44 protein-coding genes and 2 pseudogenes are annotated in these 57,671 nt (G+C 61.3%); 18 read left to right on the forward strand and 28 right to left on the reverse strand.

What is annotated here, in order from left to right; all coding sequences use genetic code 11:
• Positions 1–52 precede the first annotated feature (52 nt).
• A complete protein-coding gene (locus D906_RS17115; RefSeq protein ID WP_027615544.1) occupies positions 53–1,519 on the reverse strand; it encodes an FAD-dependent oxidoreductase in 1,467 nt (488 codons plus the stop codon).
• 236 nt (positions 1,520–1,755) lie between these two features.
• Complete coding sequence (locus D906_RS17125; RefSeq protein WP_016715292.1) at positions 1,756–3,132, reverse strand: oligosaccharide flippase family protein; 1,377 nt, start codon at positions 3,130–3,132, stop codon at positions 1,756–1,758.
• A gap of 95 nt (positions 3,133–3,227) precedes the next feature.
• Here D906_RS17125 and D906_RS17130 point away from each other — a divergent pair, with 95 nt between their 5' ends.
• The 3 genes from D906_RS17130 to galE all read left to right on the forward strand — a co-directional run bounded on the left by D906_RS17130 (position 3,228) and on the right by galE (position 8,441).
• Complete coding sequence (locus tag D906_RS17130) at positions 3,228–4,754, forward strand: O-antigen ligase family protein (protein WP_027615543.1); 1,527 nt, start codon at positions 3,228–3,230, stop codon at positions 4,752–4,754.
• Positions 4,755–4,759: 5 nt separating this feature from the next.
• Positions 4,760–7,360, forward strand: coding sequence for a cellulase family glycosylhydrolase (locus D906_RS17135; RefSeq protein ID WP_027615542.1), 2,601 nt, complete (start codon positions 4,760–4,762; stop codon positions 7,358–7,360).
• A gap of 106 nt (positions 7,361–7,466) precedes the next feature.
• On the forward strand, positions 7,467–8,441 hold the full coding sequence (gene galE / locus D906_RS17140; protein ID WP_027615541.1) for a UDP-glucose 4-epimerase GalE: 975 nt from the start codon (positions 7,467–7,469) through the stop codon (positions 8,439–8,441).
• Between the two features lie 45 nt (positions 8,442–8,486).
• Here galE and D906_RS17145 read toward each other — a convergent pair whose 3' ends face one another.
• From D906_RS17145 to D906_RS17180, 9 genes are all read right to left on the reverse strand, one after another.
• Positions 8,487–9,293 (reverse strand): CpsD/CapB family tyrosine-protein kinase, encoded by an 807-nt coding sequence (locus D906_RS17145; protein ID WP_016715296.1) that lies wholly within the window; start codon positions 9,291–9,293, stop codon positions 8,487–8,489.
• An 11-nt stretch (positions 9,294–9,304) separates the two neighbouring features.
• Entirely contained in the window at positions 9,305–10,867 is a 1,563-nt protein-coding gene (locus D906_RS17150; protein ID WP_019096227.1) for a Wzz/FepE/Etk N-terminal domain-containing protein, read from the reverse strand.
• A 19-nt stretch (positions 10,868–10,886) separates the two neighbouring features.
• Complete coding sequence (locus tag D906_RS17155) at positions 10,887–12,002, reverse strand: hypothetical protein (RefSeq protein ID WP_019096226.1); 1,116 nt, start codon at positions 12,000–12,002, stop codon at positions 10,887–10,889.
• Between the two features lie 24 nt (positions 12,003–12,026).
• The gene (locus tag D906_RS17160) at positions 12,027–12,584 is read right to left on the reverse strand and encodes a polysaccharide biosynthesis/export family protein (protein ID WP_019096225.1); all 558 of its coding nucleotides are present in this window, start codon (positions 12,582–12,584) and stop codon (positions 12,027–12,029) included.
• Positions 12,585–12,848: 264 nt separating this feature from the next.
• Positions 12,849–13,025 carry an EPS-associated small membrane protein EppA gene (gene eppA, locus D906_RS26640; RefSeq protein ID WP_016487266.1) on the reverse strand — a complete coding sequence of 59 codons (177 nt, stop codon included), beginning with the start codon at positions 13,023–13,025 and terminating at the stop codon, positions 12,849–12,851.
• 250 nt (positions 13,026–13,275) lie between these two features.
• A complete protein-coding gene (locus tag D906_RS17165) occupies positions 13,276–13,818 on the reverse strand; it encodes a helix-turn-helix domain-containing protein (RefSeq protein ID WP_019096223.1) in 543 nt (180 codons plus the stop codon).
• A gap of 76 nt (positions 13,819–13,894) precedes the next feature.
• Positions 13,895–15,313, reverse strand: a complete 1,419-nt coding sequence (locus tag D906_RS17170) for a short-chain fatty acid transporter (protein ID WP_027615539.1) — start codon at positions 15,311–15,313, stop codon at positions 13,895–13,897.
• Between the two features lie 192 nt (positions 15,314–15,505).
• A complete protein-coding gene (locus D906_RS17175; RefSeq protein ID WP_012272371.1) occupies positions 15,506–16,162 on the reverse strand; it encodes a CoA transferase subunit B in 657 nt (218 codons plus the stop codon).
• 35 nt (positions 16,163–16,197) lie between these two features.
• Complete coding sequence (locus D906_RS17180; protein ID WP_016715303.1) at positions 16,198–16,896, reverse strand: CoA transferase subunit A; 699 nt, start codon at positions 16,894–16,896, stop codon at positions 16,198–16,200.
• 141 nt (positions 16,897–17,037) lie between these two features.
• Here D906_RS17180 and D906_RS17185 point away from each other — a divergent pair, with 141 nt between their 5' ends.
• A complete protein-coding gene (locus tag D906_RS17185) occupies positions 17,038–17,943 on the forward strand; it encodes a LysR family transcriptional regulator (protein WP_019099075.1) in 906 nt (301 codons plus the stop codon).
• On the forward strand, positions 17,931–18,752 hold the full coding sequence (locus tag D906_RS17190) for an aldo/keto reductase (RefSeq protein ID WP_019099076.1): 822 nt from the start codon (positions 17,931–17,933) through the stop codon (positions 18,750–18,752). Before D906_RS17185 ends, D906_RS17190 begins: the two co-directional genes overlap by 13 nt.
• A 46-nt stretch (positions 18,753–18,798) precedes the next feature.
• Here the strand turns inward: D906_RS17190 and D906_RS17195 are convergent, their stop codons facing one another.
• The 7 genes from D906_RS17195 to D906_RS27065 all read right to left on the reverse strand — a co-directional run bounded on the left by D906_RS17195 (position 18,799) and on the right by D906_RS27065 (position 27,272).
• Positions 18,799–21,879: an error-prone DNA polymerase gene (locus D906_RS17195; RefSeq protein ID WP_027615538.1), complete on the reverse strand. Its 3,081-nt coding sequence runs from the start codon at positions 21,877–21,879 to the stop codon at positions 18,799–18,801.
• The gene (locus tag D906_RS17200) at positions 21,876–23,294 is read right to left on the reverse strand and encodes a DNA polymerase Y family protein (RefSeq protein WP_027615537.1); all 1,419 of its coding nucleotides are present in this window, start codon (positions 23,292–23,294) and stop codon (positions 21,876–21,878) included. The genes D906_RS17195 and D906_RS17200 overlap by 4 nt, the downstream gene beginning before the upstream one ends.
• Positions 23,295–23,300: 6 nt before the next feature.
• Positions 23,301–23,921 (reverse strand): translesion DNA synthesis-associated protein ImuA, encoded by a 621-nt coding sequence (imuA, locus tag D906_RS17205; protein ID WP_019099079.1) that lies wholly within the window; start codon positions 23,919–23,921, stop codon positions 23,301–23,303.
• Positions 23,921–24,538 (reverse strand): transcriptional repressor LexA, encoded by a 618-nt coding sequence (gene lexA, locus D906_RS17210; RefSeq protein ID WP_025754155.1) that lies wholly within the window; start codon positions 24,536–24,538, stop codon positions 23,921–23,923. The genes imuA and lexA overlap by 1 nt, the downstream gene beginning before the upstream one ends.
• Before the next feature lie 1,001 nt (positions 24,539–25,539).
• Positions 25,540–25,701 (reverse strand): hypothetical protein, encoded by a 162-nt coding sequence (locus tag D906_RS26545; RefSeq protein ID WP_155951173.1) that lies wholly within the window; start codon positions 25,699–25,701, stop codon positions 25,540–25,542.
• 664 nt (positions 25,702–26,365) lie between these two features.
• Positions 26,366–26,872: a sensor histidine kinase gene (locus D906_RS27060; RefSeq protein ID WP_371262245.1), complete on the reverse strand. Its 507-nt coding sequence runs from the start codon at positions 26,870–26,872 to the stop codon at positions 26,366–26,368.
• Complete coding sequence (locus D906_RS27065) at positions 26,781–27,272, reverse strand: PAS domain-containing protein (protein WP_332262043.1); 492 nt, start codon at positions 27,270–27,272, stop codon at positions 26,781–26,783. Before D906_RS27065 ends, D906_RS27060 begins: the two co-directional genes overlap by 92 nt.
• A 291-nt stretch (positions 27,273–27,563) precedes the next feature.
• Here D906_RS27065 and D906_RS17235 point away from each other — a divergent pair, with 291 nt between their 5' ends.
• From D906_RS17235 to D906_RS26835, 3 genes and pseudogenes are all read left to right on the forward strand, one after another.
• On the forward strand, positions 27,564–36,197 hold the full coding sequence (locus tag D906_RS17235) for a GH36-type glycosyl hydrolase domain-containing protein (protein ID WP_027615535.1): 8,634 nt from the start codon (positions 27,564–27,566) through the stop codon (positions 36,195–36,197).
• A gap of 91 nt (positions 36,198–36,288) precedes the next feature.
• Entirely contained in the window at positions 36,289–37,020 is a 732-nt protein-coding gene (locus tag D906_RS17240) for a Crp/Fnr family transcriptional regulator (RefSeq protein ID WP_025754158.1), read from the forward strand.
• Positions 37,021–37,197: 177 nt separating this feature from the next.
• Positions 37,198–37,290 (forward strand): annotated as a pseudogene (locus tag D906_RS26835) (twin-arginine translocation pathway signal protein); the annotation flags it as partial.
• Between the two features lie 126 nt (positions 37,291–37,416).
• Here the strand turns inward: D906_RS26835 and D906_RS26840 are convergent.
• Positions 37,417–37,701 (reverse strand): hypothetical protein, encoded by a 285-nt coding sequence (locus D906_RS26840; protein ID WP_019099085.1) that lies wholly within the window; start codon positions 37,699–37,701, stop codon positions 37,417–37,419.
• A 163-nt stretch (positions 37,702–37,864) separates the two neighbouring features.
• Entirely contained in the window at positions 37,865–38,362 is a 498-nt protein-coding gene (locus D906_RS26845; RefSeq protein ID WP_232104647.1) for a CsbD family protein, read from the reverse strand.
• Here D906_RS26845 and D906_RS17260 point away from each other — a divergent pair.
• Together D906_RS17260 and D906_RS17265 are read left to right on the forward strand one after the other, a co-directional pair.
• Positions 38,349–39,110, forward strand: coding sequence for an SDR family NAD(P)-dependent oxidoreductase (locus D906_RS17260; protein ID WP_027609281.1), 762 nt, complete (start codon positions 38,349–38,351; stop codon positions 39,108–39,110). The genes D906_RS26845 and D906_RS17260 overlap by 14 nt on opposite strands.
• Before the next feature lie 79 nt (positions 39,111–39,189).
• Complete coding sequence (locus D906_RS17265; RefSeq protein ID WP_019099088.1) at positions 39,190–39,747, forward strand: flavin reductase family protein; 558 nt, start codon at positions 39,190–39,192, stop codon at positions 39,745–39,747.
• Between the two features lie 17 nt (positions 39,748–39,764).
• On the opposite strand, the gene D906_RS17270 is transcribed toward D906_RS17265, so the two are convergent.
• From D906_RS17270 to D906_RS17280, 3 genes are all read right to left on the reverse strand, one after another.
• Positions 39,765–40,664 (reverse strand): AraC family transcriptional regulator, encoded by a 900-nt coding sequence (locus D906_RS17270; protein ID WP_027615534.1) that lies wholly within the window; start codon positions 40,662–40,664, stop codon positions 39,765–39,767.
• 206 nt (positions 40,665–40,870) lie between these two features.
• The gene (locus D906_RS17275) at positions 40,871–41,125 is read right to left on the reverse strand and encodes an Atu4866 domain-containing protein (RefSeq protein WP_019099090.1); all 255 of its coding nucleotides are present in this window, start codon (positions 41,123–41,125) and stop codon (positions 40,871–40,873) included.
• Between the two features lie 27 nt (positions 41,126–41,152).
• A complete protein-coding gene (locus tag D906_RS17280) occupies positions 41,153–41,890 on the reverse strand; it encodes an SDR family oxidoreductase (RefSeq protein ID WP_019099091.1) in 738 nt (245 codons plus the stop codon).
• A 318-nt stretch (positions 41,891–42,208) separates the two neighbouring features.
• On the opposite strand from D906_RS17280, the gene D906_RS17285 reads away from it, so the two are divergent.
• From D906_RS17285 to D906_RS17295, 3 genes are all read left to right on the forward strand, one after another.
• A complete protein-coding gene (locus tag D906_RS17285; RefSeq protein ID WP_019099092.1) occupies positions 42,209–43,123 on the forward strand; it encodes an AraC family transcriptional regulator in 915 nt (304 codons plus the stop codon).
• 120 nt (positions 43,124–43,243) lie between these two features.
• A complete protein-coding gene (locus D906_RS17290) occupies positions 43,244–43,900 on the forward strand; it encodes an HAD family phosphatase (protein ID WP_019099093.1) in 657 nt (218 codons plus the stop codon).
• A gap of 16 nt (positions 43,901–43,916) precedes the next feature.
• Positions 43,917–44,828, forward strand: coding sequence for a LysR substrate-binding domain-containing protein (locus D906_RS17295; protein WP_019099094.1), 912 nt, complete (start codon positions 43,917–43,919; stop codon positions 44,826–44,828).
• 50 nt (positions 44,829–44,878) lie between these two features.
• Here D906_RS17295 and D906_RS17300 read toward each other — a convergent pair whose 3' ends face one another.
• From D906_RS17300 to D906_RS17320, 5 genes are all read right to left on the reverse strand, one after another.
• Positions 44,879–45,652: an IclR family transcriptional regulator gene (locus D906_RS17300; RefSeq protein ID WP_019099095.1), complete on the reverse strand. Its 774-nt coding sequence runs from the start codon at positions 45,650–45,652 to the stop codon at positions 44,879–44,881.
• A 65-nt stretch (positions 45,653–45,717) separates the two neighbouring features.
• Entirely contained in the window at positions 45,718–47,175 is a 1,458-nt protein-coding gene (locus D906_RS17305; RefSeq protein WP_027615533.1) for an amidase, read from the reverse strand.
• Positions 47,172–48,482 (reverse strand): citrate-proton symporter, encoded by a 1,311-nt coding sequence (locus D906_RS17310; RefSeq protein WP_019099097.1) that lies wholly within the window; start codon positions 48,480–48,482, stop codon positions 47,172–47,174. Before D906_RS17310 ends, D906_RS17305 begins: the two co-directional genes overlap by 4 nt.
• Positions 48,483–48,564: 82 nt before the next feature.
• The gene (locus tag D906_RS17315) at positions 48,565–49,740 is read right to left on the reverse strand and encodes a M20 aminoacylase family protein (protein ID WP_025754163.1); all 1,176 of its coding nucleotides are present in this window, start codon (positions 49,738–49,740) and stop codon (positions 48,565–48,567) included.
• Between the two features lie 182 nt (positions 49,741–49,922).
• Positions 49,923–50,735 (reverse strand): RHS repeat-associated core domain-containing protein, encoded by an 813-nt coding sequence (locus tag D906_RS17320; RefSeq protein ID WP_026020459.1) that lies wholly within the window; start codon positions 50,733–50,735, stop codon positions 49,923–49,925.
• A gap of 160 nt (positions 50,736–50,895) precedes the next feature.
• On the opposite strand from D906_RS17320, the gene D906_RS17325 reads away from it, so the two are divergent.
• The 5 genes and pseudogenes from D906_RS17325 (at position 50,896) to D906_RS17345 (ending at position 57,395) form a co-directional block, all read left to right on the forward strand.
• Positions 50,896–53,412, forward strand: coding sequence for an excinuclease ABC subunit UvrA (locus tag D906_RS17325; protein WP_025754164.1), 2,517 nt, complete (start codon positions 50,896–50,898; stop codon positions 53,410–53,412).
• Positions 53,413–53,590: 178 nt separating this feature from the next.
• Positions 53,591–53,858, forward strand: a pseudogene (locus D906_RS26850) (TonB-dependent siderophore receptor); the annotation flags it as partial.
• Between the two features lie 71 nt (positions 53,859–53,929).
• Positions 53,930–55,579: an MFS transporter gene (locus D906_RS17335; protein ID WP_019098700.1), complete on the forward strand. Its 1,650-nt coding sequence runs from the start codon at positions 53,930–53,932 to the stop codon at positions 55,577–55,579.
• Positions 55,576–56,709, forward strand: coding sequence for an HlyD family secretion protein (locus D906_RS17340; RefSeq protein ID WP_019098699.1), 1,134 nt, complete (start codon positions 55,576–55,578; stop codon positions 56,707–56,709). The genes D906_RS17335 and D906_RS17340 overlap by 4 nt, the downstream gene beginning before the upstream one ends.
• 92 nt (positions 56,710–56,801) lie before the next feature.
• Positions 56,802–57,395, forward strand: a complete 594-nt coding sequence (locus tag D906_RS17345; RefSeq protein ID WP_019098698.1) for a hypothetical protein — start codon at positions 56,802–56,804, stop codon at positions 57,393–57,395.
• Positions 57,396–57,671: the final 276 nt, after the last annotated feature.

Consider the following 57,671-nt stretch of genomic DNA (forward strand, 5'->3'; position numbering starts at 1 on the left):
CTCGTTCTTCTGGTTGCTGACCGCAGCGCACTCAACCCATGTACAACAAGCGTCACGCCACGGCGCCCCTGGCCGCCGTCATCTTGGCATTGAGGTGGTCGGCCAGCCGCACGGCAAACTGCAGCAGCGGCATGGTCGGGTTGGAGGCGCCGCCCTTGGCGAAAATACTGCTGCCGGCGATGTACAGGTTTTCGGTACCAAACACCTTGCAGTTGGTATCGACCACGCCGTACTGCGGCGAGGCGGCCATGCGCGTGGTGCCCATGTGATGGGCATGCGGGGCCATCTTCAGCGGGATCGACGTGTCGTAGACAAAGTCGTTGAGCTTGACGAAGCCCAGGTCCATGTTGGCGAACTGCTTGGCCAGCTCGCTGCCAATGCACTTGATGGTGTGCCGGTCATCGGCAGTCAGTGCCCAGTTGACATTGACCTTGGCAACGCCCAGTGCGTCCTTCTCGTCCAGCAGCGAAATACGGCTGTGCAGGTTCGGGAATTGCTCGATCATCGTACTGATCACGCCATCACCGGGGCAGCTGAACTTGGCAACGAACGCTACCTTGCTGGCGAAGCCCCAATCACAGGCCAGGTTTTCGAGAAAATGTTTGACCTCGGCAGTACGACCATAAGTTTGCACATCGGCCAGCAAGGCGGCGGTGACGTTGCCTTTGCCGGCCTTGTACTCATCGACGAAGGCATCGGTGGTGTAGTACTGGCGTGGCTCCGGGTCCTGCCCGGACTTGAGGATGAAGGTCCCCAGGTCGATGTTCAGGTGCTCCATGAAGCACCCGCCAACCAGCCCGTCCTTGTTCACCACGCCCGCGCCCACCAAGGTCTCACTGTTGAGCAACTGCCGGGCATTCTCGATGGCACCGGTGGCCAGAATGAAGTTGCCTGCCACCAGGCGCTGCCGATTGCGTTCGTAGTCGGACAGGATCACGGCGGCCAGGTGCCCGGACGCCTTGTCGAACTCCAGGTCCACGCAGTTGCAATTGATGAACACGTCCAGGCCTTTGGTCTGTTCGAGGGCCGTGGCGTATTTCTGCGCAAAGCGCGTAGGTGTGCTCAGCAGGAAACGATCGGGTTCGAAATCGCCGCCGTTGAGGCCGGTATTCATCGCACGAAAATCCGACCCGGCCGGCAGGTCTACGATCTCCATGGCTGCAGGCAGGTAACCCTCGATCTCCGAATAGGCGATGGGCCAGCCAGGCAGGTCGCCTGGCGGGGAGATAGAAAAGTCGGAGGGCGTGAAGGGGCGACAACGGCCGGCCCAATGGTTGGAAGTGCCGCCCAGGTAACGCAGGCGGGTTTCCTCGGCGTACAGTTCAAGGCCCGTGGACGCGCAAGCATACAAGCCTTGCGAGTGCGGCGCATACTCACGCCCGCCGCCCTCGGCGAGCAACACGCTCCAGCCCGCAGCGGCCAAGCGCAGGCCCAGGGTAATACCTGCCGGGCCGGCGCCAATGATGCAAAAATCGTAATGATCGCGCAGCGCCTTCTGCTGCTGATAGTCCTTGATCATGCTGGCTCGTTCCGGAAGTAACGGGACGGCAATACCCAGCCGTTGATCACCACGAACCCGGGCTTTTCGACAGGTTTGCCAGCAACGGGGGCAAAAGCGCCGAATACAGCGCCACCGACGCCCAGCAAGACACAACTCTGGAGAAAGCCCCTACGCCCCAGCTGCGCACTACAAAAAGTAAGCTTCCCCATGATCCCGTGACCTGTACCCGTTGAATTTACACCCAGCACGCTGCATCACAGCCAGTTGAAAAAGGCCGTCAACAGCGCCCCGCACAGCGCCCCGACCAGTAGCATCGGTAGCACCACCAGCTCACGTTTAAGGCTGAAGATACCTAGCTTGCAATTCACGTACACAACCAGCACCAGCGTGGGCACGGTATGCAGGGCAACACCCCAGATGGCCCATTCCACACCGCCAATCGCCAACAGCAGCGGTAGCAGCCCCCACAGCGAGACCAGGCGGATGATGTTGTCCATGGCTTGATACTTGGTCAGGCCCAAGGCGATCCACACCTGATGAGCCAAGGTATAGCGCAATACGATGAACGACAGCGAAAGAATCGCCAGCATCGAGCCTGCCTCACTGTATCGCTCGTCGTACATCCAGCCGATCAGCAGAGGGCTGGCGGTCAGGAAGCCACCGCAGATGAACAGCACCAGCAGGTCGACCAGCAGGCGGAAACGGTGATACAGCGCTTTCAGCCGCGCCTTGTCGTCGGCGCGGGCCGCTTCGCTGAAAGCAGGAAGCGCCACGGCGCCCACAATCTTCATCAGTGCGGTCTGCACCGCGCCCAGGATCAGCACGGCAATCGAATACACCCCCAGCTGCGCCGCCGACATGCTGGCACCGAACAGGATGCGGTCGCCGTACATGGCCAGCACGCCCACCATCGACGACAGCAGGATCCAGCGGCCAAACACGATCAGTTCGGTAAGCGCCGTACGGTCCCAGCGCAGGTGGTTGCGCGGCCCCTCCAACGCCGTGTGGCCCAGCACAGTCCAGGCCACGGCAGACACCAGGCCGGCAATGACCAAGGCCCAGATGGAATGGGTCAGCAAGCCCAGCACCAGCATCACCACCAGGCCGGCCGCTTGTGACGCCAGGTCCACCAGTACCACACGCTTCTGTTGGAAAGTGCGTACCGCCACGTCTATCTTGGTGGACTGGAACCCCCAGATGACCGCCGACAGCCCGGTAACCGCCAGCACCATCGGCAATATGGGCGCGGCATAGGTGGAGTCTGCCGGCCACAGTTCTTCGAACTGCGCCACCCAGGCACACAAAGCCAGCAACAGGGTCAGGCCGAACAGCACGAAGCCGCGGATGATCTGCACGGTCCAAGCGGTATTGAGAAAGTCCGGGTCGTCACCCCGTTGGCTCTGGATGATGTTCTGGCGCAGGCCGACATCGGACAGCAGGTGCAGCAGTACCGAAACGGTAGTGGCAATGACCATCACCCCGAACATTTCCGGCAGCAACAAGCGGGCCATGATCAGGTTGCCACCAAGGCGCATGACCTGTGACGCCACCTGCGACACCAGGTTCCAGGACCCGGCCCTCATGGCCCGCTGGCGCAGGCTTGCGGTGGCTGACACATCAATCGACGGCATGACTTCAATCTCTGACTGATTGGCTAAAAGTCACTATAGTTTCAATTAGCCACGATGCTAGCCGTTGCCCACCGAGGGAAAGGTGTACATAGCCGATGCCTGAACATTTTCGTGCGTTGATCGTCATCCTGTTTTTGGCGAGCGTGGTCTTCCTGCTTGCGCGGCGCCCTGCCACCGAGCTGATTCCGCTCGCTGACTTCAAGCGCCGGCGCAACTTGTGGTTCCTGCTGACTGTGCTGGCTTTCGTCTCGCACAGCTTCTGGCTGTATCTGGGTGCGGGCGCGGTCATCCTGCTGATTGCCGGGCGCCGCGAACACAACCCCATGGCACTGTTCTACATGCTGCTGTTCCTCATCCCGCCTGCGTCGGTGCAGGTGCCCGGATTTGGCGTGGTCAACTACCTGGTCGACCTGAACCATATCCGCTTGCTTACCCTGTGTGTGCTGCTGCCCGCCGCGCTGCAGCTAAGCCGCCAGGCAGGCACCCTGCGCTTTGGCCGCACCTGGGCCGACAAGCTGCTGGCGGCCGGCCTGGTGCTGATGAGTGTGCTGTACTTGCGCGAAACCACCCCCACCGACACCCTGCGCCAGGCGCTGTACTTGTATGTCGACGTCTTCCTGCCGTATTACGTGGCCAGCCGCGGCCTGCGCCAGATAAGCGACTTCAAGGATGCCATGCTGGCCTTCGTGCTCACCGCCTTCGTCATGGCACTGATCGCCGTGGCCGAATATGTACGCCACTGGCTGCTGTACAGCGCCCTGGTCGATGCCATGGGCGTGCCTTGGAGCATGTCGGGTTATCTCAGCCGCGGCGGCGCGCTGCGGGCCAGCGTCACCACCGGCCAGGCAATTGCCCTGGGCTATGTGATGAGCGTGGCCATCGGCCTGTTCCTGTTCGTCCAGGGCTATGTGCAACGCCCGCTGCACAAAGCCCTGGGCGCCCTGCTACTGGCCGCCGGGCTGTTCGCACCGTTGTCACGCGGCCCGTGGATCGGCGTCGTGGTCATCGTGGTGGTGTTCATTGCCCTGGGCAAAGGAGCCGTCAAGCGCCTGGCGCTACTGGGGGCAGCCGGCATGCTGGCCCTGCCCTTGCTCACGATCGTGCCCGGCGGTGAAAAGGTACTGGACCTGCTGCCCTTCATTGGCAACCTGGAAAAAGAGAACATCACCTACCGCGAGCGGCTGATGGACAACGCCTGGATCGTCATCCAGCGCAACCCGCTATTCGGCTCATTCGACTTCCGCAACACACCTGAAATGCAGTCGATGATCCAGGGCGAAGGCATCATCGACATCGTCAACACCTACATCAACCTGGCGCTGCGGGTCGGGCTGGTGGGGCTCGGGCTGTTTGTGGCGTTCTTTGCCGTGGTGCTGCACGGGATCCGCAGGGCCATGCTCAGCTTCGCTGACAAGGATGATGAACGACGACAACTCGGCCGGGTGTTGCTGGCGACACTGATGGGCATTCTGGTGATCATCTTCACCGTCAGCAGCATCACCTTCATCCCGGTGGTCTACTGGTCCATCGCGGGGCTGGGTGTGGCCTACATCCAGATGGTTCGCCGGCTGCACGACAGCCAGGCCATGGAACTGGCCAAACCCGGCCTACAACCCAGGTAATGTACATGAACGTGCTATCCCTGCGTCCTTTCGTACGCCTGTCGGCCATTGCCGGCCTGGTCTTGCTGCCCTTGGCCGGCTGGGGCTCCGGCTGGCAGGTCAGTGTCGATGAACAGAGTGGGCTGCCCACCGTGACACACGGCGGTGGCCCGGTGATGAAGGCCAAGTTCGACTTCTGGGCTGCCAACTGGAGCTGGACCGGCTTCTATACCGACTTCAAGGTCAATGGCCCCTATCAGTACACACTGCGGGGCAAGAACAAAGAGCTGGACTTCGACCTGGCGGCTGATATCCGCAAAGCGCAAGCACAAACCCTGAGCTGGGCCTTCGACCTGGACGCCCATAGCCGCCAGACCGGGGTGATGGGTGGCGGCATGGTGTTCCAGTTCGACCCGGCGCAAATCGCCGGCGATATGGGTGCGCCACAACTGCTGGCCGACAATCGCGGTTGGTCCTGGGGCAAGGCTGACCAAGGCCGGCGCATCGAAATGCGCTTCGACCCGCCACTGGCCAAGGTGTATTTCGAGCGTGGCAACCCGTCCGAATTGCGTGCGTTCCTGTACAAAGACCCGATCAACGCCGGCAAGCAACAACTCAAGGCTGTACTCAACGTGACCGGCGACATCGAGCTGGGGCCCACGCCCACTGAGCGCTTCGGCCTGGCCGATCCCGCCAGCTGGCCCGATGATCAGCTCGACTGGCGCACTTCACCGGTGGACCTGTCGTTCCTCAACGCGGCGGAAAAGCCCGCCGGCAAACGTGGGTTCGTCAAGGCGGTCGGTGAACAGCTGATGTTCGAAGACAACACCCCCGTGCGTTTCTGGGGCACCAACCTGTCTGCCTATTCGCTGTTCAAAAGCCCAGACGACGAAATTCGCCAACAGGCCAAGCGCCTGTCCGCACTGGGGTTCAACCTGGTGCGCCTGCACCACCACGACTCGCCCTGGGTCAGCCCGAACGTGTTCGGCGACGGTACCCTGGTGCGCGACACCCAGCAGCTCAGTGCCGAGTCACTGCGCAAGCTCGACCTGTGGATCAAGGCGCTCAAGGACGAAGGCATCTACATCTGGCTGGACATGCACGTACAGCGCGCACTTACCGCCAACGACAACATAGACGATTTCGATGAGCTGCCCAAGAAGGATGACCGCGTCGACCTGAAGGGCTATGCCTATGTGAACAACAGTATTCAGGCGGCGATGAAGCGCTTTGCCGAGCAGTACCTGACCCATGTGAACGAGTACACGGGCCTTGCTTACAAGGACGACCCGGCCATCGCCGCCGTGCTGATCACCAACGAGAACGACCTTACCCAGCATTACGGCAACGCCCTGATGCCGAACAAGGATGTACCGCGCCACAGTGAGCGCTACATGGCAGCGGCCAAAGCCTTCGCCAGGCAGTACAACCTGCCCGTCGACCAAACCTGGCGTGCGTGGGAGCACGGCCCGTCGAAGCTGCTCCTCAACGACCTGGAACAGCGCTTCAACGTCGACATGATCACTCACCTGCGCAGCGTGGGGGTAAAGGTGCCGATCGCCACCACCAGCACCTGGGGCGGCAATGGCCTGAGCGCATTGCCGGCCCTGACCGCAGGCGACGTCGTCGATGCCCACAGCTACGGCGCCATCGGCCAACTGGAGAAGAACCCGTTGACCAGCGACGGCATGATCGACTGGATCGCCGCCGCCCAGGTCGTGGGCAAACCGCTGACCGTCACCGAATGGAACGCCGAGCCTTTCCCACTGCCCGACCGCCACTCGCTGCCGCTGTACGTGGCCGGCACTGCCAGCCACCAGGGCTGGGACGCACTGATGCAATATGCCTACAGCCAGCAGGCCTTCAACCCGGGCTGGCGCACGGCGGACAACTGGCACGCCTACAACGACCCCGCGATGATCGCCACGCTGCCCGCTGCTGCCCTGCTCTATCGCCGTGCCGATGTGAAGCCTGCAACCACCCATTACGTTTTCGCACCGACGCCCACCACCCTTTACAACCAAGAGATCACCCCACGAAATTCGCCTTTGTTGCGCACAGCCATGGAGAAGGGCCAACTGCAGATTGCCCTGCCGCAAACACCGGAGTTGCCGTGGTTGAAACCGGCCGCCATTCCCGCAGGTGCGCAAGTGCTGCAAGACCCAGGGCAATCGCTGCTGGCCACCGATGCTACCGAATCGGTGACCGACACCGGCGAGCTCAAGCGCAACTGGCAACAAGGCATCTACACCATCGATACACCGCTGAGCCAGGCCGCCACCGGCTGGCTGGGAGGTCGTTCGATCAGCCTGGGGGCCATTCAGCTGCAAACGAAAACGCCTTACGCCAGCGTCGCAGTACAGAGCCTGGACGGCAAACCGCTGGGCCAGTCACGGGAGCTGTTGCTGTCACTGGGTACCCGCGCAATGCCCAAGGCCGATGACAAGACGCCATTCAATGTCGAACCCTTCGAGGGCAGCCTGACCATCGAGGCACCTGCCGGGCTGAAGCTGTTCGCACACGATGCGCAGATCCAACTCAAGCCCCTGCCGGCAACGTACAAGGACGGGCATTACGTGATTACGTTCGACGGCAACTACATGTCCAACTGGCTGTTCTTGAAATAGGGCATCTGGCCATCTACGCTCAAGTCACCTGTAGCTGGCCAATTCACCTGAACTTTTCAGGGACGGTTCACCGCGTTTGTAAAACAGCAGGTCACAGGAGGTGCGGATGAAGTTCCTGGTTGTCGGTGGCGCCGGCTACATCGGCTCGCATATGGTCAAGCACTTGATCGCTGCAGGCCACGAGGTGGTGGTGGCTGACCTGGTTGCACCTGCACCTGGCGTCCAATGGGCCAAGCTGGATATCGCCGACGAGGCCGCACTGGATGTGTTGTTTGGCGTGTGCCGCTTTGATGCCGTCTTTCACTTTGCCTCGTTCATTCAGGTAGGCGAGTCGGTCAGCGCGCCTGGCAAGTACTACCAGAATAATGTCGCGGCCACCCTTAGCCTGCTGCAGGCCATGGTGAATGCCGGCATCAAGCATCTGGTGTTTTCTTCCAGCGCGGCCGTTTACGGTAATCCGCTCTATATTCCAATCGATGAAGCGCATGCCAAAGGACCAATCAACCCGTATGGGCTGAGCAAGTGGATGGTCGAGCAGATTCTCGAGGACTTCGACCGGGCCTATGGCTTGAAATCGGTTTGCCTGCGCTATTTCAATGCAGCAGGCGCTGACCCGGAAGGCCAGCTGGGAGAGCGCCACGAGCCCGAAACCCACCTGATCCCGCTGATCCTGCAGGCTGCCGCGGGCCGACGTGAGGCGGTGACGGTGTTTGGCCGGGATTACGACACGCCGGATGGCACCTGTATACGCGACTACATCCATGTGGCCGACCTGGCGACGGCGCACGCGCTGGCTGTGGACTATCTGCTGGCGGGTGGCGAACGTACGGCATTCAACCTGGGCAACGGCCATGGGTTTTCAGTGCAGCAGGTGATCGATACTGCACGCGCAGTGACCGGGCGGCAGATTCACGTACTCGACGCACCACGCCGCGCCGGCGACCCGCCCCGCCTGGTGGCTGATGCCGGCAAGGCGCTGAGTGTGTTGAGCTGGCGGCCGGAGTTTGTATCGCTGGAGCAGATTGTGCGGCATGCGTGGCATTGGGAGTTGCAGTATCCCTGGTCTACGCGGCAAGGCTGAAATCTTCGGGGCTGCGTAGCAGCCCCAATGGTTGGATTTCAGGCCTCAATAATAGGTCCGCGGTTGCTCGTCAGCCTTGTTCAGCACGGTCCCGATCAGGTTCACCTGCCCCAGGTGATGCAGGCAATCCTCGATTTCCTTCTTGTTGTTCATCCCGTTGGCCACCACCAGCAATACACAGTCGAACTTGGGTATCACGGTGATCGCATCATCAGAGCTAAGCAACGGTGGCAAATCGAAAATACAGATGCGCGACTCGTAGCGGTTGCGCAAATCGCTGATCAGGTTGTTCACCTTGGGCGACGACAGCATCTCGGTCGACAACGGCACAGGTACCCGCGTAGGCAACACTACAAAGCGCGGCAGGGTCGGGTTGACCAGGCACTCCTGCAGTTCGGCCTTGTCCGTCAAAAACTCGTTCAGCGCCTGTTCCATGGGCAGGCCCAGGCTGCTGCCGACCTTGGGCCGGCGCAAGTCGAAGTCCACCAGCAGCGCAGTCTTGGTGGTGTGGTGGGCGATGCTCATGGCCAGGTTGATCGCCAGCACCGTCTTGCCCGCTTCAGGTGTGGGTGAGGTGATGGCCAAGGTGCGCCAGCCGTTTTCGTCCATAAGCCTGAGTACCTGCGTGCGCAGCAGGTCGATCGGCCCGTTCATGCTGGAGTTCTTGTTGTAGGCCACGATGCGGTGACGTTCAAGGTGCTCCGCGCGAAGCGGCACTACCTTGGTGTTCACGTAGTCGAACTGGCCAGGCACTTCCGCCAGTGCCGTCCCCGGGGCAGGTGACAAGGCCTGGGGAGTTCCCGGTGTCACCGGGTGAACGTTATTGCCAATAGCCGGCTTGATCCTGTCCATCACTGCTTTCCCTATGCAAACCGAGACATGACTTTGAACAACAGCACATCCAGTGGCATGTAGAACACGTGCACCAGCACTACCATGATAGCCGCCAGTGCCAGTGCCGCCAGGATCAACCCGTTCCGCCAGCGTTTACGCCTGGCCACATCCGCTTTGGTATCGATGTACGGCACCGCCACCAACACGCGTTTGCCCAGCAGGTTTTCCAGGGCACCGACGCCGCGCACACGCTGGTTGAGCATTTCCAGCAGCATCACCAGCGCACCACCGCCTGCCGGCGCCAGCACCAACCCCAGAGCCGCGATTTTCTTGCGGTTGGGCTTGATCGGCTTCTCTGGCATCAACGGTGGCTCCAGCAGCACGAAGCGCTCGGCCTTGTTTTCCTGTTCCAGGCTTTCGGTAATCTTCGCGCCCATTTCCTTGGCGCGGATTTCTTCGTACTTCTTGCGCGCGTTGTCGTGGTCGCGCATCAAGGTCACCAGGCCACGTTCGACCTGCGGTGCTTCGAGGATCTCGGCCTCATAGCCTTCCATCTTTTTGGTCAGTTCGCGCTTCTGCTCGGCCAGCGAACTGATACGTTCCTGGGCTGCACTCATCTTGGCGCGCACGCGGGCAACATCGAGGCCCACCGTGGAAGCCGCTGCCGTGCGACCGCCCGTGGCTTCGAGCGCCTGAATCTTGCGTTTGATCGCCACCACATCCGGGTGAGCGTCTTTGTAGCGAGTCAGCAAGCGGGCGTATTCAGCCTTCAGGCTCGGCAGGTCCTCGGGCTGGTCGGCGCTCGCTGATTTGCTGCCTTCGGTTGCCTTGGTGGCCAGGCCAGCATTGGCGGCGGACAATTCCAGCTCAAGGTAGCGCAGCTCTTCCTGGGCAGCCTTGTAGTCACGGTCGACTTCACGGAATTCCAGCTCCGAGCGCGACAGCATGTTCATGCGCAGGGTCTGGTGCTCGGGCAAGGCGTTGGCATGGGCTTGCTTGAAGTCGGCCAGCTGGTTTTCCAGGCTGGCCAACTCGGCGCCCAGCTTGTTGGCCTCCTGGGTGAGAAATTCGGTGGTTTCGTTGGCCCGTTCGGTGCGCTGCTTGAGGTTCTCGTTGAGGAACAGCGTCACCAGTTCGTCAGCCACTTCCTTGGCCACTTGCGCCTGCTTGTGCTCGAAGGACACATTGAACGCCACGGTGGCTTCACCCCGCCCGCGCACGAAGGTGGTGAGGGTTTCGACCACGATGGCATTGCGCATCTGGTCGATCTTGTCGCTTTCGCTGAGGCGCTTGTCGGCGAACAGGTCGTACTTGCCGATGATGCGCAGCAGGTTCCCACGGGTCATCACCCGCTGGCGGATCACTTCGATGCGCTCATCGGCAAAGCTGGTGTTGTTGGTAGAAACCAGCTCGGGCGAAATCTGCTGCGACTCCACCAGGATAGTGCCGGTCGACTGGTAGATCGGCGGCACCATCAACGCGACGGCCACGGTCGCGGCAAGAATGACTGCGGCACTCACCCCTAACACCAGGGCCCTGTCCTTGATAATGGCGATGTAATCCCTGAGGGAGAGTTCGTAGTCAGACTTCATGGGGCCACCTGCCTGAAGTTCAGATGTCGGGGTACCTGTACGTCAACGTCAAACCAACGATCGTCGCGGTTGCATCCGCTACATGGTCCTGCTGCCGTTCCTTGTACATCAGCGACAGGCGCAGGTCCCAGTACGGCGAAAACTGGCGGCTGGCCCATACGCTGTAAGTCTGTAACGTGTTGGGGCTCTGCCCCTTGCTGTCTTGCCAGGCCGCGTCCGCGCCCACCCGGTTCAGCTCGCTGACCGCATAACTCCACACACCGCGCACCTGGTCCAACTCGGCGAAGCCACCTTCGGCGCTGGCCACCGTGCTGCGTTCGGCAGTAAAACTGGCATCTGCGCGCACACCGGTGTAAAGCAGCGACACGCCACCCTCCCCGCGCCGGCCGCCTTCATCACCGGATACTTCGTTGACGCCTACGTGCGCGTCGGCGCTCAGGCGATCCGAAAGCTGGTACTTGATCCCCACCGCCGGGGTGTAGCTGTTGGAGGCTGTCGCGGTAAGGTCTTGCTCGGGCTCATACCGCCGCGCGCCGAAACGGGTGTACAGGTCGGCCCGCTCGCTCCAGGCGTAGGTCCAGGTAAAGACGTTCGCCAATTCGTCGTAACCCGTCAGCGTACTGATGTCATAACGGGCGCGGCTGTACGTGGTTTCGTTACTCAGGGTGCTGCGTTCGGTAACCGCCTGGCTCCAGTTGCCGGTCAGCGTATACAGCTTTTGCGTACCGTCGGTGGTGATCACGCCAGTGTCCAGCACGGTTCCCGACAGGGTCGAGCTTTCGTTATAGCGAGCCACCAGGCCAAAACGCCCACGCTCGGTCGTGCGCTGCCAGCCCAGGCTCAGGTCAGGGTCTTCCCGGTCATCGACTATGTCCGTGTCGGATGAGCGCAACACATGCATGCCCAAGCCCAACCTCAGTTCGTCACGGTCGAAGGTACCGATCAGGGTGTAGTCCGGCGCAATGATCGTGCGCGTTATGCCCTTTTCCCCCGACGTGAGCAACAAAGGGTTGCTGTCGTATTCGACGGATGTCGGTACCACCACCGTGGACTGCCAATTTGCCGCCAGGACCGCGTCCGTGAACGGCAACACCAGAATTGCCGTTGCAATGCGTGTTGTTTTAAGAAGATGCATTAAATGTTCTTATTAAAGGCAAGATCAAGGAACGACCAGCGTGTCGCCAGCCTGAAGTTGGATGTTGGTGGACATGTCCCGCCCAGACACCAGGTCCTTATATCGCACGGGCAGGATCTTTTGGGAAGCGCCAGTGCCACGGACCACCTTGATTTCGCTTTCGTCCGCAAACTTGTCCAGGCCGCCCGACATGCTCAGGGCCTGAAGCACCGCCGTAGGGCCTGCCATTTGTACAGGGCCCGGCTTGATCACTTTGCCTTGGACATAGACCAGGTTGCCGGCGATGCTCTTGACGACAACGCTGACGTTCGGGTCGGGGAGGAACTTTTCGAGTTTGGCAGCGACTTGCTTTTCAACCGCCGTGACATCCAGCCCGGCAACATTGATGCGCCCGGCCAGGGGGAAGGTAATACTGCCATCGGGAAGTACGGTGGCTTCTTGACGCAGGCTGTCTTCCTGCCACACCGAAACCATGACGACATCGCCGGGGCTGAGCAGGTAAGTCGCACTGCTCTGGTCGGCGTTGCCCACGCCAGACCACACAGTCAGCATGCAGAATGCGGCAATCAACGAACGCTTCATGAGGGTCCCTCCGGCCAAATGGCCCGACAAAGAGCACTGAATGAGAACAGCACACCAACTCTCGCTCCGCTTCGCGACCGACATCCGCCGCGATGGCCCCTACCTTCCTGGAGGCCTTTACCTTGACGCTGTATACGAGGGCTGCAAGGTGCTGCAACCGTGGGCCTCATGGGCTAATGGGAATATAGCAACGGTTGGGGAATTCACAAGCCAGGCCCAAGGCTTGGAGCAACGCGTTGTACTTTATAAACGTGCCGAGCAGGTTCAAATCTTTCTTCTGTTAGCCACCAGCACAAAACCCACAACAGCAAAAGCCAACAACCAGCCTGCGGTTGAAACAGGAATGATACTGTTTTGATTTACATACGAATCTGCTGCGCGAGCGGCACCACTCAGCAACACCAGCAAAAACATCGATTTGATAATCAGAGTCGTGCGCATACGCCCCTCCAAAAAACAGGAAAATCAATTAGTTATTTGCGTGGTGTGGCGGGAGTTGTTTCGCTGTTGAATTGAGCTTATGGGCACAATGACACTACGTCAATGATCCGACACCATAATAAAATTCAATGGACGATGGGCGCTATCGTCAAAATACCGACATGCAGAATGTGCAACCGTACACTGTCGGAATGGAGGCTGTGCATCACGGTCGAGAAGGCATGGGGCCGTGCCACACGCCCCTGGCTTTTCATTCGTCCGCGTGGTGAACCACGACCAGCAGCTGCGCCGGTTGCGCACCCACCGAGCGCAGTCGGTGGGGTGTCTGGGCGTTGAAATGCAGGGCATCGCCCTGTGCCAGCAGCACCCGCTCGTTCATGAAGTCCACCTCGACCTGGCCGGCATGCACGAACAGGAACTCCTCGCCCTGATGCTCCTTGAACGTGGGGTCACTGAATTCGGAAGGCGGCTGGATCAGGAACGGCAACAGGCTGCGCTGCCCCACCTGGCTGGTGAGGGCCGCGTACCCCGGCCCTCGCCCATCGCCGACCAAAGCCTGGCGTTCGCCATGGCGCACCAGACTGTAGCGGCTCGGCCCTGTCTGTTCTTCGGCGAACAGTTCTTCAACATTGACGTTCAGCGCCCGCGCCAGCTTCAGCGCGGCTGCGATCGAGGGTGTGTTGAGACCACGCTCGACCTTGGACAGGTAGCTTTTGGTCATGCCGGTCTTTTCGGCCAGCACTTCCAGAGTCATCCCCAGTTTCTTACGCAGCAGTTTCAATCGGATAGACATGTGACGCGGGTTTCCCAGGCTGAGGCAGCCATGATACGCGTCTGAAAGCTGACGCCAAGCCTGAGAGCCCCTTTAACTACGGCATTACCGGCGGCACATACTGCAGCGTCGTACCTAGCGCCCACAGCAACACCAGCACCAGCGGCACATGCACCAGCAACTGGACGAAGGAAAAACCGATCAGGTCGCGCGCCTTGAGCCCTAGCACGCCCAGCAGCGGCAGCATGTAGAACGGGTTGATCAGGTTCGGCAGGGCTTCGGCAGCATTGTAGATCTGTACCGCCCAGCCCAGATGGTACTGCAGGTCGTTGGCCACCAGCATCACGTAAGGCGCTTCGATGATCCACTTGCCACCGCCCGAAGGGATGAAGAAGCCCAGCACCGCCGAATAAACGCCCATCAGCACCGCATAGGTGTCATGGGTGGCGATCTGGGTGAAGAACAGCGAGATGTGGTGCGCAAGGGTCTGCTCATCCACACCTTTGACCTGGGTAAGGATGGCAGCAATCGAGCCATAAAGCGGGAACTGGATCAGCACCCCGGTGGTGGTCGGTACCGCTCTCGCTACGGCGTCAAGAAAGCTGCGCGGGCGCCAGTGCAACAAGGCACCCAGCATGATGAACAACAGGTTGTAGGTGTTCAGCCCGGAAATCGCCGTGATCGCAGGTTTAGTGGCGAACTCCTGGTACAGCCAGCCAGCAGCCAGGGCCACCAGCAGCAGAATCAGGATCGGGCTGTGCTCCAGCCACTCCCCCGGGCGCGTACGTTGCGGTGCCGGTGGCGCGGTGAAGCTGGGGTCGACACCGCAGTCTTCGGCGCTGCGTGCACTGTTTGGCCCAGGGGCCGTGGCGTAGGCAATCACCAGCGACACCACCACCAGCGCCGCCAGCATTGCGCCGGATTGCCAGAGGAAAATGGTTTCGGTGAACGGGATGACCCCGGTAATCGACAGGATCGAAGGGGGCAGGCTGGCCGGGTTGGCTTGCAGTTGAGCAGCCGATGACGACAGGCCCAAAGCCCATACCGCGCCCAGGCCCAGGTAGGCAGCAGCACCTGCGGCACGGTAGTCCATTTTCAGCTCGGTGCGCCGTGCCAGGGCGCGTACCAGGAGGCCACCGAATACCAGCGACAGGCCCCAGTTGAGCAAAGAGGCCAACATCGAGATCAGCGCGACCCAGCACACTGCCGAGCGACCATTGCCAGGGATGCGCGCCAGGCGGTCGATCAGCCGTGCAGCAGGCGGCGAGCTGGCCACCACATAACCGCCGATAACCACGAAGGCCATCTGCATGGTGAACGGAATCAGGCTCCAGAAGCCATCGCCAAAGGCTTTGGCGGTGTCGGTCGGCTTGGCCCCCATGGCCAGCGCGCCGATGCACACCAGCAGCACCGCCAGCGCGGCGAACACCCAGGAATCGGGGAACCAGCGTTCCGCCCAGTTGGAACAACGCAAGGCAAAGCGGGCGGAGCGGCTGTCTTGGATTTCAGCGGCCACAGTTGAATTCCTTTTATTGGTTTTATCGGATAAAACAGCAAAAACACAAAACCCCTGTAGGAGCAGCTTTGTGTCGCGAAAGGGCCGCAAAGCGGCCCCTGATCTCAGCGTCGAGGCCGAAATCGCGGGGCTGCTTTGCAGCCCTTTCGCGACACAAGGCCGCTCCTACAGGGGGCGGTGTAAAGCGAGTGATTAGAAGGTCATTTCCTTCACATCATCCGGCACGATCAGCTTGCCGGCGGTTTTCTCGATGATTTCCTCCACGCTCACCCCTGGTGCGGTCTCGCGCAGGATGAAGGCGCCGTCTTCGATTTCCAGGTAGGCCAGGTCGGTCAGCACCTTGCGGATGCAGCCAGCGCCGGTAAGTGGCAGGCTGCACTGCGGCAACAGTTTGGACTCGCCGTCCTTGGAGGCGTGGGTCATGGTGACGATGATGTTATCGGCGCCAGCCACCAGGTCCATGGCACCGCCCATGCCCTTGACCAGCTTGCCCGGGATCATCCACGAGGCGATGTTGCCCTGCACGTCCACCTCGAAGGCCCCCAGTACGGTCAGGTCGACGTGGCCGCCTCGGATCATGGCGAACGACTGCGCCGAATCGAAGATCGAGGCACCGCGGCGGGCGGTGACGGTTTGCTTGCCGGCGTTGATCATGTCGGCATCAATCGTACTTTCGGTCGGGAATTCGCCCATGCCGAGCAGGCCGTTTTCCGATTGCAGCATCACATCCATGTCGGCGGGGACGTAGTTGGCCACCAGGGTCGGAATGCCGATACCCAGGTTCACGTAGTAGCCGTCCTTCAGTTCGCGGGCAACGCGTTGCGCCATCTGTTCGCGGGTCAGTGCCATGATCAGGATCTCTTTGTTGTTCTGGTGGATGGCACTCAGGCCTTGACGGTGCGCTTTTCGATACGCTTTTCGAAGGTGCCGACGATAACCCGGTCCACATAGATGCCCGGGGTATGGATTTCGCTGGGCAACAGGACGCCTGGCTCGACGATTTCTTCCACTTCGACCACGGTGATCTTGCCGGCGGTGGCTGCCAGCGGGTTGAAGTTTTGCGCCGTGTTGCGGTACACCACGTTGCCGTAGTGGTCAGCCTTCCAGCCCTTGACGATGGCGAAGTCGCCTGTGATGGACTCTTCAAGGATGTACTTGCGGCCCTTGAACTCGCGCACCTCCTTGCCGTCGGCAACCGGGGTGCCGTACCCGGTGGCGGTGTAGAACGCCGGAATACCGGCACCTCCTGCGCGCATTTTCTCGGCGAGGGTGCCCTGCGGAGTCAGCTCCACCTCCAGCTCGCCGCTGAGCAGCTGGCGTTCGAACTCGGCGTTTTCGCCCACGTAGGAAGCGACCATCTTGCGGATCTGCCGGTCTTCCAGCAGCACGCCCAGACCAAAGCCGTCGACGCCGCAGTTGTTGGAAACCACGGTCAGGCCCTTGACGCCGCGCCGCTTGATTTCGCCAATGAGGTTTTCCGGGATGCCGCACAGGCCGAAACCACCGGCCAGTACCGTCATGTTGTCGGTCAGGCCTTCAAGGGCCTGTTCATAGGTTGCAACGCGCTTGTCCAGTCCGGCCATGCTGATCCGCCTTTTGTAGTTGTTGAACCGACGAAGCTGTCGGTGAGCGTGTGCAGGACATCTTCACCGCAAGCGACTGATTTGTTAATTTTGTTTTCGTCATCGATTGATAACTTTTACAAAACAAAAAATAGGCCCGTCATGAACGTCAAGCAACTGCGTGCTTTTGTCGCCGTGGCCAAGTACCAGAGCTTTGCCCAGGCCGGAGAGCACCTGCATGTCTCACAGCCCGCCCTCAGCCTGACTATCAAGGCCCTGGAAGAAAACCTCGGCGGTGCCCTGCTCAGCCGCACCACGCGCAGTGTCAGCCTGACCGCCGAAGGCGAAGTGCTGCTGCCGCTGGCACGGCGGCTTCTGGCCGATTGGGACGACACTGAGGAGATGCTCCGCCAGCGCTTCACCTTGCAACTGGGCCGCGTGGCGGTGGCAGCCATGCCGGCCTTCGCCGGCAACCTGTTGCCCCACTCGCTCAAGGTGTTTCGCCAACGCTACCCCAAGGTCAACGTCACCGTGCATGACGTGATCAATGAACAGGTGCAGGAACTGGTGCGCCATCGCCGCGTCGAACTGGGCATCGGCTTCGAGCCGGACAACATCGACGGGCTGGACTTCCACCCGTTGTACATGGACCGTTTCGTTGCGGTGGTACCTGCCGACTCGCCCTTGGCACTGCTGCCGGAGGTGAGCTGGGCACAGCTGATGGCCGAAGACTTCGTCGCCCTGCAACGTCCTTCGGCAGTGCGCCTGCTGATGGAGCAGAATGTGGCCCCCCAGCACGGCAAACTGGCCGTGGCCTTCGAAAGCCACCAGTTGGCGACCATCGGCCGCATGGTCGCCAGCGGCCTGGGGGTCAGTGCCGTACCGGCGCTGTGCATCAACCAGATGCAAGAGCTGGGCGCCCGTTGCGTGACCTTGGTGGAGCCCACGGTCGAGCGGCGTATCGGCGTGATTGCCCTTAGCGAACACAAGCTTTCCACCGCAGCGCAGGCGCTGCTTGAGGTTCTGCATTCCAATACCCGGATCCCGGAGGTGACATGCGTTACGTGAAACTGGCAGGTTCGAGCGTTCCGGCCATTGGCCAAGGCACCTGGTATATGGGGGAAGACCCTGGCCGCAAAGCGGCAGAAGTGGCGGCCTTGCAACAGGGCATCGAGCTGGGCCTGACCCTGCTCGACACGGCAGAGATGTATGCCGAAGGCGGGGCAGAAGCCGTGGTTGGCCAGGCCATTGCGGGGCGTCGCGATCAGGTGTTTCTGGTCAGCAAGGTATACCCGCACAATGCGAGTGCGCGCGGTATGGCAGCTGCCTGTGAGCGCAGCCTCACTCGTTTGGGGACTGACTGCATTGACCTGTACCTGCTGCACTGGCGTGGCCAGCACCCACTGGAAGAAACGGTCGATGCTTTCGAGCGCTTGCGCGAGCAAGGCAAGATCAAACGCTGGGGCGTGTCCAATTTCGACGTGGACGACCTGCGCGAACTGCACAACCCTGACTGTGCCACCAACCAGGTGCTGTACAACCCGGCTCAGCGTGGCATCGAGTTCGACCTGCTGCCGTGGTGCGAAAAACGTGCGCTGCCGACCATGGCCTACTGCCCGCTGGCTCAGGCCGGGCGCCTGTTGCAGCACCCCGTGCTGGCAGAAATCGCCGAGCGCCATGGTGCTACACCCGCCCAGGTCAGCCTGGCCTGGGTGACCCGCAACGACGGGGTGATCGCCATCCCCAAAGCCGTGACACCTGAGCATGTGCGGCTGAATGCTGCTGCGGGTTTATTGACCTTGAACAGTGAAGACCTGCGAGCGATAGACCGGGCGTTCCCGACACCGACGCGCAAGCAGCGGTTGGCGATGGTGTAAGCAGCCAGCCTTGAGCATCCTGGGGTTGCTTTGCGGCCCCGATCATTCAATGGAAGTCGCGGCTGCGCACATCCAGCCCCTGCAACAGTGGGCTCACATCCTCCAGTCGCCGCGCAATCAGGTGCCTCACGCCCTCCTCCTGCTCCAGCCGCCCACTGACCTTCAGTAGCTGCGACCCCACCAGCGCCCGCCGTTGCCGCTCGGCGAGCTCCCGCCACACGACCACGTTGACCATCCCGTGCTCATCCTCCAGCGTGACGAAGGTGACCCCACTGGCCGTCTGCGGCCGCTGGCGCCCGACTACCAACCCGGCTACGGCAATCGTGTCGCCATGCGCGACACCTTGCAGCTCACTCGAACTGCGACACCCCAACGCCCTCAGGCGTGAACGTAACAAGGCCAGCGGATGCGGCCCGAGCGTGGTGCCCAAGGTTTGGTAATCGGCCATCAGGTCCTCCCCCACGCTTGGCACAGGCAAATCAACTGCGGCTTCAGGCGCCGCTTCCACCTCTGCGAACAAGGGAAGCTGCGGCTGCACCGCCGCCACCTGCCAGCGTGCCTGATGGCGGTCGCTGGCCAAGGTACGCAACGCCCCGCCATCAGCCAGACGGGCACGGGCGCGTTGGTCGAGGCCAGCACGCAGGCAAAGGTCTTCGACGTCGCGCCACGGCCGTTGCGCCCTCGCCTGCTGCACGCGCCTGGCATCGGCTTCGGCCAGGCCACGCACCAGCCGCAAGCCCATGCGAATGGCCAACGCACCTTGAGCATCAGGTTCGAGGGTGCAGTCCCAGTCGCTGTGGCAAACGTCGACGGGTCGCACCTCGATACCTTGGCGGCGCGCCTCCTGCAGCAACTGGTCCGGGCTGTAGAAGCCCATGGGCCAGCTGTTGACCAGCGCGCAGGTGAAAATTGCCGGCTCATGGCACTTCAGCCAGCTGCTGGCATAACACAGCAAGGCAAAACTGGCCGCGTGCGACTCCGGGAAACCATAACTGCCAAAGCCCTTGATCTGTTCGAAGATGCGCTCGGCGAACGCCAGTTCGTAACCATTGCGCAGCATGCCTTGCAGCAGCCGCTCGCGGTGCGGCTCCAGGCCACCGTGGCGTTTCCAGGCCGCCATGCTGCGACGTAGCTGGTCGGCCTCGCCCGGCGTGTAGTCGGCTGCGACCATGGCCAGTTCCATCACCTGTTCCTGAAACAACGGCACGCCCAAGGTCCGTTCGAAAACTGCCTTGAGCTGCGGCGACGGGTAGGTCACGGGCTCCTGCTTCAGGCGCCGGCGCAAGTAGGGATGCACCATGTCACCCTGGATCGGCCCGGGGCGAACAATGGCCACTTCGATGACCAGGTCATAGAACGTTCGGGGCCGCAGCCGAGGCAGCATGGCCATCTGCGCACGCGACTCGATCTGGAACACCCCCATGGTCTCGGCGCGGCTGATCATCGCGTAGGTGGCCGGGCATTCGCTGGGGATGGTCGCCAGGGTCAGCTGCCGGCCACGGTGGTGTTGCAGCAGGTCGAAGCAACGGCGCAAGGCACTGAGCATACCCAGTGCCAGCACGTCGACTTTGAGCAAACCGACCATGTCCAGGTCGTCCTTGTCCCACTGGATCACCGTGCGTTCGGCCATTGCCGCATTCTCCACCGGCACCAGCTGGTCGAGCGGCTGCTGGGAAATGACGAAACCACCCGGATGCTGCGACAGGTGCCGAGGGAAGCCGATCAGCTCACCCGCCAGCACCAGCACCCGGCGTAGCGAAGGGCTGCCGGCCTCGAAGCCGGCTTCCGCCAGTCGCTGGTCGTCGGGTATGCGGTCGCTCCAGCGGCCACAGCATTTGGCCAGGGCATCCACCTGATCCATCGGCAAACCCAGCACCCGCGCCACATCCCGCACCGCACCCGCTGCATGGTAAGTGTTGACCACCGCAGTCAGTGCGGCACGGTGCCGGCCATAGCGGCGGAATACGTACTGGATCACTTCTTCGCGCCGGTCGTGCTCGAAGTCCACGTCGATATCGGGTGGCTCGTTGCGCTCGCGCGACAGGAAACGCTCGAACAACAGGTAGTGCTCCATGGGGTCGAGCTCGGTAATACCCAGCACGAAACACACCACCGAGTTGGCAGCAGAGCCACGCCCTTGGCACAAGATGCGCTGGCTGCGGGCGAAGGCGACAATGTCGTGCACGGTCAGGAAGTAACTCTCGTAACCCAGCGCTTTGATCAGCGCCAGTTCCTTGGCCAGCACATCACGTACCTTGTCACTGGGCCCCTGCGGCCAGCGCAACGGCAAGCCCTGCTCGCACAGCGCGTGCAACCAGCTTGCCGGGGTGTGGCCCTGGGGCACCAATTCGCGGGGGTACTGGTACTTCAACTCGCTGAGGTCGAATTGGCAGCGCTGGGCAATGGCCAGGGTTTCGGCCAACAGGTCGAACGGGTACAGCTCGCCCAGTTGCGCCAGGCTACGCAAGTGCCGCTCGCCATTGGCAAACAGAAAACGCCCGGCTTCGGCCACCTGGCAATGCTGGCGGATGGCAGTCATGCAGTCCTGCAAGGCACGGCGACCGCGCACATGCATGTGCACGTCGCCACAGGCCACGGCGCGGATCCCCACATCAGCCGCCAGTGCCCGCAAGCGTTGCAGGCGCATGGCATCGTCGTGGCCCCGATGCAGGTGCACCGCCAGCCACAGGCGCTCATCGAACACATCGCGCAGCCACTTTCCGGTGGCCGTATCGTCACTGTCATCGGCCACCCACAAGGCCAGCAGGCCCTGACCGTGCAGCTGCAGGTCGTCACGAAAAAGCTGGTACTCACCCTTTTCTGCCCGCCGACGGGCACGGGTGATCAGTGCGCACAAGTTCTGGTAGCCGGCCAGGTTTTCGACCAGCAGCACCAGCTTGGGGCCGTCGTGCAACTGCACCTCGCTGCCGACGATCAGCCGCAACCCATGCGCCTTGGCGGCCTGCCAGGCGCGCACGATACCGGCCAGGGTACATTCGTCGGTGATCGCCAACGCCTGGTAACCCTGTTCAGCTGCGCGGCGGAACAGCTCCTCGGCACTCGAGGCACCGCGCTGGAAGCTGAAGTTGGACAAGCAATGCAGCTCGGCATAACCCGGCGTGCTCATGCAAACCAGCCCTGCAACCACAGCGGGCCGGCCTGGCCCAAGTCACGGTAGGCCCAGCCACGCAGGCCCTCACGGGTTTCGATGCGGTAGTAGTCGCGGCGCACATCGCCGCCATCCCACCAACCCGATTCGATGCGTTCGGCATGGCCCTGCATCCGATAGCCGGCATCATCCAGCGCCATCGGTGCAGGCAGTAGCCAGCCTGGGCGGCTGCCCGGGGCAACCGGCATGTTGCCTTGTGCGCCCTGCTCTGCCAGTTGCCAGGCGCATTCAGGGCGGTGATCTGCAGCCGCGCTCAGCCCCTTGACGGCCTCATCACCCAGGCGGGCGCGCAGCCGCTCACGCAATTGCGCCCAGGGCTGCGCCTGTTGAGCACGCGGGTCGAACAAAGGCTGATGCTGCGGCACGAAGGGCGGCAGGTCTTCGGCGACCAACCGCAGGTTGCGCACCGGTGCAGGTATACGCAGTGGCTCCAGGCGCCCACGGGCCAGCTCGAACAGCATCGCGGCATCGCGCTCAGCCGCCAGCAGGCCCACCTTGAGCAGGGTATCCGGCCCTTCGGCATGTTCCAGATGCAGGCAAAAGCGCTGTACGCCACAGTCGCGCCCGGCGAGAAATGCAGCCAGGTCGTTGAGCATGCGCCGCAGCGGGAACAGCAGCGCCTGGTGTGATTCAACGTCGAAATTCAGTTCCAGCCGGGTTTCGAAACGGTCCGGTGGCTGGTAGAAGTCCAGCCCCAGGTTGCGCAGGCCGAGCAACTGGTCGAGGTGCAGCTGTACCTGGGCCGGAAAGCGCCTGGCCAAGGTATCGCGCGGCAAGGCCAATACCTGGCCCAGCTGACGCAAGCCCATGCGGACAAAGGCTTCGGCAGCCTCTGCCGGCAAGCCGATTCGCGTGATGGGCATGGCCAGCAACGCTGCGCGAGTTGCTTGGGCATCGCTCACCGCCAAACCGTCGTGGCCATTGGCGAGCATACGCGCCGCCACCGGGTTGCTGGCCAGGACAATGCGTTGGCGCAAGCCCAGGTCTGCCAGTTCCTGGCGCAGACGCGCCTCGAACAAGGGCCACGGGCCGAACAGTTGCAGGCTGGAGCCTACTTCCAACAACAGCGCCCGAGGGTAATGCACGCTGACCTGGGCGCTGAAACGGTAGGCCCAGGCCGCCAGCAACTGCTGCACCTGCTCGATGCGCTTGGGGTCGCTTTCGACACAGATGAAGCCATCCGCCAGGGCACGCGCTGCGGTCAGGGTTTGCCCGGCCCGCAAGCCAAGTGCCGCGGCAGCCGGATTGACGGCCTGCACCACACGCCGCTGGGTAGGCCCGCCAACAAGCACCAGCGGCTTATCAGGGTCGTCACGCTCACGCAGGACGGTGTCCAGCGCCAGCTGCGGCAGCAGGATGCAGGCCCAGAGCATGGTGCATCAGCCCCGGCCCGGGCAGGCGATGGGCAGCGCTGGCGGCATGCCGCCACGGCTCTTCAGCACACGCCATTGCGCCGGGCGCGTGTCAACGGCAATGCGCAATGCTGCAGGTGAAGGGTTGTGCGCCGCCTGCTGCGGCCTGCAGGCGAATGCCAGTGCCTGACCGGTTTCAGCAGCCACCTGCAAGCGCCTCAGGGCGCGGTCATCGGCACGTTCAGGCCAGCATAGCACCGCCGCACAACTGCCCGAGCGCAGGCACTGTTCGGCGGCCCACAGGGCATCGGCGGGCTCGGCATCCACCTGTACCAGCCAGCGCAGGTCCACCCCCGCCGCCTGCCAGGCCGGTGCATACGGAATGAACGGCGGTGCCACCAGCACCACGCGGCTGGCGTCAGCGCTTAGCCGGGCCAGGGTTGGCCACAGCAACTGCAATTCGCCACAACCAGGGCTGGCCAGCAACAGCTCGCTAAGTGCGGCCGCTGGCCAGCCACCTTCCGGCAAGCGCTCGTCGAGGGCCGCATGGCCGGTGGGCTGCAACCCGAGTGGCCGCGCCTGGGCCTGCCGCCCGCGCCATACCCGGCGTTGGTCGAGCAGCCTGTCGAGGTCGACCACCGCGCCCATCAGTCACGCCTCAGCAGGCCGCAGAACACGCCTTCGATGAAGAACTCCTGTTCAGGCTTAACATCGATGGGCGCGTAGGCCGGATTGCGGGGCAACAGCCGGTAATGGCTACCTTTGCGTTGCAGGCGCTTGATGGTGACTTCACCGTCCAGGCGTGCAACCACGATCTGGCCATCGCGGGCGTCGGCCTGCTGAAGAATGCCGACCAGATCACCGTCGAAAATGCCGTCGTCGATCATCGAGTCGCCACGCACCTTCAGCAGGTAATCCGGTGTACGGCAGAACAGGCTGGGGTCGAGCAGCAATTGTTCGTGAATGCCCAGGTCCGGGCCGATGGGAGCACCTGCTGCCACCTGGCCCAGCACCGGTACTTCGAGGATTTCGGGCCGGCGCAACGGTTCAGCCAGGCGGATGCCCCGCGCCTGGTTCGGCGTGACATCGATATAGCCGGCCTGGCACAGGGCAGTGATGTGCTTGCGCGCAACGCTGCGCGAGGCAAAACCGAAGCGCGTGGCGATATCGGCCAGGCTTGGCGGCTGGCCATGGTCGGCAATGCGCTCACGAATGAATTCGAAAATGGCGCGGCGTTTGGGGGTTAGATTGTCCATGGAGCACATTTGTACTCCTTTCGGAGCACGCTGAACAGCCCCCTTTGTCGCCAGCTTTGAGTGACCTGAACAAAAAAGCCGCCCGAAGGCGGCTAGCCAGTGATTTATGAGCGCTTTCCCAATTCATTGGGCGCTTCAATCAGCTCAAATGTTCTACTTCACGACTTTCGCGGATCATTTTTGACATCTTTCTCAGCAACCTTGTCGTGCCGACTATAGAGCTCTGCCTTTGAAGCCCGCTCGGTGTTGGCACCCTTACTTCCCTCCGTCCTTGGGCCTTGGGGAGGTGTATTTTCGCCAGAACTTCTTTCACCTTGGTGCGATGTTTTATCTGTCATATAAACCTCTGATGAGCCCGGTTATCCGAGCTCAAATAAATGAATTACTCAGCGAATGATCCATCATGTGTACGCCTCTGCCTCCGGTCACTCTCCGGACCTTTATCAAGGCCTGGCTCGTCATCATCTGGGGTGTAGCCCAGAGGATCATCAGCTTCAATGCGCGTATGGGGCGGAAGAGCGGTCTTTGGTTGGGCGCCTCTACCAACGACGCCCAGGATAAGTCCAACCAGCCTGCTGATTACTGAACGTTTCCTTATTTGAAGCTTTTTGACGTTCAGGGGGCTCAGGATTTTGTTCAGGCGTAGCGTCGGGATCGATATAATCGTCCCTATCCTCTGGGCTAGCTTTATCAAACCCCTCACGCTTTTCTGTACCTGATTCAACTTCCCATTCAAGCCCCGGAGATCCATCTGGCTTGGTAGTGTCACTAGACATAAGTACCTCTCAATAACTCAGAAAATCTGAGCTAAATCGAGTATGCGCCCTAAGTTTGCCACAGGGTGAAATACCAGACCACCGGGACAATTAATAAGACTGGCGCAGCGTTGGGACGCTTGAGCCCCTCTTCGGGCAAAAAAACCGGCTCGGTGGCCGGGTTTTGTTTATCACGCCTCAACATGCGCAGGAATGACAGGATGAACGCACATTGGCTTATTGGTTCAGTCGCAGTCAACCGACATTTGCGACCCAATGGCCTTCATGGTCGAGAATGTGCTGCGCTTCCAGCAACGCGGCCTCTACCTCAAGCTCCAGAGCGCGCAGGATGTCTCTCCTCCAGCGCTCCTGAGTCTTGATTGGGTGCGCGTCAGCTGCTCGATAGAGAGATTTCACTCATCGTCCTCATTCAGGATGAAGAAAGCGTGCGACACACGCTGGGTAAAGCATCTAGCCACGAGGGTTAGCGTCGTTACGCTGACGTGTATCCGTTATCAGCGCTGTGAAGCTGCCGGTAAAGCCATAACGAAGCTCCCTGGGCATTTCATAGGAAAAGTGAACAAGCCAGGCGCCCTCGTTAAGTCGAACCGTTTCCCTTCGGTACCGCTCAACTTGAGCCTCACCAATTCCAACTGCTGCAGCGACTTCTTGATTGGTCGGTTCGGTATTCAAGGGTTTTTCTCCAGCCCCAGTAAGGGGTGAGCCGCATCATTACGCTCGTTAATTGCAAATAGCCATGCAAATTGTGATTAACACGCCCTCCAGGCATGCCCGTTCGTGGCTCGTCACGACCTGCTCGGCCATCCCCCATAACTCCGGATACAAGGCTATCGGCTCGGCATCTACGCCAACACCTGCGTAGTACTGGGCATCTGTAGCACAGGCTAGGGCGAGGTTCTGGGCATGTGAGATCGAACCCACCACGCTGAGCGGAACACCTTGCGAAGCTTTTGCATCTGCGGTTTCGATGGCAGCTTGCTTCGCTTATGCTTCTCCGTATGCCCCTCACTGTCGCGGTGAATCATCTGGCCTTCGAGAAGGTAGCTGAGCGTCGATAGGCCTAGCTGGTCGGTCGCGCTTGCGCCTTCAGAAAGTCCAAAGCGCAAGCAAAGGTGTTTGATAGAGTGTGATCTGGGTTCGTGCCTGCATAGATTTGAGAAAATGTCACACTGAAAGTGGTGCCATCCTGTTGTGTCGAAATGACTGATACGCCTCCCGCGTGGGCCTTTGCTATTTGGCTGACTATGAATAACCCAAGCCCTGCATGACGCATTTCAACAGGCTGTTTCTGCCCACGTACCAGAGGCTCGAATAAACGCTCTAAAAGTTCAGCGGGAATTGGAGCGCCCATATTGTGGACGGTGATGACGACGATCTTATCTTGGTTACAAGATTTCACACTCACCGGTGACTGTGGGTCGCCATACGCAATGGCGTTGGCGACAAGGTTTCCAATGACTTGGAAAAGGCGGTCCTTATCGAAGAGGGCGAGACGCTGGCCAACGTGATTGTATGTTAATTGATGACGGGGAAATACCAGACGTAATTCCTCCAGGCATCCTTCCACGGCGCTCGGTAGATCCGAGACTGTAGGGTGAATGGGAACACCTCGCCCAGACTGGATAAGCCAGCAGCCGGGCAGTGAGCAGCTCACGTATGTACCTTTGCTCCTCGGTGTTGAACAAGGTCAGCTCATGAACGATGGCCTTTGAATGCGTGCAGGTAATGGCACTCGATATCATCGGCAGTATGAAGCCCGCATGGTGCACGAGATCGAACTTGACATTCGCCACCGCCCCCTGGAGCGCCATCAAGGGTTGCCAGTACATCTGATGAAAGGTCCTGGCCTCCACACTCAACAGTTGCTGAATTCGCATACCGTGGAGTTCTTCGAATGTGTAACCGATCCACCGACAAAACGTAGGGTTGGCGCTCTCGATGCGCCCGCTTTCTGCCGTCAACAGCACGCCATGATCGGATTCGTCCAAATATATTTGCGAAGCAAGGTCAGGGCTCTTTCTGCAGGTCGATATAGCGGTAGAGTTCCAAAGAGTGTTCAATACTCAAGCTCCTGCGATCAAACACCACGCCCCTGCCGGATAGGGAGGGGTGATAGCACCCTTCCAGGTTTTGGAGCGGTGCATAGGAGCAGGATGAGCGCGATGCCATGACAGGTCTGTTCGCTACCGAACAGACCTCCTTTGCGCCTCCCCTCAAACTGAGTGCTGACCGGCCAGATCTCGGTACTCCAGGACACCATGGACAATCCTTGGCTTCGCGCGCTCGCCTTCGTTAAACGCCTGCCTGGCCATGCGCGACCCTGGCGATCGCCCCGCCATTCGTTCACCTACGAGAGCCTGCTCCGGTCTGAGCTGTATAGCGCCAAGCAAATGGCGGAACACGGCACCTGGCTTGCTAGCCAGCATCGTTTGAGCCAACTGCCCGCAGATGATTCGCTGCTCGACCGTCTGGCTGACAACGAGCGGATGCTCTCCACCTGTTGTACCTCCCTTGCTGGCGCTCTGCCCAGCTCGCGCCCAGCGCTGCCAGCGGCGCAATGGTTGCTCGACAACTTCTACCTGGTCGAGACCCATATCCGCATCGCCAAACGTCATCTGCCGACAGACTACAGCCTGCAACTGCCGCGGCTGGACAACGGCCCCTCGGCCGGCCTGCCACGGGTCTACGACATCGCGCTGGAAACCATCTCCCACGGCGATGGCCGGGTCGACGCCGAGAGTCTCAGCCTTTTTGTCGAGGCCTATCAGCAGGTCGGGACACTGACCCTTGGAGAACTCTGGGCAATCCCGATTATGTTACGGCTGGCGCTGATCGAAAATCTGCGCCGGGTGGCAGCACGGGTCATGGCCAACTGGGCTGACCGCGATCTGGCCAATGCCTGGGCCGACCAGCTCGGGGAAACCGCCGAGCGCGACGCCAAGAGCGTAGTGCTGGTGGTGGCGGACATGGCCCGCTCGGAACCACCGATGACCCCCGCCTTTGTTGCCGAACTGGCAAGGCGTCTTCAAGGCCACAGCACTCTACTGACGCAACCGCTTGCCTGGGTCGAACAGATGCTCAGCGAGTCAGCACTCAGCATCGAACGCAATGTGCAACTCGATGCCCAGCAGCAGGCCATCGACCAAGTGTCCATCAGCAACAGCATTGGAAGCTTGCGGCTGTTGTCGACCATCGATTGGAAGCTGTTCGTCGAAAACCTGAGTCATGTCGAACAGATCCTGCGTCAGGACCCGGCCTCGGTATACCCAGCGATGGACTTTGCCAGCCGTGATCACTATCGGCATGTGGTCGAACAGGTGGCACGCCATAGCGCATTCAATGAGAAAGAAGTGGCGCAGGCGGCTATCGAGCTCGCTCAGGCCGCAGCCCCCCGGCCTGGAGACCAGGCCGAGCATGTTGGTTTCTACCTGGCAGGGGGCGGCCTGCCATCGCTGGAGCGACGGCTCGCGGCCCGTATTCCACTTGCCGAGCGGTGGCAACGCCTGTTGCACCGAGCGCCGCTGGTATTCTACCTGGTGCCTGTGATTCTGCTGTCGTGCCTGTTGGCCTGGGGCTTCATACGGTCCATTGACGTTGAGGGCTGGCCCACATGGGTACTCACGGTCATGGCCCTACCGATAGTGCTGACGACCAGCCGCCTGGCCATTGGCCTTGTTAACTGGCTGGTGACCCTGACCGTGAAACCTTCCTTCCTGCCACGGCTGGACTACTCGTCCGGGATTCCTGCTGACGCCAGGACATTGGTCGTGGTGCCCACCATGCTAGCCACTGCCAGCGATGCAGAAGAACTGGTCGAGGGGCTGGAAGTGCGCTTTCTGGCAAACCGTGATGAGCACCTGCATTTCGCGCTGTTGAGCGATTTCATGGATGCCCCTGAACAGACATGCCCTGAAGACATGGCCCTCCTCGACCTGGCCAGCGAAGGTATCCGGGCGCTGAACCACAAATACCCAAGCCCAGGCTGCGAACGCTTCTTTCTGTTGCATCGGCCACGCGCGTGGAACGGAACCGAACAGTGCTGGATGGGGCGTGAGCGCAAGCGCGGCAAACTTGCCGAACTCAATGCCCTCCTGCGTGGCCACGGGGACGGGTGCTTCATGCGCATCGTCGGCGATCTGCAAAAGCTCGAGCGCGTGCGCTATGTCATCACCTTGGACACTGACACCCAGTTGCCGCGCGGTGTAGCCCAGAAGCTCGTCGGGGCCATGCAGCATCCATTGAACCGCGCACGCTTCGACGCACAGACCGGTCGCGTGCGCTCTGGGTACGCGATCCTGCAACCGCGGGTAGGTATCAGCCTACCCAGTGTGTCGCGCTCGACCTACGCTCGGCTGTTCGGCAGCGAGGCCGGTGTCGATCCCTATACCCAGGCCGTTTCTGACGTCTACCAAGACCTGTTCTTGAGCGGTTCCTTCATCGGCAAAGGCATCTACGCGGTGGATGCCTTCGAACAGGCACTGGATGGCCGCTTTGCCGACAATCGCGTGCTCAGCCATGACCTGATCGAAGGCTGCTATGCCCACTCCGGCCTGCTCAGCGACGTGCAGTTATTCGAAGCATATCCGGCGCGCTACAGCGTCGATATCAAGCGCCGCCACCGCTGGATACGGGGGGACTGGCAACTGCTGCCGTGGCTTGTACCGTGGCTGCGCACAGGCACCCACGGTCTCGCGCAAAGTCCGCTAAGCGCACTGTCGCGCTGGAAAATCCTCGACAATCTGCGCCGCAGCCTGGAGCCGGCAGCCCTGTTAACGATGCTGCTGTGGGGCTGGCTGGCCAGCGCCTCGGCATTGCCCTGGACGCTTGCACTGCTGGGGTTGCTGCTGACTCGCCCACTGTTGGATTCATTGCTCGAGGTGTTGCGCAAAACTACCGATGTACCATTTTCCGAACACTTGCTTGCGGCCCTGCGCACCTCGGGCACCTTCTTCGTTCGTGCCGGTCTGTCACTGGCCTGGTTACCGTTCGAGACCAACTACAGCCTGGATGCCATCCTGCGCACCCTTTGGCGGTTGGTCGTCAGCAAACATCGACTGCTTCAATGGAACCCCTCGCGGGAGGAGGAGCGCACAAGCGCCGATACGCTCCAGGCGGTTTATCGCGAGCAATGGATGCAACCAGCCCTGGTACTGGTGCTGGCCAGCGTGTTGTCGATGCAGCCTAGGGTGTTGCTGCTTGCATCACCCATCCTCGCCCTCTGGCTGCTCGGGCCGGCACTGGCCTGGTGGCTCAGCCGTCCGCGTGGTCAGGTCACGTTCACACCGTTGGCTGAGGATCTGCGCTTTCTGCATCGGCTGGCCCGCAGCAACTGGGCGTTCTTCGACCGTCATGTCGGCCCTGAGGATAACTGGTTGCCGCCCGATAACCTCCAGGAGCCGCCCTTCGCCAGCATCGCTCACCGCACGTCGCCGACCAACATGGGCATGGCCCTGCTCTCACACCTGGCGGCCCATGACTTCGGTTATCTGAGTGCCGGCCGCCTGTTCGAACGCCTGGCGCATATACTCGACAGCATGAGCCGCCTGGAGCGCTACAGGGGGCATTTCTACAACTGGTACGACACCCAGACCCTCAAACCACTGTCACCACAGTATGTTTCGGCGGTGGACAGCGGCAACCTGGCCGCTCTGCTCCTGACGCTGAGACCCGGGCTTCTGGAAATGGCAGATACCCCCATGCTGGACCAGCGCCTGACCCTGGGGCTGCTCGACACCTTCGACACCCTGCTCGACGCCTTCAGCCGCTCAGGCCGTGACGCAAGGGAGATAGAAGCTTTGCGTGAACAGGTGCAGCAAGCCCATGAGCGATCAGGCAACCTGCCAGTCACCCAGATGTCGCTGCTGGCCGAGCAACTGCCAGGTTTGATTCCCCCATCACCTGGGGCCGAGGAAACCGATGACTGTGTGTTCTGGTTGCAGGCCCTGCATACGCAGTGCCTCGACCTGTGCACGGAGTTGCAGGGTTTCCAATTACCCCCTGGCAACAACCTAGCGCCCCAGACACCGTTGAGTTGGCGACAATTGGCAGAGCTCGATCCGGGCCAATGGCCGCTCTCCGAACAGCTGGCAGTGACCAACGTTCGAGCGCTGGCCCGCCAGCGCATCGCTCAAGCGCAAGCCTTGGCAAGGCGCATTACAACCTTGGCCACCATGGACTTCACCTTTCTCTACGACACCCACCGGGATCTTTTCGCCATCGGCTACAACGCCGATGAGCATCGACTGGATTCAGCATTCTACGACCTGCTGGCGTCGGAGATGCGCCTGACCAATTTCGTGATCATCGCCCAGGGACAGGTACCCCAGGACAGTTGGTTCGCCCTTGGCCGACTACTCACCAGCAATGCTGGCGTACCGGTTCTGCTGTCCTGGTCCGGTTCGATGTTCGAGTATCTGATGCCTCTGCTGGTGATGCCCAGCTATGAGGGGACCTTGCTCGACCAAACCTGCCAGGCCGCCGTCGACCGGCAAATCAAACATGGCAACCTGTTGGGCATTCCTTGGGGGGTTTCAGAGTCGGCCTACAATGCGCTGGATGCTCACTTCAACTACCAATACCGTGCATTCGGTGTTCCCGGCCTTGGCCTGAAGCGCGGTCTGGGCGAAGAGCACGTGGTTGCCCCTTACGCCAGCGCGCTCGCCTTGATGGTGGCGCCCACTGCCGCCTGCCATAACCTGCAGCGCCTTGGCAGGCTCGGACTTGCCGGACGTTTCGGGCTGTACGAGGCGGTGGACTACAGCGAGACACGGCTACCCCCCGGGCAGGACTCTGTGGTGATCCGCTCGTTCATGGCCCATCACCAAGGCATGAGCTTTCTCGCCCTGACCTCCCTACTACTTGGCAAGCCCATGCAACGGCGCTTCGCCTCGGACCCACAGTTCCAGGCCAGCATGCTGCTGTTGCAAGAGCGAGTCCCGAAAACGGCAGCCCCGTACCTTCATTCACTTCAGGCATCGGCCGTGGTGGCCGCAGACTGCACCGCCGAAACACGACTGCGCCTATTCAGCGAACCGAACCGGCAACACCCCGCCGTCCAACTGCTCTCCAATGGCCACTACCACGTAATGGTCAATCACGTGGGTAGTGGCTACAGTCGGCGTAACGACCTGGCGGTCACCCGTTGGCGCGAGGACGCCAGCCACGACGACTTAGGAAACTTCTGCTATCTGCGCGACGTCGCCAGCGGCGCGTACTGGTCCAACACCTACCAGCCGACCCACCACCGAACCAGAAACCAGGAGGCAATTTTCAGCGACGGCCGGGCGGAATTCCGCATTCGCGAACGAAACTTCGACTGCCATACTGAAATTGCCGTCTCCCCCGAAGACGACATCGAATTACGTCGCCTGCACCTGACCAACCATGGCGACGAGCGCCGCATCCTGGAACTGACCAGTTATGCCGAAGTGGTGCTGGCGCCGGCACTGAGCGATGCGTTGCACCCGGCCTTCAGCAAGTTGTTCATCCAGACCGAACTGATTCAGCCGTTGCAGGCCATCCTCTGCACCCGGCGGCCCCGCTCGCTGCAGGACGCCGTGCCGTGGATGTGTCATGTTCTGGCCGTGCATGGCGCCGATATCGATGCCGTGTCCTATGAGACAGATCGGGCCCGCTTCATAGGCCGCGGCCGTACCCTCGTGGCACCGGCAGCACTGGACTATGACACTGAGACGTTATCCGGCAGTGCGGGGGCGGTGCTCGATCCGATCGTGGCGATCCGCTGCCGCATAACCCTGACGCCAGGCCAGACAGTAACAGTCGACCTGGTCACTGGCGTCGCCGACAGCCGCGACGCCTGCCTTCAGCAAGTCGCCAAGTACCGCGACCGCCACCTGGCCGACCGGGCCTTCGACCTCGCCTGGCCGCATAGCCAGGTCCTGTTGCGCCAACTCAATGGTTCGGTGGCCGATGCGCGACTGTTCGAGCAAATGGCCGCATCGGTGATCTACCCCAATGCCGGCCTACGCGCTAGCGGGGCCCTGCTGGCCAGCAACGGGCGCAACCAGTCCGGCCTGTGGAGCCAGGGACTGTCGGGGGATCTACCAATCGTGCTGGTACAGATTGGCGACCTCGCCAACCTTCAATTGGTCAAGCAGATGGTGCTTGCCCATGCCTACTGGCGTCAGAAGGGCCTGACACTCGACCTGGTGATCTGGAACGAAGACCAGGCCGGCTACCGTCAGCAGTTGCAGGAGCTGATCATGGGTATTGTCGCCTCCGGCAGCGAGGCAGCCCTGCTCGATCGCCCCGGTGGGATATTCGTACGCCCTGCACAACAGTTGTCCGAAGAGGACAGGATCCTGACGCTTTCGGTAGCGCGGCTGGTGCTCAACGACAGCCATGGCACGCTGGCCGAGCAACTGCATCGGCGCCGTCAGCCTCCTGTACCACCCGCCTTCCAGCCGAACCCGGCCTACACCCGACCCGAGCCCGCCAACCACCTGCCAACGGGCCAGCTCGCGCTGATGCTTGCCAACTCCTACGGGGGGTTCAGTGCCGATGGTCGCGAGTACGTCATCCCTCTGATCCCCGACAAGCCGCCACCGGCACCGTGGGTCAATATCCTGGCCAACCCACGGTTCGGCAGCGTGGTCTCGGAGGCTGGCAGCGCCTACACCTGGTACGAGAACGCACACGAGTATCGGTTGACGCCCTGGCACAATGACCCCGTCACCGACCCCAGCGGCGAAACCTTGTACCTGCGTGACGAGGACAGCGGGCACTACTGGTCGCCGACTCCGCAGCCCTGTCCTGGCCCTGGCCGTTATTGCACCCGGCATGGCTTTGGCTACAGCGTGTTCGAGTATACCGAGGATGACCTGCGCAGTGAGCTTTGGGTGCATGTAGCGCTGGATGCCCCGGTCAAGTTCAGCCGACTCAAATTGCACAACCACTCTAGGCGAGTACGACGGTTATCTGTGACCTGCTTCGCCGAGTGGGTTCTTGGCGACCTGCGCAGCAAGTCTGCTATGCATGTGGTCAGCGAGACCGACCCGGTCAGCGGTGCCTTGTTCGCCCGTAATACCTATGCCGTAGAGTTTTGCGGACATGTGGCGTTTCTCGACTGCGACCTGCCTTTTGATAGCATCACCTGCGATCGCAGCGAGTTCCTCGGCCGCAACGGCGATTCTCAAGCGCCGGCCGGCATGCGCCAGGCGCGGTTGTCGGGGCGCACGGGCGGAGGGTTGGATCCCTGCGCGGCGCTGCGGGTCAGCGTGCTGCTGGAGGCCGGCGAAAGCCGTGAGGTGGTGTTCCGCCTGGGGGCCGAGCAGGATGCCAAGACCGCTACCCGGTGTGTGCAGCAATACCGCGGCCTACGGGCAGCCATGGAAGCGTTCGAAAAGGTTCAGATCTACTGGCGCCAGACCCTGGGCGCCCTGCGGATCGAAACCCCCGAACCCTCGTTGGATGTCTTGGCCAACGGCTGGTTGATGTACCAGGTAATTGCCTGCCGTTTCTGGGCGCGCAGCGGCTTCTACCAGTCCGGTGGTGCCATCGGTTTTCGCGACCAGTTACAGGACAGTATGGCAATGCTGCACGCTGCCCCGGCGGCGGCGCGCGAGCACCTCCTTGCGTGTGCCGCGCATCAGTATGTCGAAGGCGATGTCCAGCACTGGTGGCACCCACCCATGCAGCGCGGTGTCCGTACCCGCTGCTCGGACGACCTGCTCTGGCTGCCGCTGGCGACCAGCCGCTACGTGGAGATCACGGGAGACAAAGCGGTACTGGACGAGCCGGTCGGCTACCTGGAAGGGCGTGAACTCAATGTCGGCGAAGAATCCTATTACGACCTGCCAGCCCACTCGCACCTGGTCGAGAGCCTGTACCAGCATTGCCAGCGTGCACTCGGGCACGCCCTACAGTGTGGAGTCCATGGCCTGCCGTTGATAGGCAGCGGCGACTGGAATGACGGTATGAACCGCATCGGCGAACAAGGTCGGGGCGAAAGTGTATGGTTGGGCTTCTTCGGTCATGAGGTGTTGCGGGCGTTCGGCGACCTCGCTCTACGCCATGGTGACACTGGCTTCGCAGTGCACTGCACCAGGCAAGCCGCCGTCCTTGCCGAAAACCTTGAGCAGCACGCTTGGGATGGCGGTTGGTACCGCCGCGCATGGTTCGACGATGGCCAGGCACTGGGATCGGCAAGCAATCAGGAGTGCCGCATAGACTCGCTCGCACAAAGTTGGGCGGTGCTGTCCGGGGTCGCGTCGGCCGAGCGCGCACGCGCCGCCATGGGGGCGCTGGATCACCACCTGGTAAGACGCGATATCGGTATCGTGAAACTGCTCGATCCTCCCTTCGACCAGGGCGATCTGGACCCTGGCTACATCAAGGGCTACCTGCCTGGCGTGCGTGAGAATGGCGGACAATACACCCATGCGGCGATCTGGGCGAGCATGGCATATGCCCACCTAGGAGACGCAGACAGGGCCTGGGAGCTATTGCGCTTGATTAACCCAATACGCCAGGGTTGTAGCGCACTGATCGATACCTACAAAGTAGAACCCTATGTCATGGCCGCCGACGTCTACGCCATAACCCCCCACGCAGGGCGGGGAGGCTGGAGCTGGTACACGGGCTCCGCGGGCTGGATGTATCGCCTAATAACCGAAAGCCTGCTGGGCCTGCAACGTAGCGGTGACACCCTGCGGCTACGCCCGCTGTTACCGGCAGGCTGGCCAGGTTGTGTACTGCACTACCGTTATGGAAATACCTACTACCGCATTGAAGTGCGCAACAGCGCCAGCGCCGAACGGACCCTCCGCCTGGATGGCCAGTTGCTTGCCCATGCCACACTGCAACTGAAGGATGATGGAAAGCTGCATCAGGTAATCGCCCAGTGCCAAAGCTGCCTCTTGCCTACGAACTGAACCGTTCGACAGCGCGCGGACCTGGGTGAGAAACTGCAGTCCTGCTGGGCTAATCTTGTTTTGACAAAACCTGCCCTCGACGGTCCCGAACATGCAACCCTCGCCCCCCCCACAACAGAATCATCTGCTGGCTGCATTATCAGTGCAGACGTTCAGCCGGCTGGAGCCTCACTTGGAACGGGTGAGCCTGCCACTGGGCAAGGCACTCTACGAGTCTGGCGACGCAATGCGCCATGTCTACTTTCCTACCGACTCAATTGTCTCTTTACTTTATGTCATGGAGAACGGCGCCTCGGCCGAAATCTCGGTAGTGGGCAATGAAGGACTGGTCGGGATTGCGGTGTTCATGGGCGGTGAAAGCACGCCCAGCCGAGCGATCGTGCAAAGCGCAGGGCATGCCTATCGCCTGCCGGGGCAGCGACTCAAGGACGAGTTCAATCGCCATGGCGAACTTATGATGCTTATGCTGCGCTACACCCAGGCACTGATTACCCAGATGGCTCAAACAGCGGTGTGCAACCGCCATCATTCCATCGACCAGCAACTGTGCCGCTGGCTGCTGCTGTCGCTAGATCGCCTGCCGGGAGATCGCCTGTGCATGACCCAGGAACTCATCGCCAACATGCTAGGCGTACGCCGTGAAGGGGTGACCGATGCTGCGGGCAAATTGCAGCGTCTAGGTGTGATCGAGTACAGCCGGGGAAACATCAGGGTGCTGGACAGAGCACACCTGGAGCGGCTCAGTTGCGAATGCTATGCCGTGGTGAAGAAAGAAACTGAACGGCTGCTGCCCTACCTGTCGCCCGAGCCCCCTGCCATTTGACAGCCGGCGGTGGGCCTGCGTCTGTGCGCCCGGGCACCGACGCGGCGGCGCGTATTCCTCTGGCACAGCGACGTGAATCGGCTGCTGAACGTTATTCCTTCCGTGACAATAGCGAGGCCGCCGTCGGCAAACCCTGTCCGCGGGAAATCATGCTTGCCTTCTTCTCGCTCGTCTCGGCGGGGTGACGCCTATGCCTTCATCTTCGACCAGCAGGGGCTTATGGCCGGAGTCAGCATCGAGGGAACCAAGATATCCAGAATCAAGCGCTGAGCAGTGTGACGCTTCGTCATGGCTTGCGAGCAAGATCATGGATCCGGGGATTTCGAACTGAGCCGACGTGAAAAGCAAGGTAAGCCAGTACAGCGTAGCCAGGCCTGGCTGCGCTGTACTCATGGACTAGATGTACGGCTGGCCACTGAAGCCTCTTGGGAGACGCTGCAGGCCGGGCATTTTAGCAAGTCTTTCCAACCAAAAAGCACGCCAGCCAAGCTTCTCATGGGGTTTCAGCAACTTCCGGGCGGCTCTGCGCGCAGCGTTTCGCATGTCCTTACGGGCACTCTGGAATACCTCGGTGACTCTGCAGTTGCGGCACTTCACGCGGCCGGGCTGGTCAGTGCAAAGGAGGTTGGTGCCATGGCGGCCGCAGGCCAAGTGGCCGTCGACTTTGAAGTGAGTGATCATGGGCTGATTTCCTGGTCGCTCGGATGTGGCACTGTTGTGCCTCACCAAGCGCGCTATAGGGTGTTTGACGACCTCCGCCCCACAGGGATCATGGGGCGCGGGTCGGAACCTGCTCGTTACCTCATCGCATACCTGCTGGCCTGCTCCTGCCATAAAGTCATGGCTAGCCTCCCTTCTTGATTTCCTCCTTGATGTCACCAGTACATTCCTGGAACTCTCCGATCACCTTTTGCATCTTGCCCTTGTTCTCCAGCGATCTGTTTCCGAGCAGCTTCCCAGTGCTTTCCTTGATTTGGCCGGAAACCTGTTTGACTTTGCCTTTCACTTGATCTTCGTTCATGGGGCACGCGCCAACGGTAACGAGAATGAACGGCCGCTGGATGGTGGAACCGGTACACACCGTACTCGTAGCGGTCGGAGTAGGTACTTTGTCAGCAATTGGGGCAGCCGTCAGTGCGTTAGCGCACCCTTCTTTAGCAATAGCGAAATGGCATTTCGGGTGTTGCGACAGGCTACCGCGCTGCCGATTGCACGAAAGAAGCAAAACTCCGACAGGCAAAGCAAGGTCACCAAAGAGTCGCATGTCAAAAAGAGAGAAATTGGCACCGTCGAAAGCGACAACCAATTCCTGACTTGGAGACATCAAAATGACTGACTTCATCCCAACCCCAAACGAAGTGGCAGGCAAAGTGGTGCTGGTAACCGGCGCGGCTAGCGGCATCGGCAAGGCCATCGCCGAGCTCCTTCACAGCCGTGGAGCGAAAGTCATTGCCGAGGATATCGACCCGAAAGTCAACGCGCTTGAGCGTCCCGGCTTGGTTCCTTTCGTCGCCGATATCACCGTTGACGGTTCTGCCGAGCAAGCGGTGGCGTTGGCGGTAGAGAAGTTTGGCAAGCTGGACGTCCTGGTCAATAACGCCGGTCGCATCCTGTACAAGCCGCTCGTCGAAATGACCCGTGAAGATTGGGAATGGCAGATGCAAACCAACGTGACGGGGGCGTTTCTTCACTCCCGAGAGGCGATGAAGGAGATGATGAAGAACAAGAGCGGCGCGATCGTGAACATCGCCTCCTACGCGTCCTACTTCGCATTTCCCGGTATCGCGGCCTATACCGCGTCCAAAGGCGCCTTGGCACAGTTGACTCGTACCCAGGCGCTCGAAGCGATTGAGCACGGCATCCGGGTCAATGCCATTGGCGTGGGGGATGTGGTTACCAACCTGTTGAACCACTTCATGGAAGACGGTCGAGGGTTCCTGCAAGAGCATGGCAAGTCCGCGCCGATCGGTCGAGCTGCAGCACCGGAAGAGATCGCCGAGATAGTCTCTTTCCTGGCTTCCGAGCGCGCCAGCTTTATTGTCGGTTCGGTGGTCATGGCCGATGGCGGCATGAGCGTCCCGGTAGGTTAATCCTTCGCCTTGTCCGCGTTGTGCTGCATTGGCAGCACAACGCGTTTTCTTGCTACCAGACCTGTTCAACGGAGCCGTCATGACCGCACTTCGAAAATCCGACTTCCCTCTCATCGACGTTCGCCAGCATCTTGAAACCGGGCCCATAGTGCTCGTGACCTCAGCCTGGAACGGCGAAAGCAACATCATGACCATGGGCTGGCACATGATGATGCAATTCGATCCAGCCCTTTTTGGCTGCTACATCTGGTCGGGGAACCATAGCTATGAACTGATTCGCAACAGCCAGCAATGCGTGATCAACGTACCCACTCTGGAGCTGGTTGATCAGGTAGTCGCGGTGGGCAACAGTACGGGCGGTGACGTGGACAAGTTTGGTCAGTTCGGTCTTACCGCGACAGCAGCGACGCGGGTTGCAGCGCCGTTGATAGGCGAATGTTATGCCAGCTTCGAATGCCAGCTGTACGACTCGAAGCTGATTGGCGATTACGGCTTGTTCATCTGGGAAGTCGTCAAAGCGCATGTAGATCGCTCCGTGGAGCAGCCCAGAACGCTGCACTACAGGGGAGGCGGTCAATTCATGGTGGCTGGGGAAACCTTGGATTTTCGCCAGCAATTTCGTCCCCAGAACCTCTGACTGGCGTAGCCCACTCACTATTTACGGTATTGAGTGGGCGTGACGCCAACCTCACGTTTGAACACCTGTGAAAAATGGCTTGGGCTGCTGTATCCGATCTCCAAGCCTATATCGATCACGCTCCGATCCGTTTCGACCAGGAGCTGCCGGGCGCGTGCCATCCTCAGTCTGATAAAGAACTGCGACGGGGAATAACCAGCGGCTTTTTTGAACAGCCGGCTGAAGTGGTACTCGCTCATCCCAGCTATTTCGGCCAAGTGCCCGAGATTGAATTCCTCAGCCAGATTCGCCTCCATCGCCGACAGCACGCGGCGCAGCTTGTAAGCAGGCAATGCGTTGCGGCGCACGATATCGTCCGCTGAGCTGTCCAGGTAGCTGCGGGCAAGGTGAATGGCGATGCACTGGGCCAGACCTTGCAGATAAAGAGGACTAGCCCTGTGCCCCGTCAGCTCCAGGCGAACTTGCTCCAGTAGAACGGACAACCCATCGTCACGCCCGCCTGAGACCTCACGTAGTCGAACCGCTTCCACAGACCCGCCCAAGACCTCATGGATGGCTTTTTCCAAAAGCGGGATGCCGAGGTAGATATGCATGACTTCAAATGGTTCTGCACCGACTACGTTCCAGCGCATCTCGTAAGGCTGTGCCGAGGTAGTCAAGAAGAAATCACCTTTGGACACCTGGCTACATTGCCAGTCGCCGTCAAGCTCACGCTCCTGAACGGCAGCATTCCCGGAGATGATCCACACGAGCAAGGGCTCAGCTACGGCGGGCACGATAAAGCTCTCTTCCTTACGCTCCCGGTTAAAGATCTGCACCAACATATCCCTATCGGCCAGAACGTCCGAGGCGGCAAGCCGCTCACCCCGAATGTAAGCCTCCAAACCGTGGGCTGAAGTCCGCTCTATGACATCCATGGGAATCGTCACCTCAGTCAGTACGTCGGCACACACGAGCCATTCGGGCATTGGTCTCACAGGGTGGACTTGAAGTTCAAGCCTGGGCTTTCAACAGTGAAGGCCGTTCGCGGCCCCGTAGGGGATGTAAAAATCCGCTCTGGCTGCGTGCTCTGAAAGGTAAATGTCGAAAAAAAAGCCGGAATGTCTCCATTCCGGCCGGCCCCTCAACGCTCGGGATAGAGAATCATCCCTGCGTGATACAGCACGTTGCTTCTAAACTCCCCGTCGGCAGTAAATCCGGTGTCATCCACATACTCGATGTGATCACCCTCTAGCCAGTATCGACCTTGGTACGCGCTTTGTTGTGCTCCGCGGGCTTCGTCATAGCGGCCGCCAGGCAGGAGCTCATGGCGAATGCGTCCGTCAGCCGTCACCCACATGCCAACGTATTTGTCCTGATCTCCAAGTGGTTCACCCATGGCATTTCCTCGCTGTCGACCGGACATTCAGAATGGACTTGCGGTTGGACGCACGATCAGTTCGCTGACATCGACATCCGCAGGCTGTTCTACGGCGTAGGCGATCGCCCGGGCAATCGCCGAGGCTGGAATCGCGATCTTGCGGAACTCGCGCATCTCGGCACGCCCGCCCTCATCGGAAATGCTGTCGGCCAGTTCGGACTCGGTGACGCCTGGGGCAATGACGGTGACCCGGATGTCACCGCCCACCTCCTGACGCAAGCCCTCGGAAATGGCTCGTACGGCATATTTGGTGGCGCAGTACACCGCAGCGGTCGGGCTCACCGCGTAGGCTCCAATCGAGGCAATATTGATGATCTGACCGGCGCGCTGTTCTTGCATGAGCGGCAGCGTTGCGGCAATGCCGTGCAGGACGCCGCGAATGTTCACATCGATCATCCGATTCCACTCATCTACCTTGAGCGCTTCGAGTTTCGAAAGCGGCATGACGCCGGCATTGTTGATCAGCACGTCGACGCGTCCGTGCAGTTCGACAGCGAAGTCGATAAAGGACTGCATGTCATCCAGGTTGGTAACATCCAGCGCCAGGACATCAGCGACACCGCCTGCTGAACGAATCTCCCTGGCCAGCGTTTCCAGGCGATCGGTGCGGCGGGCGCCCAGGACCACGCGAGCGCCTTTGCTGGCAAGCAGGCGGGCTGTCGCTTCGCCGATACCACTGCTGGCGCCGGTGATCACGATGACTTTTTGTTCGATGCCGTGCATTTTCGTACTCCTGTTTCTGGCTTGAGGGGGCCACCGCCGACAGGCAGGTGGTGAAGCAAGAGTAAGAAGCCTTGGCTGGGCTGGGTTATCCGATTCCTGCGGTCAACATGCACGATCCTGCGTAAGCGGTCGGCGGTAGAGGTCATGCGATGTCAGCGGGCAAAAGGCAAACATGCTTATCTATCTCATCGAACGTAAACCACCCTACCGAGAGCCCGGCCCGGCGGGCTCTCGCATTTGAAGGGTGTCCATTAGCATCTACCCAAAAGGCTGCAGACCCATTTATTCTCTGCAATAGAACAAGCCTGACGGGAGGTAATGGCAGTGGATGATAGGGACGAAGAGCTGACGCGTCTGAGGGCCGAGCTAGCATCAACCATGCATCGTTATGCTCCCACCTACGGGGTGTTTCAGACGGGCATTGCTCCGCTGCATTTCATACGCAGTGATACACCCACCGATGTGATCCACACTGTACATAAGCCGGGGCTATGCATCGTTGTGCAGGGCCGTAAACAGGTGCAGTTGTGGGAAGAAAGCTATGTCTACGACCCTTTGAACTATCTGGTCGTCTCGGTAACCCTGCCTCTAGCGGGTCAAGTGACAGAGGCATCCTCAGAAACGCCCTATTTCTGCATCCGCCTGGATATCGATCCGGCAGAAATCGCTCAGCTCGTTGCAGACGTCAGTCCTATCGGCGTGCCGAGCCAACAGCCCCACCGAGGACTATATCTGGATAAGATCGACAGCTCGTTGCTTGATGCAGTGCTGCGATTGGTACGTCTGTTGGATGTGCCATCGGATATCCCAGCGTTGGCGCCGCTAGCACTAAGAGAAATTTTCTACCGACTGCTCAAAGGCCAGCAGGGTCAGCGTTTACATGAGATAGCCATTACCGATAGCCAGACCCATCGCGTTACTCGGGCCATTGAGTGGCTGAACAACAATTATGCACAGCCATTGCACATTGATGAGCTAGCGAGCTATGTCAATTTGAGTAATTCGACGCTTCACCACCGATTCAAGGCTGTCACCGCAATGAGTCCTTTGCAGTATCAAAAACAACTTCGCCTGCAGCATGCACGCAGGTTGATGATTTCAGAGGGTCTGGATGTTTCTACAGCCGGATTCAAGGTTGGCTATGAAAGTCCGTCACAATTCAGCCGTGAATACAGCCGGATGTTTGGGGCCCCACCGAGCCGAGATATCGCGAAGCTTCGGTCTCTCGGGTAAGGTGCTGTGAAGGCTTGGCTAAAACAACCCTGATGGCGGACGCCGAGCATCCCAGCCCAGACATTGCAAGATTTAGCTAAGATGACTGCCCTGGCTTGTGTTTTTTGATCTGGATATTTCATGCTGACCGCCCTGCTGTTCGACCTCGACGGAACCCTCACCGACACCGATACCCTGCACCTGCAGGCCTTCCGTCAGCTGCTGCGTGAGCAGGATGGCCGCGAGCTTAGCCAGGCGCAGTTCGATGCCCAGGTCAGCGGCCGCGCCAACGGCGAGCTGTTCGCCGAGCTGTTCAGCGACGCCAGCGCCGAACAGTGCAAGGCGCTGGCCGACCGCAAGGAAGCGCTGTTCCGCAACATGTCGCCTTCCCTTGAACCAATGCCGGGCCTGCTGCGCTTGCTGGCACATGCCCAGGCGCGCAGCATCGGCATGTGCGTGGTCACCAACGCACCACGGCTGAATGCCGAGCACATGTTGAATGCCATGGGCCTTGGCCAGCGCTTCGCGCATGTGCTGGTGGCCGAGGAACTGGCGCGGCCCAAGCCAGACCCGCTGCCCTACCTTACCGGGCTGCAGCGGCTGGGCGCCGAAGCCACGCAAGCACTGGCCTTCGAGGATTCATTACCAGGCGTGGCTGCGGCCAGTGGCGCAGGCATCTTCACCGTAGGCGTGGCCACGACGCAGACGCCGGAGCGCTTGTTCGCGGCGGGTGCCAGGCTGGTTGTGAATGACTTCGATGACCCGGCGTTGTGGGCATTGATCGAATCCATGCAGTGACCGCCCAAGGCCGCCCATGCTGATCGACGAAGAACTCACCCTCAAAAAGCTGGAAACCTTCCTCGCCTTCATGCGCAGCGGCAACCTCGGCCGCGCCGCTGCCGAGCTGTCCACCAGTGCGGTCAGTGTGCATCGCGCCATCCACTCACTGGAAAGCGCCCTGCGCTGCCCATTGTTCAAGCACGAAGGCCGCCAACTGATCCCGCTGGAAAGTGCTTACGTGCTGGAAAAGAAGGCCCGACAGCTGGTCCAGGACGCTGAGCAGATGGTGCGCCAGACCCGTGAGGCCGCCGGCTTCTATGCAGAGCGCTTCCGCCTGGGCGCGCTCTATTCGCTAACCGTGAAGACCGTGCCCAAGCTGGTCATGGGCCTGAAACTGCGCCGCAGCGAACTGAACATAGACCTGACCCTGGGCTCTAACATCGACTTGCTGCAACGCCTGAAGAACCACGAACTGGAGGCCATTCTGGTCTCCCTTGATGAAAGCGTCAGCGACCCGGCCTGCGAGCAGTTGCCGCTGTTCTCCGACGATATCTTCCTCGCGGTCCCCACCGACTCGCCTTTCGCCGAGCAAGCCGAGGTGGACCTGGCCGACCTGGCCGACTCCACGTTCATTACCCTGACCCAGGGCTTCGCCACCCACCGCGATGGCGCACGGGTGTTCCAGCAGGCCGGCTTTGAACCGAAGGTGGCCATGCAGGTGAACGATATCTTCACATTGCTGAGCATGGTCAGCTCGGGAGTGGGCTTTGCCCTGCTGCCCGGGCGCATCGCCGCGGTATACGAGAACCGCGTCAGGTTGATTGCCTTGAAGCCGCAATATCGCTTGCAGCAGCATATCGGTGTGGTGTTTCTGAAAGCCCGGGAGCGGGAGCCGAACCTGCTGGCGTTGCTGGCGGAGTGCCGGATGTACAGCCTGGAGCGATAAGCCAGTGTGCGGCATGCCGACCTTGCTGCCACGGCACCAACGCCGAAACCTCAAACCGACAATGCCCGCTGCACCTCGCCCACGGTAGTCGCCAGACTGTTCAGGTGCAGGTTCAACACCCGCTCGACCGGCGCCTGGTCCAGTGGCCAGTGCAAGGCAATGCTCCCGGCCAGGCGCCCTTCGGCATGCACCGGCAAGGCGATGGCGCGAATCAGGAACGGCAACCGCACCGGATACTCCCAGTGCCCTTCAGTCCGCTGGCCAAAGCCGTTGTGTGCGTCTTCCTCGATATTGCGCAGCACCGTGTCATCGCGCAGCCGCTCATGGGCCGCCAAGCGCTGCACTTCGTCCTCCGCCAGCTCACCCAGGCAGGCCCGCCCCATCGCCGAATGGAACAGGCTGGCATGGTGCCCAACAATCTGGCAGGTGTGCGGGTAGCGCTTGCGCAACACTTGGGGGATGGCACTCTCCATCACCTCCAGCCGTTCGCCGTCAAAGCACGACAGGTCTGCTACCAGCCCGGTGCGTTCGCTCAGCTCCAGCAGCATGGGCGCAGCGCTTTCCACCAGGCGTCGCTTGAAACGCAACTGGCGGTCGCCGAACAGGCGCCGCGCGCACAGCCGGTAGCGCCGGTCGCTCAGGCCACGGTACACCCAGCCTTGCTCCTGCAAGGTGGCAAGCATGCGCGATACCGTGGCCTTGGGCAGCGCCGTCAGGTAATGCAGTTCCTCCAGGCCCAGCGCCTGGTGTTCGCCCAACAGGTCGACAATGGCCAACGCCCGTTCCACGGAACGCACGCCGCCACTGTCTGCCGTGATGCCCATGGTTTTGACCTCCTTGTAGCGGGATGGTCAGCATAGCCAGCAAGATCCGCGCCTGCCCGGTGCATTCATGACGCCTGCAGGCACTGGGGTGGGCAACGCTCCACCCACCGGGTGAGCTGTTCGTGGGCATACGCCAACTGCAACACCGCATGGTCAGCCTGGGCCGGGCCTATGATTTGCAGGCCCATGGGCAACCCGGCAGCACTGAACCCGACCGGTACGCTGATGCTCGGCAAGCCGGCCAGGGTCGGTCCGATCACCACCTCCATCCAGCGGTGGTAGGTGTCCATCGCCCGCCCCCCAACCACCGTCGGCCATGGCTGGCGTGCATCGAAAGGGAACACCTGGGCCGATGGCAACAGCAAAAAATCGTAACGTTCGAACAGATGGGCCAAAGCTCGGTACCAGTCGCTGCGGTCCAGCGAAGCCTGGTACAGCGCTGCCGCACTCAGTTGCAAACCCCCTTCCACTTCCCACTGTGCCTCAGGCTTGAGCCGTGCGCGCTTGTTCGGGTTGGCATAGGCCACGCCGAGGTTGCCGTGCACCAGGAAGTGGCGATGGGTCAGCCAGCATTGCCACAACCGCGCGAGGTCGAATGCCGGCTGGCAAGCCTCCACCCGACAGCCCAGTTCGGCAAAGTCGGCCAGCGCCGACTCGCACAGGCTCATCACCCCGTCATCCATGGGCAGGTAGCCGTTGTAATCACCCAGCCAGCCGACCCGTACACCCCGGAAATCACGCTGCAAACCGGCAGCAAAATCCCGCCGACCTTCGCTCAGCGACAGGGGTACCCGTGCGTCGACGCCAGCCTGTATCGACAGCAACCGCGCCACGTCAACCACGCTGCGGCCCATGGGCCCCTCGGTGGCCAGCTGCTGCACGAACAGTTCGGGCGCCGGCCCATGGGGCACTCGGCCCTGTGAGGGGCGCAGGCCGAACACATTGTTGAACGCCGCCGGGTTGCGCAGCGAGCCCATCATGTCGCTCCCGTCGGCGACCGGCAGCAGGCGCATGGCCAGCGCCGCTGCCGCCCCGCCACTGCTGCCACCGGCCACACGCTGCGGGTCGTAGGCATTGGTGGTGGTGCCGAACAGGGTGTTGTAGGTTTGCGAGCCGAGGCCGAACTCGGGCACGTTACTCTTGCCCACGATCAGCGCCCCGCTCGCCCGCACCCGCGCAACACTGATCGCGTCCTGCTCGGGTATCTGTTCGGCAAACAAGGGGGAGCCAAGGGTGGTGCGCAGCCCGGCAGTGGCTGCCAGGTCCTTGATCGCCTGCGGCATGCCATGCATCCAACCTCGTGAATGGCCACGGGCCAGTTCACGGTCACGCTCATCGGCCTCGGCCAGCAGCGCTTCGGCCGGGCGCAGTGACACCAGCGCATTGACTACAGGGTTGCAGCGTTCAATGTGCAGCAGGTAGGCCTGCATCACGTCCCGACACGACACCTGGCGGGCATGGATAGCCTGGGACAATGCATCGGCATCGAGGGCTACGATGGGGTCGATGGCTAGCGGCTTCACGGTTTCACTCCAAGGTTGAAGTTGGCAGACTTGGCCACCCGAGGTGCTTCTTTCAGGCAGTAGGTACCCAGCAGTGTCAGCAGGCAGGCGAACAGCACATAGAACGCAGGCGCCACCGGGGTGCCAAGCACCTTGCTCAGCCAGGTCACGATCAACGGGGCAAAGCCGCCGAACACCATCACTGCCACGTTATAGGCCACCGACACACCGGTGGAGCGCACCTCGACCGGGAACTGCTCGGCCAATGCAGTGGGTGCCGGGCCGAAGAAGCCGCCGATGGTGGTGCACAGCAGCAGTTGCATGATCAGCAGGCGCTCCACGGACGGCGCTGCGGCCACCCAAACATACAGCGGGTAGACCATCACGAAGAACGCCAAGGTGAAGGCCATCAGAACCGGGCGCCTGCCCAGCCGGTCCGACAGCGCGCCAGACAACGGAATCACAACGGTCATCAGCCCCACGGCCAGCATCTGCACCAGCAGCACCTGGTCCAGCGGCAGCCCGAGGTTCTTGTGGGCGAAGGTCGGCATGTTCACCAGCACCACGTAGAACGACACCGTCGCGCCACAGGCCAGGCCCATCGACACCAGCAGGCTGCGCCGGTGCTCACGCAACACCTGCCACAGGCTGGGCGAGTGGCCCTTGGCCTGGCGGCGCGCTTCGACGAACTCTTCCGGCTCCTCCATATGCTTGCGAATCCACAGCCCCACCGGGCCGATCAGCAGGCCGAGCACGAACGGAATGCGCCAGCCCCAGCTGTCCAGTGCCTCAGGCGAACACAGGTGCGTCACCAGGGCGACCATTGCCGCCCCGGAAAACACCGCCAGGCACTGCCCCACCAGTTGCCACGAACCATACAGACCCTTGCGGTGGGCCGGCGCGCTTTCCACCAGAAACGCTGTCGCGCTGGCGTATTCGCCACCGGTAGCGAAGCCCTGCAGCATACGCGCCACCACGATCAGCATCGGCGCGGCCATGCCAATGGCCAGGTAATCGGGGGCAAAAGCGATCATGGCGATCGACACGGTCATCAGCCGGATGATCATCTGCATGGCCGCCTTGCGGCCCTTGCGATCGGAATACATGCCCAGCAACACACCACCCACCGGGCGCATGAAAAAGCCGACGCCAAAGGTGGCCAGGGCCATCAGCAGCGAGGCGTACTCATCGTCGGACGGGAAAAACTGCCGGGCAATGATGCTGGCCAGAAAGCCATACACGATAAAGTCATACCACTCCAGGGCGTTGCCGATAACGGCAGCGACCACCTGCCGGGTACGCGACACGCCAGTGCTCGAAGTCTGCATAGGGGAACACTCCACACAATGATTGGGTGATCACCCGGGCGCGGTCGCACCCGGGTTCCAGCGGCAGTCGTAAATGGGAAGGTCAGGCGGGTGCGAGCCAGCGCTCTGCCAGCGCGCCCCAGTAGGCGGCGCCGGTCAGCAGGATGTCGTCGTTGAAGTCGTAGGCCGGGTTGTGCACCATCGGCCGCGATACCCCATTGCCGATGAACAGGTAGGCACCCGGGCAACGTTGCAGCATCCAGGCGAAGTCTTCGCTGCCCATCAGCTTGCGGGTGTTGGCATCCACCGCCTCGGCACCCAGCAGTTCCACCCCGACCTGCGTGGCGAAGGCGTTCTCTGCGCCATGGTTGACCAGCACCGGGTAAGCCGGACGGTGTTCGATGCTGGCACTGCAGCCAAAGCTTTCGGCCTGGCTGACGATGATCGCCCGCACCCGTTCCAGGGTCTGTGCCCGCACCTCGGCGTTCAGAGCGCGCAGGCTAAGGCGCAGCAACGCCTGCTGCGGGATCACGTTGGCCGCTTCACCGGCCTGCAGCGCACCCACCGTGACAACAGCCGCCTCCTGCGCATCGATATTACGCGCCACCACGGTTTGCAGTGCCATCACCACACTGGCCGCCGCCACCAGCGGGTCGATGGTCAGGTGCGGCATCGAACCATGGCCGCCAACCCCGTCGAGTGTCACCGTCAGCAAGTCTTGCGAGGCCATCATCGGGCCCTCGCGAAAACCCAGGTGCCCGGCTGGCAGGCCCGGCATGTTGTGCATGCCGAACAGGGCATCGCAAGGGAAGCGCTCCAGCAGGCCGTCGGCCAGCATCGCCTCGGCGCCGCCCTGGCCCTCCTCGGCCGGCTGGAAGATCAGCGTCAGCGTGCCGTCGAACTGCCGGGTCGCCGCCAGGTACCGCGCGGCGCCGAGCAGCATGGTGGTGTGACCGTCATGGCCGCAGGCGTGCATGCAACCCTGGTGCTGGCTGCTGTACGTCGCGCCCGTGGCCTCGTGGATGGGCAGCGCGTCCATGTCGGCGCGCAGGCCCAGACGGCGTGAGCTGCTGCCATTGCGTAACACGCCGACCACGCCAGTCTTGCCGATGCCGGTGTGCACCTCATAGCCCCACGCCTCAAGCAACTGGGCGACCAGTGCAGACGTGCGGTTTTCTTCAAAACCCAGTTCCGGGTGAGCGTGGATATCGTGACGGATCGCGTGCAGCTCGCTGGCCACATCGTCAAGCCAGGCCAGGATGTGCTGATGTCGGGACATGTGGAGTCTCCTCGCGCGGGTGGTTTCCCGTTCTTGTTGTTCGCCTTGAGGTCACGACGGCTGAGGCAGGTCGTGCTTGCGAACAGATAAGCGCGAGGAGCGATGAAGCACAATCGAATCTGGTTTCACAGCGTGGAACCGAAAGCGCCGATCAGGGCTGCCATTGCTTGCAACGGCAAGCACTATTTCATGGCGGGGAGGCGAACCAATAATATTTGTTCTGGCAAGGGTTCGAGAATGGCCGATTCCCGGCCGCGTAATCGGTTCCAGCCGGTGGCTTCCTTGATGGACTCTATTACCAACTTGCCAAGTGGCAATCTATTCGCTGTGGCTTCCTGATAAGTCGATTTTACATCGTTGAACAGCTGCCTCAGCTTGCCCACTCCGGCGAGAGACCCTGCGGCTATTCCGGCCCCGGTCACCAGTTCAGCCCCCACTGACTCAAAGGGCGCTGAAAAAGCGAACACCGCACTGGGTGCCTTGACGATGGTACCCGCCAGGCCGCCCATAAATATCATTGCATTATTGGTACGGCTTGAATTGTTGAACTCCTTCGGTATTGGCGTTCCGTTAGCCTTGGCAATTGAACGTTTGACGATTGCTTTGGATGCCTTGTTCAGTGAAGACAACATGCCTACCGTTCCCCAAACAAGTCCTGTTGCTTGCCCGACTACCCGTGTGGGCGAATGACCATCACGGTCGACCTTGTTAATCGGGTCCCCCATGCAGTAGGCATAGGCATTAAGCCCTCCACGACCAAACGGGCTGAATACGTCCGGGCTGTGAAAGCGCATTGTCCCGGTGTGATAGGCACGCTTGCCGTTGCCAAGTAGATAACCCTGCGGCAGAAGCGCGCCGGCCTCTCCGGCAAAGGCCAACAGCGGACAGCCCTTGCCCCCCTGATAGCCATAGGGTGTATAGGGCTGTAACGGGAAGTTATTACTTGCGTGCACGGAGGCCTGTTGGTCAATGGCCAATAAATATGAAGTTCGCATGTTTTTCAGTTCCTGTTAGTGTTACTTGCCCCTTCACACTAACCCCATCACCCTTAATCAATAACTCGCAGATTTGCTGAGCGGAAACATTACCCACACACGATGGCTGCAATTGCTGTTACCTTGGGCGCACTGTTCCGAAACAGCCAAGGACTGCGTCATGCCTCCACGCCCAACCACCCCAAACGGCTTCGTCCGTGTGCGGGGTGCCCGCGAGCACAACCTGAAGAACATCGATGTCGATATCCCCCGCGATGCGCTGGTGGTGTTTACCGGCGTATCCGGCTCAGGCAAATCGTCACTGGCCTTCTCCACGTTGTATGCCGAAGCCCAGCGCCGCTATTTCGAATCAGTGGCACCCTATGCCCGGCGCCTGATCGACCAGGTTGGCGTGCCAGACGTAGATGCGATCGAAGGCCTGCCTCCAGCCGTGGCCCTGCAGCAGCAACGTGGCACACCCAGCGCGCGTTCCTCGGTGGGCAGCGTGACCACCTTGTCCAGCTCGATCCGCATGCTCTACTCACGCGCCGGCCACTACCCGGCCGGGCAAGCGATGCTGTATGCCGAAGACTTTTCGCCAAACACGCCCCAGGGCGCGTGCCCGGAGTGCCATGGCATGGGCCGGGTCTTCGAGGTGACCGAAGCGACCATGGTCCCCGACCCGTCACTGACCATTCGCGAACGCGCGGTGGCAGCGTGGCCGATGGCCTGGCAGGGCCAGAACCAGCGCGACATTCTGGTAACGCTGGGCTATGACGTCGATATCCCTTGGCGCGACTTGCCCCAGGCGCAACGCGACTGGATCCTGTTCACCGAAGAAACGCCCACCGCGCCGGTGTATGCCGGCCTGACGCCCGCGCAGACCCGCGCCGCACTCAAGCGCAAGCAGGAGCCTAGCTATCAAGGCACGTTCATGGGTGCCCGGCGTTACGTGCTGCATACCTTCATGCACTCGCAGAGCGCACAGATGCGTAAACGCGTGGCCCAGTACATGCGCCCCAGCCCCTGCCCGCTGTGCCAAGGCAAGCGCTTGAAGCGCGAGTCGCTGGGCGTGACCTTCGCCGGCATGGATATCGCCGAACTGTCGCACTTGTCGCTGCAGGCGCTGGCCGAGGTGTTCCGCAAAGTGTCGGCAGCTGACTATCTGGCGCACCCGCAAGACGACCTGACCCTGGAAAAGCGCCTGGCGGCACAACGCATCGCCAAGGAATTGCTGGAGCGCATCGACACGCTGCTCGACCTTGGCCTCGGTTACCTGGCCCTGGAGCGCAGCACCCCCACCTTGTCTTCGGGTGAGCTGCAACGCTTGCGCCTGGCCACCCAGCTCAACTCACAGCTGTTCGGTGTGATCTACGTGCTTGACGAGCCCTCGGCCGGCTTACACCCGGCCGACAGCGAGGCGTTGTTGGAAGCCCTGCAACGCCTGAAGCACGCGGGCAACTCGGTATATGTGGTGGAGCACGACCTGGACACCATGCGCCGCGCCGACTGGCTGGTGGATGTAGGGCCGGCTGCCGGCGAGCATGGTGGCACCATACTCTACAGCGGGCCGCCCGCAGGCCTGGCCGAGGTCGAGCCATCTTGCACCCGCACCTATCTGTTCAATGCACAGTCCCGGGCCACACGTGCGCCACGCCAGGCCCGAAACTGGCTCACGCTTGAAGGCATTACCCGTAACAACCTCAACAACCTCAGCGCCGCATTCCCGCTGGGCTGCTTTACCGCCGTTACGGGCATTTCCGGCTCGGGCAAGTCCAGCCTGGTCAGCCAGGCCCTGCTGGAGCTGGTCGGTGCGCACCTGGGCCATGCCGAGCAACGCAGCGAGCCCGAAGAACCAAGCCTGGAGGACGCGCCTGAGCAGACCGGCAGTGGGCATGTCAGCGCTGGCCTGGATAGCATCAAGCGCCTGGTACAGGTCGACCAGAAGCCGATCGGTCGCACGCCTCGCTCCAACCTGGCCACCTACACCGGCCTGTTCGACCACGTGCGCAAGCTGTTCGCGGCCACTGAGCAGGCCAAGGCACAGGGCTTCGACGCGGGGCGCTTTTCCTTCAACGTTGCCAAGGGCCGCTGCGCCAATTGCGAAGGCGAAGGCTTCGTCAGCGTTGAGCTGCTGTTCATGCCCAGTGTCTACGCCCCCTGCCCCACCTGCCATGGAGACCGCTACAACCCTGAAACCCTGGCGGTGAGCTGGCAAGGCATGAACATTGCGCAAGTGCTGCAGTTGACTGTCGAGCAAGCCCTGCAGGTCTTTGCCGAACAGCCACCGGCGCGGCGTTGCCTGCAAGTGTTGCAGGACATCGGCCTGGGCTACCTTCGCCTGGGCCAACCGGCTACCGAACTGTCAGGTGGTGAAGCACAACGGATCAAACTGGCGACCGAGCTGCAACGCACGGCCCGCGGGGCAACGCTGTATGTGCTGGACGAGCCCACCAACGGCTTGCACCCGCAAGACATCGACCGATTGCTGGTGCAACTGAACCGCCTGGTCGACGGCGGGCACAGCGTGGTGGTGGTTGAACATGACATGCGTGTGGTAGCGCAAAGCGACTGGGTGATCGATATCGGGCCGGGTGCCGGCGATGCCGGGGGCAAGGTGGTGGTCAGTGGCACGCCGCAGGTGGTGGCTGGGTGTGCGGTAAGCCGTACAGCAGCGTTTTTGGCCAAGGCCCTGTAAAAGCGCGCATTGCCAGGCTCCAGGCAGGGCCACAGATTGCGATCAATTCTTGATTGCACCCCTCTCCCGGAACCTCGCGCCTGCCATGCCGCCCGCCGACCTACCCTCAACCTGCAGGTCCAGACGCTGTGCACCGAGCACCACGGCTGGCTGCAGGGTTGGCTAGGGCAGTTGCAGTAGGGCACCGCTGACCGTGGGCGTACGGCGGCAATCGATCAGCGTCGACAGCTGGGCGACCGGCACCGGTGCGCGCAACACGCCTTACGACGAATCCATCACTACCCCGGTGTATGGCCTGGTGATCAAGCCCTGGGAACATGTGTCGTTCGCAGCAGGACACCTTCAACATGGACGGCGAACAGGTCAACAAGGGGGTGGAGCTGAATGTGTTCGGTGAGCCGGTGGACGGCCTGCGGCTGCTGACCGGTGCGATGTTCATGCACACGATCTCAATGCCACCACAAAAACCAAGGCATGCACCTAGCAGCAGCAACCGCCGCTCAAGTACAGTCTGCCCATGGACAAGTACGCCCCACGCCAGTGGCTTCCCCACGAAAAACCCAGCCTGCCGGGCTCCCCCTCCACGCCCCTGCATTCGCCAGCCAAGCGCCTGGCCTATGGCGTGGTCGGCCTGCTGGTCGCAATCACCGGCGGCCTTGGCAACGCGTTGGTCACCGCCAACCTGGTGTTCCTGCAAGGCGCCTTGGGCGCGACCACGGCAGAAATGGCCTGGCTGCCTGCCGCCTACGTCATGACCAACGTGTCCATCAACCTGCTGCTGGTGAAGTTTCGCCAACAGTTCGGCCTGCGGGCCTTCACCGAGGTGTTCTTGGTGCTGTATGCCCTGGTCACCTTCGCCCACCTGCTGGTCAACGACCTCAACTCGGCCATCGCGGTACGGGCGGCCCACGGCATGGTCGGCGCCGCGCTCAGCTCGCTGGGGCTGTATTACATGATCCAGGCGTTCCCGGCGCAATGGCGGCTCAAGGCGATGGTGCTGGGCCTGGGCGCCTCGCAGCTGGCACTGCCGCTGGCACGCATCTTTTCCGAAGACCTGCTGCAAATCGCCGAATGGCGTGGCCTGTACCTGTTCGAGCTGGGCCTGGCGCTGGCCGCGCTGGGTTGCGTGTTGATGCTCAAGTTGCCACCCGGTGACCGCTTCAAGACCTTCGAGCCCCTGGACTTCCTCACCTTCACCCTGATCGCCAGTGGCACAGCCCTGCTTTGCGCCGTGCTGTCGCTGGGGCGCATCGACTGGTGGCTGGAGGCGCCGTGGATCGGCGTGGCGCTGGCGGCCTCGATCGGCCTGCTCTTCAGCGGCCTGGCCATCGAGCACAACCGGCGGAACCCGTTGTTGATGACCCATTGGCTGGGAAGCGGTGCAGTCATTCGCCTGGCGCTGTGCGTGGTGTTGATCCGCATGGTCACATCCGAACAGTCAACGGGCGCAGTCGGCTTTTTGCAGGCGCTGAACATGGGCAGCGAGCAAATGCGCACGCTGTACTGGGTCATGCTGCTGGGTGCCGTGGCAGGCCTGGCCAGCAGCGCCCTCACCATCAACCCCAACCACCTGGTGATTCCGCTGTTCGTCTCGTTGCTGGCCATGGCTGCCGGCGCCTTCATGGACAGCAGCTCCAGCAACCTCACGCGTCCGGCACAAATGTACTTCAGCCAGTTTCTGCTGGCTTTTGGCAGCACCTTCTTTCTTGGCCCGTCGATGGCCTTGGGCATCAGCCATGTGCGCGCCAACCCACGCAACCTGGTGAGCTTTTCGGTACTGTTCGGCATCTGCAACAACCTCGGCGGCCTGATTGGCGCGGCGCTGTTGGGCACCTTCCAGATCTGGCGGGAAAAATTCCATTCCAGCCACCTGATGGACCGCCTCAGCTACCTCGAACCCCTGGTCAATGCGCGTGTGCAGAGCGGCGGCAGCGGTTACGGCGGCATCATCGCCGACCCGGCCCTGCGTAGCGAAGCCGGCATGCGCCTGCTGGCCAGCGCCGCCACCCGCGAGGCGAACATCATGGCGTACAACGACGTGTTCGTGCTGATTGGCAGTATCGCTATCCTGACTATGGTCTGGATCTGCATCCGTAGCACCTGGCTCTGGTACGCAAAACGCCAGGCCACCCTCACCGACTCCACCCCCGGCGCGCCCAACCGATGACCGACGACACCCGCACCACGACCACCACTGCCATTGCCGAAACCCCGGAAGGTGCCACACCGCCCAGCGAGCCGACCAGCCCGGTACGTTCGCGGCGGGTACGCATCCTCTCGTCAATCAGTTTCGCCTGCGTGGCCCTGGCCGGCATCCTGCTGGTGCTGTATGCCTGGCGCCTGCCACCGTTCGGCAGCGCCATCGAAAGTACCGAGAATGCGCTGGTACGCGGCCAGGTGACTATCATCGGCCCACAACTGAGTGGCTACATTGTCGACGTGCCGGTGCACGACTTCCAGTTCGTCAAGGCCGGTGACCTCTTGGTGCAACTGGACGACCGCATCTACAAACAGCGCCTGGCCCAGGCCATCGCCCAACTGCAGCAACAACAGGCAGCCCTGGCCAACAACCTGCAGCAGCGCAACAGTGCCGAAGCCACCATCGCCCAGCGCCAGGCGGCCATCGGCGATGCGATGGCCCAGGCGATCAAGGCCAAAGCCGACCTGAGCCGCAACCAGGCGCTGGTCAACGACGGCTCGGTGTCGCGGCGCGACCTGGACCTGGCCCGTGCCAGCGAAGCGGCAGCGGTCGCCAGCCTGGCCCAGGCCAAGGCAGCGCTGGAAATCGCCCGCCAGGACCGTGAAACGGTGGTGGTCAACCGGGCAGCGCTGGAAGCATCGGTAGAGAATGCCAAGGCGGCCGTGGAACTGGCGCGCATCGACCTCGACAATACCCGCGTCACTGCCCCGCGCGACGGCCAGCTGGGGCAAATCGGCACACGCCTGGGGGCTTATGTGAACTCTGGCGCGCAGTTGATGGCGCTGGTACCCGACACCTTGTGGGTCATCGCCAACATGAAGGAAACCCAAATGGCCAATGTACGCATCGGCCAGCCGGTGACGTTCACCGTGGATGCCCTGAACCACCTGAAGTTGCAGGGGCACGTGCAGCAGATATCGCCAGCCACCGGCTCGGAGTTCGCCCTGCTGCAGGCAGACAATGCCACTGGCAACTTCGTCAAGATCGCCCAGCGGATTCCGGTGCGCATTACTGTGGATGCCGGCCAGGACGACGCCAGGCGACTGCGCCCAGGCATGTCGGTGGTCGTCAGTATCGATACCCGAGGTGAGCCATAGCGATGCCGTCTTGCCACGATTGCGCCGCTCTAACCCGTGGGTTCTAATCTGCAGCCATCGGTTTTATCTTCGCCATTCAAGGACGTTTCACCATGTACAGGAAGATCATGCCGCTGGCGCTGCTGGCAACCCTGGCAGGTTGCTCCGACAGCAACGACACCTCCGAGGCCAGTTTCAAGAAAGCCGCCCAGGCCTACCTCGACACCCAGTATCCGCACTGCTTCGTCATCAGCTCATTCCCCACCAAGACACAGGACTTCGACCTGCACGGCACCAACAAGGCGCTGCATGCCTTGGCCAAGGTGGGCGTGGTCAGTGAGAAGGAAATCTCGCGCACCGAGGTGCCTGCCCGGCTGTGGCAACCGGCACGTACGGACATTTACTATGCCTATGCGCTTACCGACGAAGGCCGCAAGTATTACAAGGCGGACCACGGCCTTTGCTTTGGCAAGGCGCAGGTAACAGCGATCGAACAGTTCAGCGCGCCAAGCGAAGCCACGGGACAAAAGACATCGAATGTGACCTATGCCTACACAATTACCGGGCTACCGGCATGGGCCGGTGATGAACAGGTCAAAGCCAGCATTGCCGAACTGGGCAAGGCTGTGGCCAGTCATGCGACGCCGCTCAAAGATACCCGGGCCATGGTGCTGACCCATCAAGGATGGCAACTGCGGGACAGATAGTGGATTACCGGGTTTGCCCTGCAGCACTGGCTTGTCTGCCAAAGACACATTCATGTCGCCCACAGACTGCGGCGTCTCGTCGCACGCCAATGCCCCTTGGGCAAAACCGCGCAAGCCCGTAGAATCGCGCCTCCTTTTCGCCCGTCGCCTTGAACGGTGGCAACCGGCAGCAATGACAGAGTCCGTGCCTGAACACATGAACGCACATGTGAAATAGGCTCAACCCTCCCCGCACGGCCCATTTCCCAAAGGGCCCAGCGGTTGAGTCTTGCCCAG

Source organism: Pseudomonas sp. LAIL14HWK12:I1 (assembly GCF_003202095.1).
In the GTDB taxonomy this organism is placed as follows: Bacteria; Pseudomonadota; Gammaproteobacteria; order Pseudomonadales; family Pseudomonadaceae; genus Aquipseudomonas; species Aquipseudomonas monteilii.

Bases quoted from the DNA above. Each gene is read 5' to 3' on its own strand.
- D906_RS17115 (WP_027615544.1), bottom strand. From the start codon at position 1,519: ATGATCAAGGACTATCAGCAGCAGAAGGCGCTGCGCGATCATTACGAT.
- D906_RS17125 (WP_016715292.1), bottom strand. From the start codon at position 3,132: ATGCCGTCGATTGATGTGTCAGCCACCGCAAGCCTGCGCCAGCGGGCC.
- D906_RS17130 (WP_027615543.1), top strand. From the start codon at position 3,228: ATGCCTGAACATTTTCGTGCGTTGATCGTCATCCTGTTTTTGGCGAGC.
- D906_RS17135 (WP_027615542.1), top strand. From the start codon at position 4,760: ATGAACGTGCTATCCCTGCGTCCTTTCGTACGCCTGTCGGCCATTGCC.
- galE (WP_027615541.1), top strand. From the start codon at position 7,467: ATGAAGTTCCTGGTTGTCGGTGGCGCCGGCTACATCGGCTCGCATATG.
- D906_RS17145 (WP_016715296.1), bottom strand. From the start codon at position 9,293: ATGGACAGGATCAAGCCGGCTATTGGCAATAACGTTCACCCGGTGACA.
- D906_RS17150 (WP_019096227.1), bottom strand. From the start codon at position 10,867: ATGAAGTCTGACTACGAACTCTCCCTCAGGGATTACATCGCCATTATC.
- D906_RS17155 (WP_019096226.1), bottom strand. From the start codon at position 12,002: ATGCATCTTCTTAAAACAACACGCATTGCAACGGCAATTCTGGTGTTG.
- D906_RS17160 (WP_019096225.1), bottom strand. From the start codon at position 12,584: ATGAAGCGTTCGTTGATTGCCGCATTCTGCATGCTGACTGTGTGGTCT.
- eppA (WP_016487266.1), bottom strand. From the start codon at position 13,025: ATGCGCACGACTCTGATTATCAAATCGATGTTTTTGCTGGTGTTGCTG.
- D906_RS17165 (WP_019096223.1), bottom strand. From the start codon at position 13,818: ATGTCTATCCGATTGAAACTGCTGCGTAAGAAACTGGGGATGACTCTG.
- D906_RS17175 (WP_012272371.1), bottom strand. From the start codon at position 16,162: ATGGCACTGACCCGCGAACAGATGGCGCAACGCGTTGCCCGCGAACTG.
- D906_RS17180 (WP_016715303.1), bottom strand. From the start codon at position 16,896: ATGGCCGGACTGGACAAGCGCGTTGCAACCTATGAACAGGCCCTTGAA.
- D906_RS17185 (WP_019099075.1), top strand. From the start codon at position 17,038: ATGAACGTCAAGCAACTGCGTGCTTTTGTCGCCGTGGCCAAGTACCAG.
- D906_RS17190 (WP_019099076.1), top strand. From the start codon at position 17,931: ATGCGTTACGTGAAACTGGCAGGTTCGAGCGTTCCGGCCATTGGCCAA.
- D906_RS17195 (WP_027615538.1), bottom strand. From the start codon at position 21,879: ATGAGCACGCCGGGTTATGCCGAGCTGCATTGCTTGTCCAACTTCAGC.
- D906_RS17200 (WP_027615537.1), bottom strand. From the start codon at position 23,294: ATGCTCTGGGCCTGCATCCTGCTGCCGCAGCTGGCGCTGGACACCGTC.
- imuA (WP_019099079.1), bottom strand. From the start codon at position 23,921: ATGGGCGCGGTGGTCGACCTCGACAGGCTGCTCGACCAACGCCGGGTA.
- lexA (WP_025754155.1), bottom strand. From the start codon at position 24,538: ATGTGCTCCATGGACAATCTAACCCCCAAACGCCGCGCCATTTTCGAA.
- D906_RS17235 (WP_027615535.1), top strand. From the start codon at position 27,564: ATGGACAATCCTTGGCTTCGCGCGCTCGCCTTCGTTAAACGCCTGCCT.
- D906_RS17240 (WP_025754158.1), top strand. From the start codon at position 36,289: ATGCAACCCTCGCCCCCCCCACAACAGAATCATCTGCTGGCTGCATTA.
- D906_RS26840 (WP_019099085.1), bottom strand. From the start codon at position 37,701: ATGATCACTCACTTCAAAGTCGACGGCCACTTGGCCTGCGGCCGCCAT.
- D906_RS17260 (WP_027609281.1), top strand. From the start codon at position 38,349: ATGACTGACTTCATCCCAACCCCAAACGAAGTGGCAGGCAAAGTGGTG.
- D906_RS26845 (WP_232104647.1), bottom strand. From the start codon at position 38,362: ATGAAGTCAGTCATTTTGATGTCTCCAAGTCAGGAATTGGTTGTCGCT.
- D906_RS17265 (WP_019099088.1), top strand. From the start codon at position 39,190: ATGACCGCACTTCGAAAATCCGACTTCCCTCTCATCGACGTTCGCCAG.
- D906_RS17270 (WP_027615534.1), bottom strand. From the start codon at position 40,664: ATGGATGTCATAGAGCGGACTTCAGCCCACGGTTTGGAGGCTTACATT.
- D906_RS17275 (WP_019099090.1), bottom strand. From the start codon at position 41,125: ATGGGTGAACCACTTGGAGATCAGGACAAATACGTTGGCATGTGGGTG.
- D906_RS17280 (WP_019099091.1), bottom strand. From the start codon at position 41,890: ATGCACGGCATCGAACAAAAAGTCATCGTGATCACCGGCGCCAGCAGT.
- D906_RS17285 (WP_019099092.1), top strand. From the start codon at position 42,209: ATGGCAGTGGATGATAGGGACGAAGAGCTGACGCGTCTGAGGGCCGAG.
- D906_RS17290 (WP_019099093.1), top strand. From the start codon at position 43,244: ATGCTGACCGCCCTGCTGTTCGACCTCGACGGAACCCTCACCGACACC.
- D906_RS17295 (WP_019099094.1), top strand. From the start codon at position 43,917: ATGCTGATCGACGAAGAACTCACCCTCAAAAAGCTGGAAACCTTCCTC.
- D906_RS17300 (WP_019099095.1), bottom strand. From the start codon at position 45,652: ATGGGCATCACGGCAGACAGTGGCGGCGTGCGTTCCGTGGAACGGGCG.
- D906_RS17310 (WP_019099097.1), bottom strand. From the start codon at position 48,482: ATGCAGACTTCGAGCACTGGCGTGTCGCGTACCCGGCAGGTGGTCGCT.
- D906_RS17315 (WP_025754163.1), bottom strand. From the start codon at position 49,740: ATGTCCCGACATCAGCACATCCTGGCCTGGCTTGACGATGTGGCCAGC.
- D906_RS17320 (WP_026020459.1), bottom strand. From the start codon at position 50,735: ATGCGAACTTCATATTTATTGGCCATTGACCAACAGGCCTCCGTGCAC.
- D906_RS17325 (WP_025754164.1), top strand. From the start codon at position 50,896: ATGCCTCCACGCCCAACCACCCCAAACGGCTTCGTCCGTGTGCGGGGT.
- D906_RS17335 (WP_019098700.1), top strand. From the start codon at position 53,930: ATGGACAAGTACGCCCCACGCCAGTGGCTTCCCCACGAAAAACCCAGC.
- D906_RS17340 (WP_019098699.1), top strand. From the start codon at position 55,576: ATGACCGACGACACCCGCACCACGACCACCACTGCCATTGCCGAAACC.
- D906_RS17345 (WP_019098698.1), top strand. From the start codon at position 56,802: ATGTACAGGAAGATCATGCCGCTGGCGCTGCTGGCAACCCTGGCAGGT.